The following is a 48,820-nucleotide window of genomic DNA, read 5'->3' as shown; positions in this document are numbered from 1 at the left end:
AATCTCCTTGCGCGCCTCTATTGGCGCCGGGTTAATAACGATGGTGGGAGCGATGGGCCAGGTCGGAAACTACCGGATCGCGGGCCGCATCGGCCAGGGCGGCATGGCCACGGTGTACAAGGGGATCCAGGCGTCCCTGGACCGCCCCGTGGCCATCAAGGTGATCTCCAAGAACCTGGCCGAGGACCCGGAGCTCCGGGAGCGGTTCCTGCGGGAGTCGCACATCATCGCGCGGCTCGCCCACCCCAACATCATCCACGTGATCGACCGGGGCATCACCCGGGACGGCCGGCCGTTTTTCGTGATGGAGTACGTGGAGGGCACCGACCTCGCCCGGTGGATCCGGGAAGGGGGGCTCGACACGAACCGCCGGCTCGACCTCATGACCCAGGTGTGCAAGGCGCTCGCCTACGCCCACAAAAACGGGGTGGTGCACCGCGACATCAAGCCCGGGAACATCCTGGTGGACCTGGACGGCAACGCCCGGGTGCTCGACTTCGGTATCGCCCAGTTCGCCGACGAGGCGCTCGGGGGCGATGCCACCGGGGCCGGGGTCGTCATGGGCACGCTCGCCTACATGTCCCCCGAGCAGCGGGTGGACAGCCGGGCCGTGACCCCGGCGAGCGACATCTACTCCCTGGGCGTGGTGCTCTACGAACTTTTCGCGGGCGAAAAGCCCGGCGACCCCTACCGCCCCCTGCGGGAGCGCGACCCCACGGTGCCCCCGGGGCTCGACGACCTGGTGCGCGAGTGCCTCGACCCCGACCCGGCCAGGCGCCCGCCGTCGGCCGACGCGGTGCGCGACCGGCTCCTGCAGATGCTCCGGGGCGCCCACCTGGCCGGGGACCAGCGCCGCAGGGCCGGGGAGGGGCTTGCGCGCATCGAGGACAAGTTCGCGCTCCTCGACGTCTTGAAGGAGGACCGGTTTGGCGCGGTCTACCTCTATGAGGACCGGGTGGACCACAAGCTCCTCGTGATCAAGCGCAAACCGGCCGCGAGCCAGGGCTACACGGACGCCCGTCTCCTCACCACGCTGCGTCACCCCAACATCGCCGGGATCCTGGGGACCTCCCGCAACGAGCAGTTCTACATCGTGGTGATGGAGTACCTGAGCGGCGGGTCGCTCCGGGACCGCCTGGTGCGGCCGCTGCCCTGGCCCGAAGCGGTCCGGATCGCCCGCGGGATCCTCCAGGGCCTGGCGTTCGCCCACCGGAACCGCATCGTCCACGGGAACCTCCGGCCCTCCAACGTGCTCTTCGGCGAACGGGGCGAGGTGAAGCTCACCGATTTCGGCCTGGACGAGCACTACGGCGACCCCTCGGGCCCCCCCAACTGGTACGGCATCCGGGGGGAGCCCCGGTCGCCCCGGGCGGACCTGTTCGCGGTGGGGGTGATGCTCTACGAGATGCTGGCCGGCGCGCGGCCCCGGTGGGAGGCCGGCGGGTTGGTGGAAGCCGAGCCGGTGCAAAGCGCGCCCGCGCTCCTGCGCGAACTGGTGCGCTCGTGCCTGGCCCTCGCCCCGGACGGCCGGCCCGAAAGCGCCGACGCCGCCCTGGAGGTTCTGGACCGGGTCGAGGGCGGGGGCCCCACCGACCTCGAGGACGACGCGCCGACGTTGGTGTTGCCGGCGGACGATCCCGGGGCGCCGGAGCCGCGGGGGAGGAGGGCTGGCGGCGCCTGGGCCCGCCGGGCCGGGTGGGGGCTTGCCCTGGCGGCGTCCGGGGCCGCCGGCTACTGGGCCCACGCGCTCGTGTCGGGCACCGCGCCCCCGGCCGTGCAGTCGCTCTACGACACCACCGTGGCCTGGGCCAAAGGCGTGCTCGGGGGGTAGGCGAGGGGAGGCGGCGCCTACCCCTTCGCTTCGGGCCGAAGGCCCAGAAGAACTGACGTTGCGGCGCGGAAGCCGCTCCCACGGGGTGGGGCGGGCGCGGAGGCTTGAATCACCAAGGTTTTTAGCGTCCTAGCCTCCTAGCTTCCCAGCCTCCCAGCTGTTGCAAGGAGCTTCGCCATGCAATGGAGCGTGAAGATCGCCGACCGGGAGGTGGCCCGGTTCGAGGTGCCCGACGGGGCAAGCGTGGTCCTCGGCCGGGGGGCCGACGCGGACGTGCGCCTCGACAACCCGGCCGTGTCGCGCCGGCACTGCCGGATCTCGGTCGCGGGCGAAACCGTGCGGCTGGAGGACCTGGGCAGCCAAAACGGCACCTTCGTGGGCGAAGCCCGGGTTGAGGGGGAGGTGGCGCTCCCGCCCGGCCAGGGGTTCCGGGTGGCCAAGTTCGCGGTGGAACCCGTCGTGGCCGGCGCGGCGGCCCCGGCCCGGGACCTGGACGCCACGGTGGTGCTCGATGCCCGGCCCGCTCGGCCGGCGAGCCGACGGCGGCTCGTCCTCGTGGGGGGGCGGGCCGAACCGGGGGAGCTGGACCTCGCCGGCCGGGGGGTGGTCCGGGTGGGGAAGGGGCCCGACTGCGAGGTGCGCCTGCGGGGGTTCGGGCTCGGCCGGGTGCAGTTCAGCCTGCTGGCCTCGGGCGAGGGGCACGTGCTCACCCCCAAGGGCGGCTGGCGGGCCACCCGGGTCCGGGGGGCGAAGGCCTCCGGGCCCACCCCGCTCGCCCCGGGGGACGAGATCGCGGCCGGCCCCGTCCGGTTCCGGTACGAGTAGTCCCGGTGTGGAACCCATTTCGCCGGAAGCCGGAAACGGCCTGGACCGCGGCCGGCCGCACCCACCCGGGCCTCGTCCGGGCCCGGAACGAGGACGCCTTTCGGGTCCTGGAGCGGCCCGCGGCCTGGGTGGTGGCCGACGGCATGGGCGGCCACGCCGCCGGCGACCGCGCGGCCCGGTTGGCCGTGGACGTCGTGGCGGGCCGGCTCTCGGCGGCGGGGCATCCCGGCGCCGAAGACCTCGTGGCCGCCGTGGAGGAGGCCCACCGGGCCGTGGGCCGGGACGCCGCCTCCCATCCCTCGCGGACCGGCATGGGATGCACCCTGGTGGCCGCCCTGGCCGAGGGCGGGCGGGTGCACGTGGTGCACGTGGGGGACGCCCGGTGCTACCGGTGGGACGGGGAGCGCCTCGCGCGGGTCACCCGCGACCATTCGGCCGCGGTGGAGTGGGGATTCGCCGGCGCAGGGCTTCGGAACGTGGTCACCCGGGCCGTGGGGGTGGCCCTGGACGAGGGGCCGGAGTACACCCCGGTGGACGTGGCGCCGGGGCAGGGGCTGCTCCTGTGCTCCGACGGGCTTTGGGGCCCAGTGCCGGCCGGGGTGATGGAGGAGGTGATGGGGGAGGCGGCCGACCCGGCGGAGGCCTGCGAGCGCCTCGTGGCCGAGGCCCTGGGCCGCGGCGCCCCCGACAACGTGACCGCGGTGGTGGCCCTGCGGAAGGCGTGAGAGAACTCGGCCACGGATTTACGAATACCTTCGAAGTAACTTCGGTCGTCGGTCGCCGGTCTCGCGGTCTTCGGTCCCGTGGTCCAGACGGCCGCGGTGCACCGTGTGGCCGAGGCGGAAGTTATTGTTTTGCAAACAGGCCGCGCCCCGCGGCCTACGGACCTTCAACAGTATTGCCGGGGGGCGGGTGGGGGACTGGTTCCGGCCGGGCGCGAGTGCGGCACCCGATCGCCGCGCCTTTCCATGCCGTTGTCGGCTCGGCAGGCCGGGGCGGCGGTGACGGACGTTCCGCATCTTTCAAAGCGATCCGAGCGTGGTGATGGCGCGGCGAGGTAAGGGGCCGCACCCGGCTCTCCACCAGCCCCCCACCCGCGGGTTTCCCTTGCAACGCCCGGGATCTGACAACATTTTCGTTGGTCTTAGTACACAGATGGACACAGATTTCGGGAGAGGCCGTCCCGGATCGATTCGTGTCAGTTCCTAGCCGGAAATGTTTCCCCGGGGATGGCCAGGGAGAGCGAACCCGTTGCCACCCCTTTGCCGCTCCTCAGGGTTCCCCGTCGAAACATCTGTGCAAATCTGTGTTCCTCTGTGGCCAAAACCTTACCCCGCCATCTCCACCCGCACGCGGAGTTTCGTGTTCCCGATCCGGACCACGTCCCCCTCGCCCACGAACTCGGCCGTGGCCGCGCGGTCGTTCACGAAGGTGCCGTTGGTGCTCCCCAGGTCCTTCACGATCACCCGGTCCTTCACCCGTTCGATCTCCAGGTGGATCCGGCTCACAAGGGGGTCGTTCACCCGGACCGTGGCGTCGCCCCGGCCCACCGTGATCCGGGTGTCGTCGAAGGTGTGGGTGGAGCGTCGGCCGTCCTGGGGTTCCACCTCCACGACGAGGCGGTAAGCGGCCCGGGGCATGCCCATCTGGGCCAGGTCGCTCACGTGGTGGTACACGGTGCCGTCCGGGGTCGGTTCCGGAGGGGGCGGGGGGACCGCCGGGGGTCGCTCGTGGAGGTGGTCCTGCACCACGGAAACCTCGCCGCAGCGCTTGCAGCGGTAGCGCACGGGCTGCTTCGGCAGCTTGGCCGGGTCGACCTTGAGGGCCGCCCGGCAGGAAGGACACACGAACACGAGCGCCATCCGCGCCCTCCCGGGGTCACCCAGCCTCCCGCGCCTTGGCGAGGGCGAGCGCCCGCTCGATCCGCTCCAGGGCCCACTCGCGGCCCACGAGCACCAGGGTCTCGAAGATGCCCGGGCTCACGGTGGTGCCGGTCACGGCCACCCGGAGGGGCTGGGCGGCCTTGCCCATCTTGAGCCCGTGTTTGCCCTCCACCACCTCCACGAAGGCCCGCTCCAGGGGTTCCAGGTCCCACTCGTCCACCGCCCGGAACGCCTCGAGGAGATCGGAGAGCACGGGGACGATCGAGGCCTTGAGGTGCTTCTTGGCGGCGTCGGGCTCGATCTCGATCTCGCGCACGAAGTAGGGCGTGGCCTTCTCGGCGAACTCCGCGAGCGTTTTGCACCGGGGCCGGAACGCTTCCACCAGCACCTCGAGCTTCTTGCGGTCCGAGGTATCCCAGCCGCGCTTCTCGAGGAACGGCCGCACCCGTTCCACCAGCCGGTCTTGGGGGCACTCCTTGATGTAGTGGGCGTTGAGCCACAGGAGCTTCTCCTCGTTGAAGATGCTCGCCGAGCGCCCCACGCCGTCGAGGTCGAAGAGCTCGATGAGCTCCTGGAGCGAGAAGATCTCCTGGTCACCGTGGGACCACCCCAGGCGCGCCAGGAAGTTCACCAGGGCCTCGGGCAGGAACCCGGCCTCCCGGTACGCCTCCACACTGGTGGCCCCGTGGCGTTTGGAGAGCCGCTTCTTGTCCGGGCCGAGGATCATGGGCACGTGGGCGAACTTCGGCAGCGGGTAGCCCAGGGCGTGGTAGAGCTGGATCTGGCGGGGCGTGTTGTTCAGATGGTCGTCGCCCCGGATCACGTGCGTGATGCCCATCAGGGCGTCGTCCACCACCACCACGAAGTTGTAGGTGGGCGAGCCGTCGGTCCGCAGGATCACGAGGTCGTCGAGTTCCTCGTTGTCGTAGGTCACCTCGCCCCGCAGGAGGTCGGGCACCGTGGTGGTGCCCCCCTGGGGCGCCTTGAACCGGACCACGTGGGGTTTCGACGGGTCCACGTCGGTGCGCGCCCGGCAGGTGCCGTCGTACTTGGGCTTGCGCCCCTCGGCCAGGGCCTTCTGGCGCTTCGCCTCCACCACCTCGGGCGGGCAGTCGCAGCGGTAGGCCTTGCCCTCCCGCAGGAGCTTCTCCACGTGCTCCAGGTAGAGTTCCGTGCGCTGGCTCTGGAAGTACGGGCCCTCGTCCCACTCGAGGCCGAGCCACCGCATGGAGTCGAGGATCGCCCGGGTGCTCTTCTCGGTGGACCGCTCCCGGTCGGTGTCCTCGATCCGCAGCACGAAGGTGCCGCCGTGGTGGCGGGCGTAGAGGAAGTTGAACAGCGCGGTGCGGGCGCCGCCCACGTGCAGGTAACCGGTGGGGCTCGGCGCGAAACGAGTCCGTACACCCGACATGGGGGTCTCCTTGTTCGGGCTTCGCGCTGGAAGGCGGGGAGGCTCGAAGGCTAGGAAGCTTGGAAGCTGGGAGCCCGTTCCCCCACCGTTCCGGCGGATGGGGTTGCGTCTTCTTGTCCTGGGAAGCGGAGTTGTCGTGCGCCCGGACGGAGCGCGTGGAACCCCGGCGCGTGAACCTACAAACAACGTCGGGCCTGCTCACGGGCAGGCCCGGCGGGATCAGGCCACAAGGATGCCGGCGTAGCCCACCACCCGGCGGTAATCGCCGCTCGCGTCGCCCGAGGTGGCGTACCGGACGAGCTCGGCCCCCCGGGCCCCGAGCCGGCGCGCGGCCACCAGCATGGCGGCGGTGGGCACGATGCCGCACATTGTAATCCCATGGCGTTTCGCAGTGTCAAGGAGCCCCCGGGGATCGAGCTCCAAGACCCGCTCGATGGCGAGCTTGTCCTTGGCCCGGGCCACGTCGTCGGGCTCGTAATGGCTCATGTCGCTCGATGCGACCAGGAGCACGGGCTCTCCCCACCCGGCGAGCGTGTCCGCAAGGGCGTTTCCCACCTCGGCGATCTCGCCGAAGGACCGAAGCGCCAGGCAGATCGGCACGATCCGAAGGCCCGGCCGCTTCACCTGGAGGAACGGGAGCTGGACCTCCAGGGAGTGCTCGTGCACGTGGGCGAGGGTGTCTTCCTGCAGGATGGGGCAGGCTGCCAAAAGCGCCTCGGCCAGGTCCTCGGCCACCGGCACGGTGCCGAGCGGAGTCGCCCACCCGCCCCGGGCCCAGACCGCGGCTTCGGCGCCGAGCCCCGTGTGGTTGGGCCCCAGGAGCACGACCGTCTCGGGGATGTGCACGGCGCCCAGGGTCGCGCCCGCCACCGCCCCGGAATAGACGTACCCGGCGTGGGGCGACACCACGCCCAGCGCGGGCCGTTCCGGGCCCGCGCCGAGCGCCCGAACCACGAACTCCCGGAGGGCCACGGGGTCTCCGGGATAGAACTGTCCGGCGACAACGGGTTTTCGAATCATGGCGCACTCCGTGTCAGGGGTCGGAATTCGGAGGACAGAAGACAGGGAAAACCGGCGCCCCTCGGGTTCCCTCTCCCCCCACGGGGGGAGAGGGCCGAGGTGAGGGGGGGCCACCACGCCGCCCAGAACCTCGCCTCCCGGGACCCCAAAGCGCGGCACCCGATCGCCAGCGCTTGTGGTGGGCCCTTCATCCCCCTCCCCCCTACCCCCCTCCCACCAGAGGAGGGGGGACTGCAACGCCGTTCCGGGCTGCCCTCTGTCTCCCTCTCCCCCCACGGGGGGAGAGGGCCGGGGTGAGGGGGGGCACAATCTCCCCCAGCCTCCTAACCTCCCAGTTTTTCCGCCTCGTCCAGTTCCGCGAAGAACCGTTCCAGGTCGTCCACGGTGTTGTAGAAATGGGGCGACACCCGAAGCCCCGGGCCCCGGGCGGCCACGAACACGCCCCGGTCGTGGAGCGTCTCGGCCAGTTCGGCCGCCGGCCGCCGCGGCACGAAGGTCAGGATACCGCTTCGCTCGCCGGACGCCAGGGGCGAGGCGATCGTGTATCCCCGCTCCCGGAGCCCCTCGATCAGGCGATCGGTGAGCTCCCGCACCCGGTCCCACACCCGTTCGATCCCGACCTCCAGCAAGAGGTCCACCGCCGCGCTCAGGCCGTGCACCGCGATGGTGCTCGGGCTTCCCGCCTCGAACCGGGCCGCGTCGGGCCGCAGCTCGAACCGGATCCGGTCGAAAGCGAGCGGGTCGGCCACCGAGTTCCAGCCCACCTCGACCGGGTGCAGGAGGTTCAGGGCCTCGTCCGAGAGGTACAGGATCCCGATCCCCTCGGGCCCGCAGAGCCACTTGTGGGCGTCGGCCGCGAGCGCGTGGACGCCGAGGCGTTGGGGCTCCAGGGGCAGGCACCCCAGGGCCTGGATCGCGTCCACGAACAGGAACACCCCCCGCTCCCGGCAGATCTCCCCCAGGGCGGCCAGGTCGTTTCGGAACCCGGTGCCGTACTCCACGGCCGATACCGCGAGCACCCGAACCCCGGGTTCGTCCAGGGCCTTTTGATAGTCGTCCAGTTCGAGGCGGCCGCCCCGCTCGGGAACCCGAATCACGCGGACGCCCCTCCGCGCTAGGTTCATCCAGGGGTACACGTTGGTCGGGAACTCCCCCTCGGGCACCACCGCGGCCTCGCCGGGCTTCCAGGGAAACCCCTCGGCCACGAAGGAGACCCCCTCCGAGGTGTTCTTGACGAACGCCACGTTCCCGGGGCGCACCCCGAGGAGCCGGGCCGCGGACTCCCGGGCCCGCCGGAGTCCGGCCAGGAGCCGCCCGTAGCGAAACGCGCCCCACACGGTGCACTCCCGGGTTGCGGCCCCCACCGCCTCGGCGACCCGGGTCGAGAGGGGGGCGACGCCCGCGTGGTTGAGGTACGTGACCCGGTCCGCTACCGGGAACCAGGAACGCCAAAGTGTCTCCACGGTGCGTCTCCTTTCCTCGGGGGCGAGCGACCCCGAAAACGTAAACGGCCCTGGCCGGTTTGGCCAGGGCCCGTGGCGCCGGTGGCGCGGTGCGGGGCTACGAGGGCTCCTGCTTGAGCTTCTCGATCGCCTCCTGGATGAGCCGCTCGGCAAGCTGGGGCACCACCTCCCACACCACCTTTTCGACCGTGGCCTGGACGAGCGGGGTGAGGGCCTCGGCCGACAGGCTCCGCTCCAGGGCCGCGCGGACCGTGGACTCGATGGCCGGGGCGAGATCCGCGGCGGCCGCCGCCGGTGTCGCCGGTTCCTCCACCCCCTCGTCCCAGTCGGCCCGGTGGGGCGGGGTTTGGCCGGGCTCCTCCCAGCCGGTGGCGCCTTCCTCGTAGGCCTCGGGCGTCTCGGGGAAAGTGGCGGCCGCAGCGGCGGCCGGCTCCTCCGGCACCTCGTCGGAGAGGGGTTCTTCCGGGAGGGCGGCGGCCTCTTCGGGGGGCGGCGCGCCCGCACCCGGCGCACTCCCGAGGGGCTCGCCGGGTTCCTCCGGGGCCCCCGGTTCGCCGGCGGGGGGGGCCTCCTCCTCAGGGGCGGCCCAGGGGCCCTCCCCCAGGTCGAGGTCCTCCCCCGCGGGCTCGGCGGCGGGAGCCTCGGCGGGCTCGTCCGCGATCGAGGCGAGGAGGTCGCCGATGTCCTCGTCGTCCCCCTCGACGGGGGCGGCCGCGGGTTCCGCGGGCTCCTCGCCGATCGAGGCCAGGAGATCCCCGATCTCGTCCTCCGCCTCGCCCGCCCCGGCCGGGGCAGCCGCTTCGAGGTCCACCGGCTGTCCGGCGTCCTCCCCGTGGCCCAGATCGGCCTCGAACGACAGGAGGTCGTCGAGGCCCAGTTCCGGCTCCTCCTCCCCGGGCGGCGGCACCTCGATCGGCTCCAGGTCCTCCAGGAGCTCGAACTCCGAGAGGTCGTCCTCGTCCGAGAGGTCGATGATCTCCACCTCATCGCCCGCCGGAGCCGGAGCGGCCCCGGCCGGACGCTTCTCGTCGGCCTCGGCCGTGAGGTCCAGTTCCAGGTTGTCCATGCCGAAGCTTTGCATTTCCACGGCCTCCTGGAGTGCCCCGAGGAGTTCCTCGGAGGAGAAGGGTTTCGCGAGGATCGCGATGGCGCCGGCGGCCTTGGCCGCGGCCGGGGCCACCCGGGCCCCCATCAGCACCACGGGCGCCCGGGCCGCTGCCGGGTGCTCTCGCAGCCTGCGACACAGGCCCAAGCCGTCACCTTCGCCCAGATCGGCGTCGCACAGGACCACGTCGGGGGAGGCCTCGCCGAGCGCGGCCAAGGCTTCTTCCTCCCCCGCCGCCTCGACCACGTCCCACGGTTCCCCCGCCAGGGCCAGGCGCACGGCCTCCCGGATCGTGGGGCTGTCGTCCACCACCAGCACGGTCTTGGGCATGACGTCTCCCTTGGCGGTTCTCCCTACGTTTCGGCCGTCTTACGAAAAACTGAAGCGAAGTCGGTCACCGGTCTCCGGCGCTCGGTGCGCCGGCGGGGCGAGGGGAGCTCGAGCCGGCCGTCGACCGGGCCGCCGTCCCTAAATCACCTTCCAGGGCTGGGGCATGAAGATCCGCTCGTAGAGCAGGATCGCGTACCGGTCGGTCATGCCCGCGACGAAGTCGGCCGCGAGGTCCTCGATTTTCTCCCCGGGGATCGGCTGGGCCAGGGTCTCCAGGAACCAGTCGGGGTTCGCCACGAAGTGGCCGTAGAGCTCCTCCAGGATCTTTTTCGCCTTGACGAAATCGCCGTGGACCGTCGGGTTTTCATACACCCGCTCGTACAGGAACTCCCGCAGCTCCAAGGCCGCGGCGTGGACCTCCTCGCCCAGGGCGATGGCCTCCCAGCCGCGCCGCATGGTCTCGGCCACGGCGTCCCGGACCATCCGGTCGATCCGCTGCCCGTGGGTCTCCCCCAGCACGGCCCGCACCCGGGCCGGAATCTCCTCGCGGCGGATCACCCCGGCCCGCAGGGCGTCGTCCACGTCGTGGTTGAGGTAGGCGATGAGGTCGGCCACCCGCACCACCTGGGCCTCCAGGCTCACCCCCGTGGCCAGGATCTCCCCGCGACCCTTGGAATGGTGGAGGATGCCCTCGCGCACCTCGTGGGTGAGGTTGAGCCCCCGGCCGCCCCGTTCCAGCAGATCGACGACCCGCAGGCTCTGGACGGCGTGGTGGAACCCCCCGGGCCGGAGTTCCCGGAGCACGGTTTCCCCGGCGTGGCCGAAGGGGGTGTGCCCGAGGTCGTGGCCCAGGGCGATGGCCTCGACCAGCGCCTCGTTGAGCCGCAAGGCCCGGGCGATCGTGCGGGCGATCTGGCTCACCTCGAGGGTGTGGGTGAGCCGGGTGCGGTAGTGGTCGCCCGCCGGGGCCAGGAACACCTGGGTCTTGTGCTTGAGCCGGCGGAAGGCCTTGGAGTGGAGGATCCGGTCCCGGTCGTGCTGGAAGCAGGGCCGGATGTCGCAGGGTTCCTCGGGCCGCGCCCGCCCCCGCGAACGGGCCGACCGGGCCGCCCGCGGATGGAGCTCCCGGTCCTCCGCCGCCTCCAACATCTCGCGCACGCAACCGTCCACGCCGTCCCTCCTCGCCCCCGCCAGGGTAGCGCAAGCGACGGCCGGGGGCCAAGGACTGGCGGCGGGGCCTGGGGGCAAGGTAAGGTTCGGTGGGGGTCGTGCCGATCCGTGCCGAGACGGGGCGGGTGCGGCCCCCAAGGAGACCCCAATGGCGAAACGCGCAACGATCGGATGCCTCCTCCTGTGCGCGGGAATGCTCGCCGGCTTGGCCGGGGAGGGATGGGCCGCCCGGTGCGGCACGGGGGTGAGGGACCGCGGCCCCCAGGTGCGGTTTGCGCCGCTTCCTCGGCGGGCCGCGCTGCGGGAGGTTGCCCCGGTCGACACGGCTGGGGCCCATGTGTTGACCACGGAGCATTTCCGGGTCTTGTGGGGCGACGGCTACGACGCGAGTGACACAGACTGGGGCGATAGCAACGGTGACGGCAAGCCCGACTGGGTCGGCGAGTGGGCCGATGCCCTGGAAGACGCCTACGACACCCTGGTGGGGCTGGGGTTCCCGGCACCCTACGGCTCCGACCGCTACTACATCGACGTGTACGTGGGGAACACGGGGGTGGTGGTCGAGGGAACCCCGGTGCTTTTGGATTCCTCGTACTATGCCTACACCGAAATCGACACCGATTTCGGTGTGGCTTACATGGTGGTGAACGACGACTTCTCCGCCCACACCCATGATGAGGCGGCCGTCCTGCGGGCCACCGCAGCCCACGAGCTGTTCCACGCCGTCCAGCGGTCCCTGGGGTACCCGTGGGACGACGAGGCGGCGGTGCCGGATTCGCGCTGGCGGAAGGAGGGGTGGTGGTTCGAGGCCACGGCCACCTGGATGGAGGAGGTCGTCACCCCGGACGTGGACGACTACGTGACCTACGTAAAGGAGTTCCTCTCCCACCCCGAGGAACCCCTGAACAGCCAGGACGGGCTTCGGGAGTACGGGGCCGCGATCTTCCCCGGGTTCCTCTGGTTGCGCCATGGGGCCGACCTCTGGGTGGACGTGTTCAGCCGGGCCTACGAGGAAGGCCTCGAGGCCGTCCTGGACGAGGCGCTGGAGGCCCAGGCCGGGACCACGCTGGCCGACACGGTGGCCGCGTTCTGGAGCCTGGCCGCCCATCCGGAGGATTTCTGGCCGGACGGGGCGGAGTACCGGAGCACCGGGGTCCCCCGCCTGAGCCGCGACGCCGCAGTCCTGCCGCTCGACTACTCCACCGGCTTTTCGTCGGCCCCGGGCCGGTTCGGGGCCAACCTGTTCCGGTTGCCGGTCACCGGCACCAGCCTCACCGTGTTGTTCCAACCCACGTCTCCTGGCCAGGCCCGTCTGGCCGTTTCGCGCGAAGGCGACCCCTCGGCGGCCGTGACCGACCTTTCGGAGGGAACCCGGTCCGTCTCTGTGCCGGGGGGAGACGGCCCGGCGTACGTGGCCCTGGTCAACCTGGGAGAGGCGGGCCTGAACTATTCGGTTGCGTTCGAAGAGGGCGGCCAGGGCACGGTGTCGGACGCGACCGGCACGGGAAGTGGGGGCAACCAGGCCTCCGGAACCGGGGAGGGGACCGCCGGCACGGGGCCAGGTGCCGTGGCCGATGGGGCGTCGCCCACCACGGGCGGGTGCTTTTTGTCCTCGCTGGCCTGGTGAGGGGGGGCGGCCCGCCCTTGTTCCGGGGCACTTGAACGTCGAGGAAGATTTGGGTAGGTTCTCCTCCCGTAACGGGGGAATTCGGGAGGCCGGGATGGGGCCCATTGGGGTGGGCACAAATCCGGTTGCGTGGATCGCCTCGGCACCTAGGGGACTCGTGGGTCCCCTAGGGCCGGGGCTTTTTTCGTTCTGCCGCCCGGGTGGGCGGGAAGGAGGGATGCCATGAGGAAAGCTGGAATCGTCTTGGCGTGTGTGCTCCTTGGGCTCGCGGCGCCCGCCGCCTGGGCCGGGAAGGGGAGATCGAAGCCGCCGCCGGAGCCCGCCCCCGACTCGGTCCTCTCGGCTCACCTGGCCGAGGCCGACGGCACGACCGGGCAGGACACGAACGCCGGCGCGGGGGTGAAAACCGGCCACATCCAGGACGGCGCGGTCACCCAGGCGAAGCTGGGGGCCGACGTGCTGGACCGGTTCGCGGCCCTGGAGGCCGCGGTTTCGGCCCTTGAAGCCCAGAACGCCGCGCTCGCCGCACAGGTCTCGGCCCTCGAGGCCCAGAATGCCGAGTTGGCCGCCCGGGCCCAGGAGCTAGAAACCCAGGCGGCGGACCTTGCGGCCCGGCTGGCGTCGGTCGAGGCCAACCCGGTGCTCGCCCTGGGGCCGTACGTGCGGTTGGAGCCCGCCGAGTTGGACCTGCTCGCCGGACCCCATGTGGTGTTCGAGGGGGTGAACGTGCACATCCGAAGCGGTTCCGGCACAACCGACGCCGCGAACGGGCTGGGGAACCTCGTCGTGGGCTACAACGAGCCGGGCGGGTGGTTCCCGCCCGACCGGTTTGGCTCCCACAACCTCGTAGTGGGCAGGTTCCACTCGTATCCGGGCACCGGCGGGGTCGTGGCGGGTGAGGAGAACCGGGTAGCGGGGACCGCCGCCTCGGTGCTCGGCGGCATCCGGAACGCCGCGGACGGCCCGTACGCCGTGGTCGTCGGCGGGGAGGGGAATGTGGCAGGGGCCTGGGGATGGTGGGGCCCGGGCGGCCCGGTGGTGGTCGGCGGAATGAACAACCAGGCCAACGCTCCGGGGTCGGTTGTGGTATCCGGCGAGTCCAACACCGCCTCGGGGTACCTGTCCGCGGTTCTCGGCGGTACGTGGAACGATGCCTGGGGCGACCGGTCCGCGGTGGTGGGCGGCGCCGGGAACCGCGCCGAGGGGTGGGAGTCGGCCGTCCTGGGCGGCCAGGGCAACATCGCTGCCGGTCAGTCGTCCACCGTTTCGGGCGGCGAGGCCAACCAGGCCTGGGGGCCGAGCTCCACGGTGAGCGGCGGCTCCAGCAACCAGGCCCAGGGCGCCCGCTCCGCCGTGGGCGGCGGGGCCAGCCGCGTGGCTCCAGCCGACGACAACTGGGCCGCCGGGAGCCTGCTGGAGGCAAATTGACGGTTCACACGGGGCGGCTGCGAAGCCGCCCCGTTGCTTACAGGAAGCAACGGTGTGGGGAATGCGGACGCAATCGGAGGCACAAGCCCCGAGCGCTCGCCGCCGGAGCGGTTGACCCCCGGGAGGCCGGCTGGTAGACTCCCGCGCCAACCGGAAACCGGGGGCCCGTAGGAGCACCGATGTTGGACCCGTTGTACCCCGAACGACGAGGCGAAACCTTCTCCGCCCAGGCGAGAAGGTTTTTTTTTGAGTTCGGCCGGGGCCGGCCGCGCGTGGACAAGGGGTTCCGGTGGGCCGGAACCCGAGGTTCGCGCGTCCTAACCTCCTAGCGTCCCAGCCTCCCAGCGGAAGGATCCCATGCCCGAACCGTACCGCAGGGTGCTTCTGAACGCCGAGGCCGTGCGCCGCACGCTGGCCCGGATGGCCCTGGAGATCCTCGAGCGAAACCGAGGCACCCGGGATCTCGCCCTCGTGGGCATCGTGCGCCGGGGCGACCTTCTGGCCCGGCGGCTCGCCGAGCATATTCGGCGGGCCGAGGGGGTGGAGGTTCCCGTGGGCCGGCTCGACATCACCCTCTACCGCGACGATCTGGGCCGCAAGGGCGCGCCTCCGCCCCTGGGCCCCACGGACATCCCGTTCTCCCTGGACGACCGGGTGGTGGTGCTGGTGGACGACGTGCTCTACACGGGCCGCACCGTGCGGGCCGCGCTCGACGCCCTGGTGGACCTGGGCCGGCCCCGGGCGATCCAGCTCGCGGTGCTGGTGGACCGGGGCCACCGGGAGCTCCCGATCCAGCCCGATTACGTGGGCCACGTCGAGCCCACCCGACCCGAGGAGGAGATCGAGGTGCGGGTGGGCGACGACCCGGCCGACGACGCCGTGTTCCTGGTGGAGCCGGGGTGGGAGGAGGGGGAGGGGTGACCGTGGCGTTCGCGCGGAAGGATCTCGTGGCCATCGAGCCCCTGGCCCCCGAGGAGATCGTGCACATCCTCGACACGGCCGAGGGGTTCCTGGACGTCTCCCGCCGGGAGGTCAAGAAGGTGCCGGCGCTCCGGGGGAAGACCGTTGTCAACGGGTTCTTCGAGGCCTCGACCCGCACCCGACTCTCCTTCGAGATCGCCGAGAAGCGCCTCTCGGCCGACACGGTGAACTTCTCGGCCTCGACGAGTTCGGTCAAGAAGGGCGAGACGCTCCTCGACACCGTGAAGAACATCGAGGCCATGCGGCCCGACGCCGTGGTGATCCGCCACTCGGCCGCCGGGGCGGCCGAGTTCGTGGCCCGGCACCTCGCCTGCGCCGTGGTGAACGCGGGGGACGGCCGCCATGAGCACCCGACCCAGGCGCTCCTGGACCTCTTCACGATCCGAAAGCACAAGGGCCGGATCGAGGGCCTCACGGTGACGATCGTGGGCGACATTGCCAACTCCCGAGTGGCCCGCTCGAACATCCACGCGCTCACGAAGCTGGGGGCCCGGGTGCGGGTGTGCGGCCCGCCCACCATGCTCCCGCCCCAGGTGGAGCGGCTCGGGGTGGAGGCCTTCACCCGGGTGGCCGAGGCCGTGGCAGGGGCCGACGTGGTGATGGCCCTGCGGATCCAGAAGGAGCGCTTGGGCCGGGCCGTGTTCCCCTCGGACCGGGAGTACGCCCGGGTGTTCGGTTTGAACCCGCGGGTCATGGAGCGGGCCGCGGCCGACGCCATCGTGATGCACCCGGGGCCCATGAACCGGGGGGTCGAGATCGCCTCGGAGCTCGCCGACGGCCCCCGCTCGGTGATCCTGGAGCAGGTGGAGCACGGGGTGGCCGTGCGGATGGCGGTGCTCTATCTCCTCGTGGGGGGAGGGAGGTCGGAATGGACTTCGTGATCCGCGGGGGCCACGTGATCGACCCGGCGGCCGGGGTCGACGCCCCCCGCGACGTGGCCGTGGCCGACGGGAAGATCGCGGCCGTGGAGCCCTCCATCGACCCGGGCGGGGCCCCGGTGGTGGACGCCACGGGGCTTTGGGTGCTGCCGGGCCTCATCGACATCCACGTGCACCTGCGGGAGCCCGGCCAGGAGTACAAGGAGGACGTGGCCTCGGGCACCCGGGCCGCCGTGGCCGGGGGGGTCACGGCCGTGTGCGCCATGCCCAACACCCGGCCGGTGAACGACAACGCCGAGGTGACCCGCTACATCCTGGAGCGGGCCCGGCAGGGCGGGGTGTGCCGGGTGTACCCGGTGGGCGCGATCTCGAAGGGCCTCCGGGGCGAGGACCTGGCCGAGATCGGGGACCTGGCCGAGGCCGGGTGCGTGGCCGTGACCGACGACGGCCACCCCGTCTCCTCGAGCCTTCTCATGCGCCGGGCCCTGGAGTACGCCTCGGCCTTTGGGCTCACAGTGGTGAGCCACTGCGAGGACCTCGATCTCGCCGCCGGGGGGGCCATGAACGAGGGGCTCGCCTCGGCGTACCTGGGGCTTCCGGCCATCCCGGCCGAGGCCGAGGAGATCCAGGTGGCCCGGGATCTCCTGCTGGCCCGGCGCACGGGGGCGCGGCTCCACCTGGCGCACCTTTCGACCCGGGGGTCGATGAAGCTCCTCCGCTACGCCAAGCGCATGGGGCTTCGGGTGACCGGGGAGACGGCGCCCCACTACTTCACCCTGACCGAGGACGCGGTGCGGGGGTTCGACACGAACGCCAAGATGAACCCGCCCTTGCGGGAGATCGCCGACGTGGAGGCCGTGCAGAAGGCCCTGCGCCGGGGGGTGGTGGACGCCATCGCCACCGACCACGCCCCCCACGCCCCCGACGAGAAGGAGGTGGAGTTCGAGGCCGCCCCCAACGGGGTGATCGGGCTCGAGACGAGCCTCGGGGTGACCCTGCGACTCGTGCACCACGGGCTCCTGGACCGGGTGCGGGCCGTGGCCGCGCTCACCGTCGGGCCGGCCCGGGCCCTGGGGCTCCCGGGGGGGACGCTCGCCCCGGGGAGCCCGGCCGACATCGCGCTGGTGGACCCCGAGGCCCGGTGGACCGTGGATCCGGCGGCGTTCTTCTCGAAGTCCCGAAACTGCCCGTTCGCCGGCATGGAGCTCCGGGGCCGGGCCGTGGGCACCGTGGTGGGGGGAAGGTTCGTGTACTGGCAGGGCCGGATCACGGCCGAGAATCTCGATACCGCAGAGAGGCTTCCCGCATGAAAAAGGCGCTACTCGCCCTGGCCGACGGAACCGTGTTCCGGGGATGGTCCTTCGGGGCCGAGGGCACGACCGTCGGCGAGGTGGTGTTCAACACGAGCATGACCGGGTACCAGGAGGTCCTGAGCGACCCCTCCTACAAGGGCCAGATCGTGGCCATGACCTACCCGGAGATCGGGAACTACGGCGTGAACGAGGAGGACTACGAGTCCTACCGGATCCACGTCGAGGGGTTCATCGTCAAGGAGGCCTGGGAAACCCCGTCCAACTGGCGGGCGAAGAAGGGTCTGGGCGAGTTCCTGCGGGAGCAGGGGATCGTGGGGATCCAGGGGGTGGACACCCGGGCCGTGACCAAGCGGCTCCGGGAGGAGGGCTCCATGATGGGGGCCATCTCCACCGAGGTGCTCGACCCCGATGAGCTCGTGGACCGGGCCCGGGCCGCCCCGCCCATCGAGGGCCGAGACCTCGTGCGGGAGGTGACCTGCGCCGAGCCGTTCCGGTGGGAGCAGGGGGAGTGGCGGCCCGGCGAGGGGTACCGCACGCCCCGGTCCCCCGGCCGGTTCCGGGTGGTGGCCTACGACTTCGGGGTCAAATACAACATCCTCCGGCTCCTCACCGAGGTGGGGTGCGACGTGACCGTGGTGCCGGCCTCGACCCCGGCCCCCGAGGTGCTCGCCCGAAACCCCGACGGGGTGTTCCTTTCGAACGGGCCGGGCGACCCCCAGGGCGCGCCCTACGCGGTCGAGGCCGTGCGGGAGCTCCTGGGGAAGGTGCCGATCTTCGGGATCTGCCTGGGGAACCAGATCCTGGGGCTCGCCCTCGGGGGCACCACCCGCAAGCTCAAGTTCGGCCACCACGGCGCGAACCAGCCGGTCAAGGATCTCGCCACCGAGAAGGTGGAGATCACGAGCCAGAACCACAACTTCGTCGTGGACATGGAGAGCCTGAAGGCCTCCCCCCACGCCGACGCCATCGAGGTGACCCACCTGAACCTCAACGACCGCACGGTGGAGGGGATCCGGCACCGGGAGTACCCGGTGTTCAGCGTGCAGTACCACCCCGAGGCGAGCCCCGGCCCCCACGACGCCAAGTACCTCTTCCGCCGGTTCGTGGAGCTGATGGAGAAGGGGTAGGTTCGGTGACGGGTGACGGGTGACGCGTGACCCGCTTCCCCACGCTCCGGTCACCGGCTTGCGGACCCCGGTGCGGACACGAGACCCTTCTTCCCCGATTCCTGTCTTCTGAATTCTGATTCCTGGATTCTGCCATGCCCAAACGAACCGACATCGAGACGATTCTGATCATCGGCGCCGGGCCCATCGTGATCGGCCAGGCCTGCGAGTTCGACTACTCCGGGAGCCAGGCCTGCAAGGCCCTCAAGGAGGAGGGCTACCGGGTGGTCTTGCTCAATTCCAACCCGGCCACCATCATGACCGACCCCGAGATGGCCGACCGCACCTACGTGGAGCCCATCACCCCCGAGGTGGTGGAGAGGATCCTGGAGAAGGAGCGGCCCGACGCCCTCCTTCCCACCCTGGGCGGCCAGACCGGGCTCAACGTGGCCGTGGAGTGCGCGAAGCTCGGCATTCTCGACCGCCACGGGGTGGAGCTGATCGGCGCCAAGCTCCCCGCCATCGAGAAGGCCGAGGACCGGGCCCGGTTTAAGGAGGCCATGGAGCGGATCGGGCTCGACCTGCCCCGGTCGGGCTACGCCCACAGCTTGGCCGAGGCCCTGCGGATCGTGGACGAGATCGGGTTCCCGGCGATCCTCAGGCCCTCGTTCACCCTGGGCGGCGCCGGCGGGGGCATCGCCTACAACCGGGAGGAGTTCGAGCGCATGATCAAGTGGGGCCTCGAGCAGAGCCCCGTCAACGAGGTGCTCGTCGAGGAGTCGGTCCTGGGCTGGAAGGAGTACGAGCTCGAGGTGATGCGCGACGGCAAGGACAACGTCGTCATCATCTGCTCCATCGAGAACCTCGACCCCATGGGGGTGCACACCGGCGACTCCATCACCGTGGCCCCGGCCCAGACCCTCTCGGACAAGGAGTACCAGGTGATGCGCGACGCCGCCATCGCCGTGATCCGGGAGATCGGGGTGGACACCGGGGGCTCCAACATCCAGTTCGCCGTGGATCCCGAGACCGGTCGGATGGTGGTGATCGAGATGAACCCCCGGGTGAGCCGCTCGTCGGCCCTGGCGTCGAAGGCCACGGGGTTCCCCATCGCGAAGATCGCGGCCAAGCTCGCCGTGGGCTACACCCTGGACGAGATCCCCAACGACATCACCAAGGAAACCCCGGCCAGCTTCGAGCCCACCATCGACTACGTGGTCACCAAGATCCCCCGGTTCGACTTCGAGAAGTTCCCCAAGGCCGACGCGACCCTCACCACCCAGATGAAAAGCGTGGGCGAGGTGATGAGCATCGGCCGCACGTTCAAGGAGAGCCTCCAGAAGGCCGTGGCGAGCCTGGAGAAGGACATCCACGGCTTGCGTTCGCCCCTCAAAGACGCGGCCGCCCTTACGGAGGCCGAGATCCGCGAGCGGATTGCCGACCGCCTGCGGGTGCCCAACTGGGAGCGGCTCTGGTACGTGGCCGAGGCCTACCGCCGGGGGTTCACGCTCGAGGAGATCCACGATCTCACCCAGATCGACCCCTGGTTCCTTGAGAATCTCCGGCAGGTCGTGGAGTTCGAGGGGGAACTGCGCACCTACCGGAAATCCGCCGGCCGGGGCCGGCTCCCCGACGAGGTGCTCCGGGAGGCCAAGGAGTGGGGGTTCACCGACCGGCGGCTCGGAGACCTGCTGGAGGTGAGCGAGGCCGAGGTGCGTCGGTGGCGCGAGGAGGCCGGGATCCGGGCCGTGTTCAAGCGGGTGGACACCTGCGCGGCCGAGTTCGAGGCCCGCACCCCGTACCTCTACTCCACCTACGAGGTCGAGTGCGAGGCCGAGCCCACCCGCCGGAAGAAGATCATGATCCTGGGCGGGGGGCCGAACCGGATCGGCCAGGGCATCGAGTTCGACTACTGCTGCGTGCACGGGGTCATGGCGCTGCGGGAGGACGGGTACGAGACCATCATGGTCAACTGCAACCCGGAGACCGTGTCCACCGATTACGACACGGCCGACCGGCTCTACTTCGAGCCGCTGACCCTGGAGCACGTATTGAACATCGTGGCCACCGAGCGGCCCGACGGGGTGATCGTGCAGTTCGGCGGCCAGACCCCGCTCAAGCTGGCCCGGGCCCTGGAGGCCGCCGGGGTACCCATCATCGGCACGAGCCCCGACAAGATCGACCTGGCCGAGGACCGGGAGCGGTTCCAGAAGCTCCTCCACGAGCTCGGGCTCAAGCAGCCCGAAAACGGGATCGCCCGGAGCCCGGAGGAGGCCGAGGTCGTGGCCGCGGCCATCGGCTATCCCGTGGTGGTGCGGCCCAGCTACGTGTTGGGCGGTCGGGCCATGGAGATCGTGTACGACGAGCGAAGCCTCCGCCAGTACATGACCGAGGCCGTGGAGGCGAGCCCCGAGCACCCGGTCCTGATCGACAAGTTCCTCAAGGACGCGGTGGAGATCGACGTGGACGCCGTGGCCGACGGCCGGCGGGTGGTGGTGGCCGGGATCATGGAGCACATCGAGGAGGCCGGGGTCCATTCGGGGGACTCGGCCTGTTCGCTCCCGCCCTACAGCCTGGGGGCCGACCTCGTGGAGGAGATCCGGCGCCAGACCGAGGCCCTTGCCCTCGCCCTGGAGGTCAGGGGGCTCATGAACGTCCAGTTCGCGGTGCAGGACGGCACGATCTACGTGCTGGAGGTGAACCCCCGGGCGAGCCGCACCGTGCCCTTCGTGTCGAAGGCCACCGGGGTGCCCCTGGCGAAAATCGCGGCCCGGGTCATGGCCGGAAAGACCCTGGACGAGCTCGGGATCACCGAGGTGCCCGTTCCGCGCCACGTGAGCGTCAAGGAGGCCGTGTTCCCCTTCGTGAAGTTCCCGGGGGTGGACACGATCCTGTCGCCCGAGATGAAGAGCACCGGCGAGGTCATGGGCATCGACACCGATTTCGGCATGGCCTTCGCCAAGGCCCAGGTGGCCGCGGGCAACCGCCTGCCCCTTTCCGGCACGGTGTTCGTCTCGGTGCGGGACGACGATAAGCCGGCCGCGGCCCAGGTGGCACGGCGCCTGGTGGAGGAGGGATTCCGGATCATCGCCACCCGGGGCACGGCGGCGTTCCTCGAGGCCGAGGGGATCCCGGTGACGGTGGTCAAGAAGGTGCAGGAGGGCCGGCCCCACGTGGTGGACGTCATCGTGAACGGCGAGGTGGACCTCCTCGTCAACACGACCCAGGGCGCCAAGGCCATCGCCGACTCGTTCCATATCCGCCGGGCGGCCCTGGAGTACAACGTGCCCTACTTCACCACGATGGCCGGCGCCCGGGCCGCGGTCTCGGCCATCCGGAGCCTCCGGCGGGCCGAGTTCGGGGTGAAGCCGCTGCAGGAGTATTATTGCTAGGAGGCTGGGCGGCTAGGCGGCGAGGCGGCGGGAAGGCTAGAAGGCTAGACGCGCCGTCGGCGAGCACGCCGCCCGGTGACCGGTTTCGTGGCCGGGTGGCTCTAGCGATCCGGGAATGCTAGGTTCTTACGTCCTAACGTCCTAACGTACTAACGTCCTAGCGTCCTAGCGTCCCAGCGTCCTCACGTCCCCGCGCCCGAAGGGAGCGCCCCCGTGTCCCTGGATCTCACGAGTTTGCGAAAGGCGGTGACGGCCCTGGGCGAGGTCCTCGACCGGTGCGAGGACGAGGCGGTGACGTCCGGGCTCGATCCGGTCACGCGAAACGCCCTGCGGGCCGGGGCGATCCAGCATTTTGAGTTCACCTTCGAGCTGTGCTGGAAATTCATGCAGCGCTGGCTCCGCCGGAACGCGGAGGCCGAGGAGGCGGACCGGCCCAGGACCCGCAAGGACCTGTTTCGCATGGCGGCCCGCTGGGGGCTCATCGACGATCCGGTGCCGTGGTTTCGATACGCGGAGGCCCGAAACCTCACGTCCCACACGTACAACGAGGACGAGGCGGCACGGGTGTACGCCGTGGCCCGGGCGTTCCTCGACGACGCGCGGGATCTCCTCAACCGGTTGGAACGGGCCAATGATTGACCTGCCGGCCCCAGACCTGGAGGAGGTCCGCCGGCTCGTGGCCCGCCATCTCCCGGGCCGCGAGGTGCGGGTGTTCGGTTCCCGGGTCGAGGGGACGGCACGGCGGTTTTCGGACCTCGACCTGGCGGTCGTCGGGCCGGCATCGGACGAGGAGCTCGAGGCCTTGCGGGATGCGTTTTCCGCTTCGGACCTCCCGATCCAGGTGGATCTGGTCCGGTGGGAGGACCTCCCCGATGGGATCCGGGGCGCCATCGGCGGGCGGTTCGTCGTGCTCCAGGAGGCCGGGGCCCGGTGAGGATCGAGGAGCGGATCCAGCGGTTTCTGGCGTCGGGCGCTTTCGGGGTGATCGGCGCGTCCCGCGACCGGCGAAAGTACGGGAACAAGGTGCTGCGCTGCTACCGGCAGGCCGGCCGCCGGGTCGTTCCCGTGCACCCCCGGGAGGCAGAGATCGAAGGGCTTCCCTGCGTGGGTGCGGTGGCCGACCTGCCCCGGGAGGTCCAAAGCCTCTCGCTGGTCACGCCGCCCCAGGTCACCGAAGAGATCGTGGAGCAGGCGATCCGGGCCGGCATCCCAAACCTTTGGATGCAGCCCGGGGCCGAGAGCCCGGCGGCCGTGGCCCGGGCCGAGGCGGCCGGGCTCAACGTGATCGCCGACGGAAGCTGCGTGCTCGTGGTGCTCGGGTTTCGGGAGGACCCGGGTGGGTAGCCTGCGGGCACGGTGGGCCGGGGCCGCGCTCGCCGCGGCCCTCGTCGTTTCCGCGGGGGGCGCGCTCGCCGGCCCCCGGGAGCACCTGGAGGTGGGCCTCAAGGCCTACCGGGACGGGTTCCACGAGCTCGCCGCGAAGGAGCTCCGGGCCTACCTCGAGGCGAAACCCGACGACCCGGACCGGCGGGATCTCCTGGACCTCCTGTTCCGGGCCGAGGTGGCCCGCAAAAACCCCGAGGGGGCCCGCTGGGCCCTGGAGCGGCTCGTCGAGGCCGATGACCCCGAGGCCCGGTACTGGCTCGGGTGGCTCGCGTGGCGGGTGGGAAGGCCCGAGGAGGCCCGGGAACACCTCGGCCGGTACCTCGACGAGGGGGGCGGGGCCCATGCCGCCGACGCCTGGCTCCTGGCGGCGGCCGCGGCCGAGGCGCTGGGACACTGGCGGGACGCGGCCGAGATGTACCGGGCGTTTCTGGCCGGGGCCAAGGGGGACTCCCGCCGGGCTTCGGCCTGGCTCGGGCTCGTGGGGGCCCTGAGCAAAGAAGGCGCCCCCGGGGCCGTGGCGGCGGCCTGCCGGGAGTCCCTGGCCGATCCCGGGGTGCTCGAAGACCGGGAGGCGCGGCTTGCTATCGCCCGGGCCGGTGCGGCCGCTTCTCAGACGCCCGAGGACGCCGCGTTCTTCTGGGAACGGGTCGCTGAGTGGACCCCGGATCGGGAGGAGCGGGCCCGGGCCCTTCTCGGGCTCGGCCGGGCGAGGGCCGAGGCGGGGAACCGGGACGGCGCCGGACGGGCCCTCGAGGGGTTTTTGCAGCTCGTCCCGAAGGGGGAGGAGGCGGTCTCGGCCCGGCTTCTCCTGGCCGATTTGGCCCGCGAGGCGAAGGATCTACGGGGTGCCCTGCGGCACCTGGAAGGGGCCCTCGCGGCGGGCGCCGAGGGGGCCCGCGCCCTGGAGATTCACCGGGCCGCCTTCGCCCTGGCAAAGCGGCTGGGAGACGGCGAATCCCTCCGGCGCCACGGCCGGGCGATCCTAGATCGGGGGGCGAAGGCCGTTCCCCGGGACGAACTCGACCGGGTGCGGTGGACGCTCGCCGACGACGCCCGGGCCCGGGGCCGGTGGCAGGAGGCCGTGGCGCTCTGGGACGGGATCGCCGAGGGATCCGCCCTCGGCCGCTCGGCCAGGGTGGAGGCGGCCCGCGCCCTGTTGGAGAACGGCAAACCCGGCGAGGCGCTTCGCCGGATCGAGCCCCTCCTCGGGGCACAGAGTACGCTCGACGAGTGGCTCCTGGCGCTCGCCGCGGCCGAGGCGGCCGGCGACGCGGCCCGGGCGGCGCGGTTCGCCGAGGCTGCCGCAGGGAAGGCCCCGCCGGGGGAGGCGCCGGCCCTCTTGGAGCGGGCCGCGGTCCACGCCGAGGCCTCCGGCGACGGGGAAAGGGCCCGGGTGTTGCGGGTCCGCTTGGCCCAGGCGTACCCCGGGAGCCCCCAGGGGCGGCGTGCAGCCCTGATGCTCCAGGCCGAGGCGTTCCAAGCCCAAGACTGGGCCGAGGTCCTGCGGTGGTCCGCCGCGGCCCGGGAGGCCGACGCCTCGGGGGCGGCCGCGTTCCGGGAGGCCGAGGCCCTGGCGCGAATCGGCCGCGCACCGGAGGCGCGAAAGAGGTGGGAGGAGCTTGCGGGCCAACCCGGGCCCTTCCGGGGCCGGGCGCTCCTCCGGCTCGGCCTGGAGGCCGACCGGTCGGGGGACCCGGCCGACGCCCTCGCCCGGTACCGGGCGGCCCTCGAGGCGGGGCTGCCCCCGGAGGCCGAAACCTGGGTGCGCGGGCGGATCGAGGAACTGGAAGGCGGTCGTGGCGGGTGACCCCTGGGTCCGGATCGTCGAGGTTCCGCCGTCCCGGTGGCTCGAGGTTCTCCGGGTCGAGGCGCGGAGCTTCGAGCACCCCTGGGACCCGGGCACCGTGCGCGACGTGCTCCACAGCCGGTTCTGCCGGGCCCTGGGCGCGGAAGGGCCCGGCGGCCGGTTGGTGGGGCACCTCCTCTACGCCGTACAAGGCGGCCTGTGTCACCTCCTGGATCTCGCCGTGGTGCCCGAGTGGCGCCGCCGGGGCGTGGGAACAAAGCTCGTGCGGGAGGCCCTGGACCGTCTCCGGCGCCAGGGCGCGACCTTCGTGTTCCTGGAGGTCCGGGCCTCGAACAAGGCCGGCCAGGCGTTTTACGGGAGCCTCGGGTTCGACCCGTTGGGTCGCCGGCCCGGGTACTACCCGGACACCGGCGAGGACGCCGTCGTGATGATCCGGAATCTCGACTGAGCAGTCCGGGATGGGGGAGCGTTTTCGGTCTCTGTGGGGGGCCTGGGGGCAGGGGTAACATGCTGGGACGGACCTCGTGTCGGAGCGGCGTTCATGTCAGGGGTCAGTGGACGGAGAACGGTGGACAGAGGGAAGCCCGACTTCTGGCCTCTGAATTCTGGCGTCTGAGAAGGAGGCCGCTTCCACACGCCGGGACGGGCGCAGGCGCTGGAAGAGGAAGGCTTTTGGCTTCCCAGCCTCCGAACCTCCCAGCTTCCCAGCTTTTCAGCCGAAAAGGAACGACGCCATGGACGATCGGGCCTGGGTGGTGTACCGGGAATCCCTGGGCGGCGAGTACTACCGGTTGCGGCTGCGGCCGGCCGTGCCCTTCGAGGCCGCGCCGGGGCAGTTCGTGATGCTCCAGGTCGGGGAGGGGATCGACCCCCTGCTCCGGCGGCCGTTCAGCATCCACCGGCTGGACCCCCACGCCGGCGGGGAGTTCGAGGTGCTCTTCCGGGTGGTGGGAAAGGGGACCCGGATGCTTTCGCGCCGGCACGTGGGCGACCGGGTGGACGTGCTGGGGCCCCTGGGCCGGGGGTTCTCCCTCGACGCCGAGGAGCCCGTTCTCGTAGGCGGAGGGGTCGGGGTGGCGCCGCTTCTGTTTCTCGCCGAGGCGTTTCTCGCCCGCGGGGTGCGGCCCCGGCTCGTGCTCGGCGCGCGCTCCGACCGGGACCTCCTGTGCCACGGCGATTTCGAGTGCCTGGCGATCCCGAGCGAGGTGGTCACCGAGGACGGGAGCCTGGGGGAGCCGGGCCTCGTGACGAAGCCGCTCGCCCGGGTCCTGGACCAGGCCGGGCCGGGGGCCAGGGTGTACGCCTGCGGGCCCGTGCCCATGCTCCGGGCCGTGGCGGCCCAGGCGGCGTCCCGGGGGGTCGCCTGCGAGGTTTCCCTGGAGGCCCAGATGGCCTGCGGCATGGGCGCGTGCCTGGGGTGCGTGGTGCGGTCGGCCTCGGGTGAGTACGTGCGGGTGTGCAAGGAGGGGCCGGTGTTCGATGCCCGGGAGATCGACTGGAACGCTCCTTCTGGGTGACCGCGGCTAGGCCGCTAGGCGGCTGGGCGGCTAGTCGGCCAGGGTGGCAGGGGACAAAAAAATTTCGATCAGGGCACTTTTTTCGCTAAAGCCTTCGCCGGCTCGTGCCGACCCATAGGGCAAAGGCCGGTGGATCGCGACCAGCCTCCTCTCTTCCTCCTCCTTTCGGGAAACGGGCCGTCCCTTGGGACGGCCCGTTTCCTTTGGGCGTTCTGCCTCCGGTCCTCGGCGGCCGGTCAGGAACGCCCCGACCGGACGGCGCCCTCGGGCCGACGCCCGTTCTCCCTACGGAAGCTGCTTTCGGATGGCCTCGATCTCGGCCCGGATCTTGGCGGCCATGTCGGCGGGCGGGTTGCGCTCCAGGTACCGCTGCCAGGCCTTCATGGCGCCCTCCAGGTCGTTGAGGTCGTAGCGGAGCACCACCCCGAGGTTCAGCAAGCTGTTCAGGTGGTTCGGGGCCATGTCGGCCGCCCGCCGGAATTCCTCGACCGCCTTCTGGAAGTCCCCGATCCGCCGGTACATGATGGCCCGGTCCGTGATCACGTCGGGGTCGTTGGGGTCGAGCTCGAGGGCCTTGGTGTAGGCCTCGATCGCCTCCATGTACTGGTCGGTGTCGAAGTAGAGGTTCCCCAACCGTACCCAGGCGTTTCGGTTCGTCGGGTCCCGCTCCACGATGCTCCGGAGCTCCCGGATCTCCACCGAGAGGCTCCCCAGGGTGGAGGACGGCGGGGCCACGGCCGGGGCCGGCTGGGCCACGGGCGCGGGCCGGGGTCCCGGAGACCGGGCCACGAAATAACCCGACACGATGCCGATCACGAAGCCGGCCACCAGGGCCCCCACGGCCCACATCACGGCTTGGTCCAGGTTCACCTTCTTGGGCAGTGCCATGGATTCCTCCCTCGTCGGGGCCGCGCCCCGGATCGCGAAACGCTGCTCGGCCGCCGGGCAGCCCCCAGCCGACCGCCTCCGTGTCGGGGCTTGATACCCGCGGGCGGCCGAGGGTGTCAAGGAGAGCACCCGTTCGGGCTCAAGGGATCGGGTTTGGGGCCGATCCGTAAAAGGGAAACGGAAGCCGGAGCCCTCCGCGGGGGCGCCGGTCCGGGGCGCAGGCGTTCTCCCGAGGGACCGGGGGGCGGTCACCCCTATGGTCCCACAGCCTTCCAGGGGGCGTAGCCATGATCAAGAAGATCGCGGTCGAAGACCTCGAGGTGGGGATGTTCGTGGAGGACTTCAACGTCCCCTGGATGGACCACCCCTTCCTGAGCAACAAGAAAAAGATCCGCAGCGCCAAGGAGATCGACCTCATCCGGGAACACGGGATCCGGGAGGTCTACATCAACACGGCCAAGGGCAAGGACAGCTCCCGAGCCGTGTCGGTGGAGGAGGCCGACGCCGTGGTGCGCGCCGAGATGCGGCGCGACCTCGAACAGCAGGCGGCCGAGCCTCCGGTGCAGCTCTCGAAGGAGCAGGCCGCCTTCGAGGAGGAGGTCCGGCGGGCCAAGGTGGTCTACACCGAGGCCAAGGCGCTGGTGAAGGACCTCCTCCACGACGCCCGGATGGGAAAGTCGATCGACGGCGAGCGGGCCGCCCAGACCGTGGACAAGATGGTGGACTCCATCTTCCGCAACCCCGACGCCATCACGAGCCTTTCGCGGCTCAAGAGCTTCGACGACTACACCTTCCAGCACTCGGTCAACGTGAGCGTGCTGGCCCTGGCCCTGGGCCGGCACCTGGGCATCGTCAAGGAGGAGCTCCGGCGCCTCGGGATCGGCGCCATCCTCCACGACGTGGGGAAGATGCGGGTGCCCGAGGCCATCCTGAACAAGCCCGGCCGGCTCACCGACGAGGAGTTCGCCGTGATGAAGACCCACACACTCCACGGAGCCAAGATCCTCATGGACACCAAGGACGTGCCCAACGAGAGCGCCGCCGTGGCCCTCAATCACCACGAGCGGTTCAACGGCCGGGGCTACCCCCGCGGGGTCTCGGGGATGAACATCGGGAAGTTCGGGCTCATCTCGGCCATCGTCGACGTGTACGACGCCATCACCTCGGACCGCGTCTACCACAAGGGCATGCCGAGCCATCAGGCCCTGCAGAAGATCTACGAGTGGTCGAAGACCGACTTCTACCCCGTGTACGTCCAGAAGTTCATCCAGTGCGTGGGGATCTACCCCATCGGCTCGGTGGTGCGGCTCGACACGGGGGAGGTGGGGGTGGTGTGCCGGCAGAACCGGGCGGAGTTGATCCGGCCCTGGGTGCGGCTGGTGCGGGACCCCGAGGGGAAACCCCTCTCCCCGCCGGTGGACGTGGACCTCTCGGCCCCGGACCCCAACGGGGAGAAGCCCTTCGCCCGGACCATCGCGTCCACCCTGGGCCCCGGGGAGGCGCAGGTGGACGTGGAACGGGTGCTCGGCCTGGGGGAGCAGCGCCGGGCGGCGTAGTGGGGGGCGGATACAGCCGGGGGGCGTGGCCGTGACCCGGGCTCATTCCTCGGTGCCGGCCACGAACTCGTACCCCGCGAAAAAGGCCTCCACCTCGGCGTCCGCCTCGGCCGGCCGTTCGTCCCGCAGGGCCAAGACCAGTTGGTCCCGGTCGACCACCCGGGACACCGCCGCGAGCGCCCCGAGCATCACGGGCGCCACGTAGGCCGGCGACCCGTGGCGCAGGGCGAGTTCCAGGGCCGGGACCCACAGGATCCGGACGTCCCCGAACGCCGCCTCCACCGCGGCGCGGTCCGGATACCGGTCCCTCCGGAACCGGGCCTCGTAGGGCCGCACCTCCTCCTCGGACAACAGCGCGGTTCCCCTGGGCCGTAGGTACGGGGCGAGGCACAGCGCCTCCAGCCGCTCCAGCCCGATCACCACGTGGGCCCGGCCCCGAGGAATCTTGGGGCTCGGGCCGGCCGGGGTGCCGATCCGCACGTGCACCACCACCGGGGCCCCCACCTGGCTCAGGCCCGACTGGCCGAGGAGGCGGGCGTCGTAGCCCTCCCGGAGGGCCGCCGTGGCGAGGATCCGGCCGAGGGTGACGACACCCTGCCCCCCCACCCCCGCGGCCACGAGGTCGAGGGTCATGGCACGATCCTCCGGGCCCGGAGATTCCGGCGGATGGCCCGCCTGCCACACGCCTCGGCGCACAGCCCGCACCCCATGCACCGGGCCGCGTCGATGCGGGCCTTGCCCGTGGCCTCGTCGAGATCGAGGGCCGGGCAGTTCACGGCCTCGAGACACGACGGCGAGCACGAATCCACCCCCGTGCAGCGGTCGGCCCGGACGGCGTGGGGCATCACGGTGCGGCCCCGGAGCCGGCGCACGCAGGGGGCCTCGGCCACCACCACCTGCACCCCGGGGGACCGAAGGGCCGAGGCGAGGACCCTCGACAGCCTCCCGGTGAAATAGGGCAGGGCCTTTCGCACCCGGCGCACCCGGGCGGCCCGGGCGAGTTCCTCGATGCTCAGGGGGTGGGCCGGGGTCCCGGGGTCGGGGCGGTGCTGGGTCAGGGAGGGCTGGAACCCCGTCATGGCGGCGTGGTGGTTGTCGAGCACGAGCACGGTGAGGTCGAGGCCCTTGCTGGCCGCGTCCAGAAGCGGGGGGATCCCGGCGTGGAAAAAGGTGCTGTCCCCGAGCACGGCCACCACCGGCCGGTCCACGCCGGCCCGCACGAACCCCTCGGCCAGCGCGATGCTCGAGCCCATGGCCACCTCGGTCCGGCACAGATCGTGGGGCGGGTTCATGCCGAGGATGGTGCACCCGATGTCGCCGGTGACCACCACCTCGTCCTTGGCGAACCCGGCCCGGGCGATGGCCCGCTCCAGGGCCACGTAGGCCGACCGGTGGGGGCACCCCGGGCAGAACGTGAGCACCCGGGGGGCAAAGGAGCTCTTCGGGGGCGGCGGGGCCGGCACCGAGCGGGGGTCCCGGTCGAGGAGGAGGTCGATCGCCGCGGCCACGAGGTCGGGATCGAGGTCGCCGACCTCGGGCAGGACCCCCTGGCGCTTCCCCAGAACCCGGGGGGGCGTCGGGAGTTCCGCCGCCAAGGCCCGCACCCGCTCCTCGATCAGGGGGTCGAGCTCCTCCACCACGAGCACCCGCCGGCACCGGCTTAGAAACCCGAGGAGCCGCTCCTCGGGGAGGGGGTGCACGACGGCCAGCCGCAGCAGATGGGGCCGCTCGGCCTCCGGCAGCCCGGCCACGGCCTCCTCCACGTAGCCCCACACCGAGGCCGGCGCGATCACCCCGAGGGGGACGGTGCCCGGGGTCTCCCGGTTCCACCGGTCGAGCAACCGCCCGGCCCGCCCGAGCCGGTCCAGGGCATCGCGGTGCTGGGCCCGGCACCGGGCCGCCCCGGCCTTCGTGTACCGGTCGATGTCGAAGGGAACCCGGGGGCTGCGGCGGCTTCGCTCGGGGACCTCGACGGCCACGGGGCCCCAGGTGTAGGCCGTGGTGGTGGTGCCCCGCACCAGCACGGGGGTCTCGCAGGCCTCCGACACCTCGAAGGCGTGCCGGACCATCCGGCGAGCCTCGTCGGGCTCGCCCGGCTCCACCATGGGCAGGAACCCGAGCCGGGCGTAGAGCCGGCTGTCCTGCTCCACCATGCCGTAGTACACCCCGGGATCGTCGCCCACGTAGATCACGAGCCCGCCCACCGTGCCGGAGGTGGCGATGGACAGCAGGGCGTCGGACGCCACGTTGAGCCCCGACATCTTCATGGCCACGAAGCTTCGCTGGCCGGCCCAACTGTGGCCGGCCGCGATCTCCAGGGCCACCTTCTCGTTGACCGCCCACTCGGCCGTCAGGTGTTCCGGGGCGTTCGCGAGCAGGTACTCGAGGGCGGGCGTGGCGGGGGTGCCGGGGTAGCCGGTGGCCAGGCGGACCCCGGCCTCCAGGGCGCCGCGGGCGCAGGCCTCCACCCCGAGCAACGCCTGAGGAGACGAACCGCTCGTCACGTGGGTGTTCCTCCAACCCCCCGGGAAAAGGCGCCCTTTGGTAGCACGGCCGGCCGAATCGGGTCAATGGCCGCCGCCGGCGAGCCGGCGTACGGCGTAGAGGGCCTGGTGGCACGCCCGCTGGGCGTCCGAGGTGTCGCCGTGCACCACCGGGATCGCGCGGGCCTTCTGCCCTCCGGGGGAGAAGGCCCCGATCCAGAGACGCTCGGTCCCCCCGCGGGGCAGGAGCTCGTCCTCCCGGAACAGGGCCACCCCCACCTGGGCCCCGAACCGCTCGGCCGCCTCCCGGGCGAGGCCGAGGCACCGCCCGGCTGCGTCGTCCTCCCGGCCGAGTCCGGCGCCGGGGCCGAGGACCATTCCGCCGCGAAACGCCGGATGCCCCGCCTCCCGTAGCCACGAGGCCAGGGTGCCCGCCGACCACCCCTCGGCCGAGGCCAGGGTCCATCCGGCCGCCTCCACGGCCCGCAGGGCGACGAGGGCGTGGGTCTCGTCGTCGGTGCCGAACACGAACCGCTCGAGCCGTTCGCGCACCCGGGCCGCGAGATCCTCCACCAGGGCACGGCTCTCGCGTTCCGTGGGGCCCCGGGCGGTGATCACCACCTTGACCTCCCCCGGCGACGAAAGAAGGGTCACCTCGTGATCCTCCGCAGGGAGCATGAGGTCCCGCACGAGGTCCCCCACGGCGCTCTCGCCCAACCCCGAGAGCCGAAGTACCCGGGTCGCTGCGTGCCCGCCCCCGAACCGCTCCCGGATCCGCGGCGCCACCCACGTTCGAAACAGGTTCTTCAGTTCCCGCGGCACCCCCGGGAGCGCCACCACCCAGGTCCGTTCCAGGGCCAGGGCGAAACCGGGGGCCGTGCCCCAGGGGTTGGGGATCGGCTCCGCGCCCCGGGGAATCTCGGCCTGGACCCGATTGGACGCCGGCATGGCCACCCCGAACCGGCGGAACACCGCCTCGATCTCTTGGAGGAGTTCGGGCCGGAACTCGAGGGGCACGCCCGCGGCCCGGGCCACGGCCGCCCGGGTGCGGTCGTCCTCCGTGGGCCCTAGACCTCCCGTGAGCAGGACCAGGTCGGCCTCCCGGGCGGCCTGGCCCACGGCCTCGGCGATGCGGGCCTCGTCGTCGCCCACGACCCACTTCCGCACGGGGGTTACCCCGAGGAGCCGGAGTTCCCGGACCAGCCAGGGGCCGTTCGTGTCGACCCAGGTGCCGAGCAGGAGTTCCGAGCCGATCACGACGAGTTCGGCGGTGGGCATGGCGGCACCCTCCGTGCGGGCTGATACCAAGTCGCGTTCAAAGCTACCGTTTCCTGATTCGTCCCGGTAAGGGGCCTGGTGGAGCGCCGGGCGTGGCTCCTACAGTGGCCGGATGCCGCACTCACGCACGGCCGTAACCAGGCCCCTTGCCGAGCCCCCGGGATGGGTGTCTGTTTGGGCGCAACTTGGTATGAGACCCTTGCCATCGTCCTGCTCCTGGCGACCCCGGTCCGGGCATGCTAGCATGGAGTGCGCGCGCGGCGAAGCCCGGGGGGGAGGCCGACGGGGACGCCATGGCGGGAAAGATCGTGTATGTGGATTTCCGAAAACGGAAACCCACCCGGTCCGGGTTCGGGGGCGGGCCGAGGTTCGTTCTCGGGGTGTTTGCGCTGGTTCTCGTGGCGGAGCTTCTCGCCGTGGCGGTCTGGCATCCCGCGAGCATCGGGTCGTCGTTTTTCGGGCCCACGGTGATCGCGGTGGCCGTCCTCGTTACCGTCGCCATCCGACGGGCCGTGGCCCGGTACCGGGTGGGACGGCTCTATCGCCAGACCTTGGGGCGGGACGACCCCAAGTCCGACCGGACCCTTCACTGATCGATCCCGGCACGCCGGGAACGAACCCTTCTCCTCCGGAAACGCATGCCCAGACCCCTCCACTTTTCCCGTTCCAACGGCCCGGTGGACGAGGCGATCGACCGCCTCCTTGAGATGGCCGGGCCGGTTCACCACCCCGACCTTGTGCGCGAGATGATCCTCGCGGCCCTCAAGGCCGGGCAGGAGACCGAGCACCGGGCCGACCTGCGGCTCATGAACATCACCCTCAAGGAGATGCGGTTCACCTCCAAGGTGTTCGGGCCGTACCGGGGCATCCGGAAGGTCACCGTGTTCGGGTCGGCCCGCACCCGGCCCGACGAGCCCATCTACGCCATGGCCCGGGAGTTCGGCCGGGCGCTGGCGGAGGCCGGGTTCATGGTGATCACGGGCGGCGGCCCGGGGATCATGCAGGCGGCCCACGAGGGCGCCGGGCCGGAGCGCTCGTTCGGGGTGAACATCCGCCTGCCCTTCGAGCAGCGCGCGAACCCGGTCATCGAGAAGACCCCGCGGCTCATCACCTACAACTACTTTTTCAACCGGAAGGTGGCGTTCCTCAAGGAAGCCCACGCGGTGGCGCTGTTTCCCGGCGGGTTCGGCACCCTGGACGAGGCCATGGAGACCCTGACCCTGGTCCAGACCGGCAAGCAGCCCCCGATCCCGCTCGTGCTGGTGGACGAGCCGGGCGGGACCTACTGGATCCGGTGGATCGAGTTCTTCGAACGGGAACTCCTGGCGGAGGGGTACATCAGCCCGAGCGATCTCTTCCTGTTCGAGCGGGTCGAGTCGGTGGACGACGCGGTGGAGAAGATCCAGCGGTTTTACCGCCGGTACCACAGCCTGCGGTACGTGAACGGGAGGCTCGTGCTGCGGCTGACACAGGCCATCACCGAGGAGCAGGCGGCCCGGCTGGCCGAGGAGTTTTCGTCGATCCTGGTGCCAGGGGGGAGCATCCGGGTCTCGGGCGCCCTGCCGGAGGAGGCCGACGAACCGGAACTCCAGGGGTACCCCAGGCTCCTGGTGGACTTCGCCAAGCGGGACTTCGGGCTCCTGCGGAGGCTCATCGACCGGTTGAACGAGATCTGAGCCATGGAGTGGTGGACCGAACTGGAGCGCCACGCCCGGCTCCGGCGGCGGCGCAAGCGGATGTGGGCCGCCGCGGCGTTTGCGGTCCTCACCCTGGTGGGGGCGGCCGGGGTGCGTTGGGCGCCCCGGTTCGAGTCCCCGGGGCCGGTCGAGCGGGCCGAGGTGCCGGAGGTGGCCTCGGTGTGCCAGGACGTGCTGTGCCGGATCTCCTGGCCGACCCCCGAGTGGAACGCGGAAGCCGGCGTCTACGAGGAATGGGTGGGGGACCACCGGGTGGTCTACACCCTGGAGCACGAGCTCCAAGAGGAGGCCCTGGGGGTGTTTCGGCGGTACCGCGTGCCCTACGGCGCGTTTGTGGCCGTGGAGCCCGGTACGGGGAGGGTGCTGGCGTTGGCCGAGTACTCCCGGGAGGAGCCCGAACTCCGGGACTTCTGCCGCCGGGCCACGTACCCGGCCGCGAGCCTGATCAAGATCATCACGGCGAGCGCGGCCCTCGAAACCGGCAAGGTGACCCCCGAGACCCGGGTGCGGTTCGAGGGGAACCCGTACCGGCTCTACCCCCGGAAGATCTCGCCCGCGAACCGGTGGCGGGAGAACAACGTCCACACCCTGGCCGAGGCCCTGGCCACCTCGAACAACGTGGTGTTTGGGAAGATCGGGGCCGACGTGGTGGGGAGCGTGCGGCTCGACGAGGCGCTCCACGCCTTCGGGTTCAACCAGGAGATCCCCTTCGAGTTCCCTTTGCAGCCGAGCCGGGCCACGGTGCCGGCCGAACGCTACCCCCTGGCCCGCACGGCGGCCGGGTTCGGGGAGGTGTACGTGAGCCCGGTGCACGCCGCGCTCCTGGCCGCCGCCGTGGGGAACCGGGGCGTCATGATGCGGCCCCACGTGGTGGACCGGATTGAGGACGCGGGGGGCCGGGTGGTCTACCGGGCCGCGCCGGCCCCCTGGCGCCGGGCCGCCCCCGAGGACGTGGCCCGAAAAGTGGCGCGGATGATGGTGCGCACCGTCACCCGGGGCACCTCGGCCAAGGTGTTCTACCGCTATGCCCGGCGGCTCCGGCGGGAGGTGGGGGTAGCCGGGAAGACCGGGAGCCTCACCGGCGACGACCCGCCGGGCAAATACGAGTGGTTCATCGGGTTTGCGCCGGTGGACGACCCCCAGATCGCGGTGGCCAGCCTCGTGGTGAACCAGGAACTCTGGCACATCAAGGGCACCTACGTGGCCCAGGCCGTCATGAAAGAGTTTTTCGGGATGTGACCATGGAGAGGGAGGACGTTCGAGATCTCAAGCCGCTCATCGAGATCCGGGACATGGAGATCGACGACCTGCCGGCCGTGTTTCACCTGGGCGAAAAGGTGTTCACGGCCGAGGTGCCGAACCTCTACCGCACCTGGGACGAATACGAGGTCACGGGGCTGTTCCACACCGAGTCGGATCTGTGCCTGGTGGCGGAGGACCGGCAGACGGGAAACCTCGCCGGGTTCGCCATGGGAACCACGGTGTCGAAGCCCCGGTCGGCCTGGACCTACGGGTACGTGGTCTGGATGGCCGTAGACCCGAGGTACCAGAAACGGCGGGTGGGGGAACGGCTCGTGAACCGGCTCGTGCAGCGCATGGCCGACGAGGGGGTGCGGATCGTGATGGTGGACACCGACGCCGACAACGAGGCGGCCCTGCGGTTTTTCCGGTCGTTGGGGTTCGAGCAGCCCCGGGCCCACGTGTACCTCAGCATGAACCTGGACGAGTTGCGGGAGCGCCGCAGGCGAAGGAGGGACCACCATGAGGCCAGGTGAGGTGGACGAGGCGCGACTCCGGGATCTCTTCTGGTCTTTGGTGGAGGTCTACAGCCCCTCGGGCAAGGAAGAGGGGGTGCTGGCCTACCTGGAGGAGTTCCTCTCGGAGCAAGGATGCCCCTACGGGGTGCAGCCGGTGGACGAGAACCGCTACAACCTGCTCCTGGGAAACCCCGACGCGCCCCTCGTGTTCGTGGGACACGTGGATACGGTGGACGCCTGGGACCTGGAGGACTACGGACCCGCCGAGGGGGACGAGGACTGGATCGTGGGCCTCGGCACCGCCGACATGAAGGGCGGGTGCGCGGCCATCGTGGAAGCGTACCTGGGCCTCCGGGCCGAGGGATTGGGCCGGGCCGTGGGGGTGGCTTTGGTGGTGGGCGAGGAGGAGGACGGCGACGGGGCCGACGCGTTTCTGGCCGAGTTCCGCCCGGGGCGGGCGCTGGTGGCCGAACCCACCGATCTGGTGCTTTGCGTGGGCCACTACGGGTACCTGGAGGTGCAGATCTCGGCCACCGGCCGGCGGGCCCACGCCAGCGTGCCCCAGCGGGGGCAAAACGCGGCCGAACGCCTCCTGGCAGGGCTTTCGGCGCTCACGCGGGCCCCCCTGTTCTCCGAGGCCGCCGGCGAGGGCCCCGTGCTCAACATCCGCCACCTGGAAACCACGAACCCCGGATTCGCCGTGCCCGCCCGGGCCGTGGCCTGGGTGGACGTGCACGTGCCCCCGGACCTCGACCTCGCGGCCGTACGCGAGGCCGTGAGCACCGCGCTGGCCGATGCCGACGGCCTCGAGGTGGAGTTTCAGACCGAGGATCCCGGGTACCGGCTCCCGGAGGACGACCCGCTGGTCGAGGTGTTCCGCCGGGTGGGCCGGGGCGGCGTAGGGGCGTTTCGGAGCCACAGCGATGCGAACCGGTTCCACCGCAGCGGGGTGCCTGCGTTCGTCCTCGGGCCGGGCCGCCTGGAATTCGCCCACGCGGAAGACGAGCGGATCCGGTGGGGGCAGGTGGTCGAGGCGGCGGCGCTCTACCGCGTGCTCGGCCGGGAATACCTGGCCGCTTGCGGGCCCCGGCCGGCCTGATAGGCTGGTCGTAACCCCAGTGGAGCGGCCGCCCGCGCCGCCCGGAAAGGATCTGTGATGACGGAGGAAGTCCTGCTCTACGACGTGGAGGTGGCCGCACGGGAGGTGGCCGAGCGCACCGGCCTCGAGGTGGAGGCGGTGGAGGAGATCCTGGAGGCCGATTTCCTGTTCCACTGCGCCCTGGGGGTCTACGAGATCCCCGACGATGAGGAGGGACAGGAGTTTATGGCCGAGGTCATGAAGCTCCAGAAGGCCAACGCCGATCTCCTGCCTCCGGCCGGGACCGACCTGGACGAGATCGAGGACCTCGAAGACCGGCTCATCACCTTCGTGGCCCGGCTCACGGGCGCCGAGCCGGCCACCATCGAGGAGGTGCTCGACGAGCACATCCTCTACCTGGAGGAGAAGGGCTTCATCGAGCCCGAGGACGAGGACTGATCCGGGCCGGGCCGGCGCCTACCGGCCCGACCCGCAGGCGGCCCGGGGCCCTTCGGCGTGGCCGATCCGGAGTCGCCCCAGGGCCCCGTCGTCCAGGGGACCCCGTACCGGCAGAGGCGGCGCCTCGTCGCCGGCGCCCCGGACCTCGACCCGGATCTCGCCCCGGGGTTGATGGGCGTACCGGAGGAGCATGCGTCCCACGAGGGCGAGGTCCTCCGCGCCGGCTGGCTCCCGCAGCAGGGCGGTGGGGCCCTTAAAATCCGCGCCCCGCACCAGCGTCGAGCCCGCGTCGGCCGACCGTTCCAACGCCTCGTTCTCGCCTTGGTTCCTCCCCAGCACCACCTTGAGCCCCGGCCGCAGTCGGAAGTGCCGGCCCACCCGCAGGAGCCGCACGTCCTTGAGGTCGTAGCCCGGCTTGTGCTCGAAGAGATCCTTGAGTTTGGCGGCGAAGTCCGGGTCGGTCAGCAGGCACCCCCCGGCCGGGCAGGGGTAGTCGGTGACGCCCAGGTCCTCGGCCAGCCGGATCTGCTCCTTGCGGGAGCGACCCCGGATCGCCAGCAGCTTCTCCCGGTCGACCCAACCCTCCCGTTCGGGAATCGTCGGCTCGAAGTGGTGGGCGGAGAGAGGTCGGAGCACGAGCCCCTCGGTGCCGCTCTCCCGCTCGATCAGCTTGAGCACGGGTCGGCGCTGGCTCATAGGCCTCTGCCCCAGCACCTCGCCCGTGACCAGGAACTTCGCCCCCTCCTCCTCCATGAGGGCCTTGGCCTCCCGGTGCATGAAGATCCGGCAGTCGATGCAGGGGTTGAGCCCCCGGCCGTAGCCGTGTTTGGGGTTTTCCACGATCTTGAGGTACTCCATGCCCTTGTACCGCACCCGGATCGGGATGCCGAACTCCCGGGCCACCCGCACGGCCTCGTGCTTGCACGAGCTCGACTTGGCTGTGCAGTTGCAAAAGGGGGTCATGAAGTTGAGGGCCACGACCTCGATGCCCTGGTCGAGCATGAGCTTCACCGCGAGCGTCGAGTCGAGCCCCCCCGAAAGGAGCGCGATCGCCTTCACCGCCATGGGGTCCTCTCTGATTCTTGATTTTTTAGATCCGGCAAAGTGTAGGCGAAGACGAGCTGCCATGTAAAGAAATGGCGCGGCGAAAGGGCCGTCTTTCCCCGTGGCGTCATGGGAACGAGAGGGGGGGCGGGCGCTCGCGTCGAGCGGACGACCGAACCCCGGGCGGGGCCGGTGTCCGGACCGTTTCCCGTTCTACGGTCCCACCGCCACCTCCACCGGACCGGCCGGGCACCCGGCCCAGTCCCCGGTGAGGGTGAGGACCCCGGGGGTCGACGGGGTGACGGTGTTCCTGGTGACGTCGGCTGCCCCGGCCGGGGAAGCGGTCCAGGCGAACCGGTCGGACCAGTCCTCGCCGCCCGGCCCCGTGACGGAGAGGGTAAGGGGGACCCCGACCCGGGCGGGGAGGGGGGAGGCGGTCGCGGTCACGCCGGGGCACCGGGGGGCGAGGTCCACCGGGCCCACGGGGCAGGCTCCCCCGGCCATCTCGGCCGACACGGTCCGGGTGCCGGGACCGGTGAGGTCGAGGGCCCGTCCGGCCAGGGGAACCCCATCCACGGCAAACCCGTACCGGGCGGTCAGGTCGTCGGGCCCGTCCAGGACGAAGAGTCGTACCCGGTCGCCCACCGCCGGGTCGGGCGGGTCGAAGGCGATCCGGGCCGCCGGACAGTTCACGGCCAGATCCAGCCCGGCCACGCAGCCGTTCGTGTCCTCGGCCTCGATCCGGCCGGGGCCGGGGCCCCGGGCCTCGATCTCCACCGTGGGCCCCAGGTCGGCCACGATGGCGACCACGGGGGGGTTGTCGGCCGTCCAGGTGATGCCCCCGACCACGCCCGAGGCCGTCACCGTGGCCCGGTCTCCGGGCCGGAGGTCCCGGTCGGGGGCGAGGCTCAGCGCAAGGCCGCAGGTCACCGACACCTCGGCCTCGGCCACGCATCCCGCGGCGTCGATCACCCGAACCGTGGCCGTGCCCTCGGCCCGGGCCTCCACCACCCCCGAGGAATCCACCCGGGCCACGGCCGGGGCCAGGCTCTCCCACACCGGCGTCCCCTCGGCCCCCGACACCGTGAACGCCCCCGTGGTCCCGGGCCGAAGCGCCAGCACGGGGGGATCCACCGCGAGCCGGCAGCACCGGGTGCAGAGCGCAAGCCGGGTGTCGGCCCAGGCCGGGTCGTACCAGAGGGCGGCGCCGCCCGGGTTCTCGACCCCCTTTTCCGCCGTTACCGCCCCGTACCAGCGCCAGGGGCCCTCGAACCGCACGGTCCCCTCGGCGTAGAGGGCGGCCCGGGCGTGGGCGGGGAGAGTGCCCGCGGCGACGGGCCCGGGGCCGGGGGCCGGGCCGAGGGGGAGTTCGCCTCGGGCCGGGGGGGCCGCGGCCTCGTCGTAGCGTGCGTCCTCGGTGCCGGGGGCGTCGGCCGCCAGGGCCTGGGTTCCTCCCGGGGCCCCGAACACCACGTTTCCGGCCACCACCAGAAGCCCCTCGGTGTAGTAGTCGCCGGTCACCCGGTAGGTGGGAAGGTCGGCCGGGGAGGCCGCATCGAGGAGAGCGTTGGATCGCAGACCCGCCGGCGCGTCCACGAAGAGGAACCGGCCGTCGTGGAGGGCCGTGCCCGTGCCCGGGCCGGGCAGCGCGGTGATCTCCTGGAAGGTCGCCTCCACCCCGGTGCGGGGGTTCCGGAGCCGCCCGCCCCCCGTGGGCTCCCAGTACACCCCCCGGGCTCGGGCGAGGAGCCGGAGTCGGTCGGCGTCGAGGCGGGTGCCCAGGCCGGCCGCGGCCGGGACCCGCTGGAAGTAGTTGGGGTGGCCGGCGCTCACCCCGGCCCCCGCTCCGCCCGGGGTGAACGGCTGATCCATCTCCCCACCGGCGGCCAGGGGCGTGCCCCCGACGAAAACGGTCCCCCCGACGTAAGCGTTGAAAAACCGGTCGCTCCGGTCGGTGCCGAGGAGCGGCACCCCGGGTTCCTTGGCCAGAAGCGCCGGCGGGTCGGGGAGCCGGAGGTCCCCGACCACCAGGGCGTCGCCGCCGTGGGTCACCAGTTCACCGTCCCAGTCGGCGAAGCTCGCGGCGGGAAAGGGCAGGCAGACGGGCAGGGGCGGCACCAGCAGGGCCTCGGCCACGCAGTTTCGGTCGGCCGGATCGTCGGGGTCGTGGTAGGTGGCCCGGAGGGTCACCACCCGGTCGGCCGGGGCGAAGAGCCGCCCGCTGCCGGGGCGGTCCCCGGGGTCCTGGGTCACCGTGAGGCGCCCCTGGAAATAGGGGCTGTCGGTCGCCGGGGTGCCGTGCACGTCCGACTCGAAGAGGTCGGGTCCCTCCTCGTCGAGCACCGTGCCGTCGGCATCCACCACCTCCACCACGAGCCCGCGGGTGGTGCCGGCCGTACGCACGATGTCGTCGGCCGCGTAGTCCCGGACGTTCTGGTCGCAGTCCTTGACCCGGAAGAACACCTCGCTCCCCTCGGCGGCGCAAAGGGGGGTGTCCTCGGCCCGGGGGTTGGCCGGCGCGGGGGTGGGGTCGTCGGCCACCGGGCTGATCCGGATCTCGGAACAGGTGGTGTCCACCGATACCGCGGCGGAGGCGCAGGCGACGCCCCCCAGGGCCGTGGCGCTCGCCCGGTCGGGCACGTAGGCGGCCACCCGGAACCGGTCGCCGCTCTGGGCCGTGCCCACGTAGAGCGGGAGCCGGGCCTCCAGGCCGGCGCCGGCCGCCGCGAAGGTGACGAGACTGCGGTCCACCGGGCCGTTGCGGTCGAAGCTGGGCCGGCCGAGGCTTCCGGGTTCAGGCTCGATCACGAGCTCCACCGTGGTGCCGGCCGGCACGCACTGGGTCACCACGACCTCGAGGCTCCCTTCGCAGGCCCGGTTCCACGAGGCGGTGGGCACCCCGGCGGCGTCGAGCACCTGGACCCCGCAGCCGGTGCAGGGGTCGAGCCGGACCGGAAGATCCACGGCGGCTCCGGGGTCCCACGAGGGGGTGAGCCGCACCCGGGGGAAGTGGGGAAGCCCCCCGACCGTGCAGGTGGGCGCCCGGTACGCCACCGCGAAGGTGCCGGAGGCGGCGGACGGGTCCGGCAGCACGATGTCCACCGAGTCCGGGGAGAAGGCCGCCCGGTTCCCCGGCGAGGCGATGGCCCCCTGGTCGGGGGCCGGCCCGGGGCCGGTCGCCAACTCGGCCTCCACCCGTTCGCCGGTGCCGGCAAGGGTGTACAGGGGATTCTCGCACCCGTCCTCCACCCCGAAGGTGTCTTCCACGGGTACGGGCGGGTCGGGGCAGTCGGTGAACGCCGCGGTGGCGATGCGGGCCGTGGGACCGGTGAGCCGGCGGGGGTGGAGCACCACCTCCAGGTCCACCCGTCCGGGCAGCGTGGGCGACGAGATCCAGGCCGGGAACCGGTTGGGGTCGACGGGCGACCGCGTCACCGCGTATCTGCGGTGGGGATCGGTGGGCGCCTGGTACCGGATCGTGCCCTCCGGTTCGTCGAGGGTCCGCCGGCTCAGGGTGCCGAACTCGGGATCCGGGCCGATCTCCAGATCCGTCGGGTGGGCGGCCGCATCGGCCGGGGTCACCGGCCGGTCGCAGGCGTCGAGGACCCGGTACCCGGTCTCGGCCATACCGCCGCAGCTTTCCACCTCGAGGAGGGCCTGGTCGAAGGAGATCCTGGCGGGAAGTCCGGGCCCGACGGCGACCCCCACGGAGGTCTGGTCCGGGGCGCAGGACCCGAAGGGGGTGAGGAACGTGGGCGGCTCGGCCGTTCGCGCCGTGACCGTGTACGTTCCCTCGGGAAGCCCGGCGCAGTCGGGGGGCCAGACGATCTGGGTTTCGGCGTAGCCGTCGGCGTCGGTTGCGGCCTCGGCGGCGGCCAGGGTTGCCCCGTGGCCCGGGGGGCCCGCGATCTCAAACCGCACGGTCCGGCCGGTTTCCGCCACGGCGCCCCGGAGCACCCGGAACCGCACCGGCGTGGTCGTGGCCCGCAGATCGGGCGCCCGCAGGCCGGGCAGGGCCGTCGCGGGTACCACCCGGGGGCAGTCCCACAGGTTCCGGGGCGTCACGGCGGTGGTCAGCCGCACCTCCCGGGCGGGCGCCCTGGCGTCGGGGCGCGCCGGCCGCGCCACCGCCCGGATCTCGATCCGGCGCACCAGGGCGTCCAGCGGAACCCCGGCCGCGAGCCGGGGGCTCGTGGAGCGGTCCACCCGGTCGAGCCACTCGTCGTCGCCGTCCCCGTCGAAATCGCCGAGGTACCGGAACAGGGGTTCCCCCAGGTCGGGGTTCGCCAGCAGGAGGGCCACGGCCTGGTCGGCCCCGCCGTTCACCTCCCGCATGAGGGTGTAGAACGGCTCTCCGGTGCGGCGGACCAGCCGGAACCGGTAGGTTTCGGCCGGCGAGGCGGCGTACGCCCCGGCCGGGAAGGTGGCCAGGGGATCCTGGGGCCCGGCCCCTGGCACGGGGGCCCCGGGGGGCTGGGCGTCGTGGTCGCCGGAGAGATCGGCCGTGAAGGTGATCTCGTGTTCGTGGGCCACCAGGAGCCGGGGTTGGCCGGCCCCCACCTCGGCGCCGGCCCCGAGGCTCGCGAGCGCCCGGGCCAGTTCGTCCACGGCCACCCGGGCGTTCTGGCGGGCGTCGGTTACGTCCTCCTGCACCCGAAACGACCGCTCCTGGGCGAGAAACGCCTGGTACAGGAGCGACAGGAACACCCCGGCCACGGCCAGAGCCACGAGGAGTTCCACCAGGGTGAAGGCGCGCCGGCCACCGGCGCCGGTTCCCGGCGCCGGCCTCCGGGAGACCCCGTCAGTCCTCATGCCCCACCTTCCATCCCCCGAGGGTCTGGTCCGGAAGCCCGGCCCGCCGGATCTCCACCTGGGCCAGCCCGCGGCTCGGGCCCACGGCGCCCGTAGACGTCAGCCGGTAGCGCCCGGGCGCGGTCTCCTCCGCCGTCACGCTGGCGCGGCCCGTGCCCCCCGACACGGGAAAGTCCCGGTCCCAGGCGGCCGGTGTCGTCGCGTCGGCGTCCCCGGCCGGGGCCGTTCCGGCGGCCAGGGCCGCCGCCCAGGGAAGGAGCGACATCCGGTAGGGCCCCCCGCCGGGGGCGCGGTCGAGGACGAGGGTGACGGTTCCGGCGAGAAGGGAGTTCTCCGAGTCGGCCACCCGGTACGAGGCCCCGGAGGCGTCCCAGAGGGTCCAGCCGGTCCAGGTTCCGGGCGGGGACACCAGGGCCCAGGCGGGGTCCGACACCTCGACCCGGTTTCCCGCGACCGCGGGGGCCGGGAGTTCCCGCGCCAGGACGAACCGGCCCCCGGTGGGGGGCGTGGCCGAGCCGAGGACGAACCGGGCGGCGTCGCGGGGGCCGCCGCAGTCGGCCACGAGGTAGGCGCCGCCCGCCGCGTCGTAGAGGGTGAACCCGACGTAGGGGCACGACAGGGCGTCCCAGGGGGCGGGCGGGCCGATGGGGGTTACCACGGGCACCTCGACGGATCCCGGGCCGAGGGGGGTCGCGGTCCCCAGCTTCCCCCACCCGCGCGCCGCGTAGTACCGCGCCTCCTCGAGGCCCGCCTCGGCCACGTAGGCGGCGGCGGCCGCGTCGCGGTCTCGGGCGCTGATCTGCACTTCCAGCGTCGTGGACTGGATCGCCGCGGCCCCCAGGAGGCTCAGGATCGCGAGCAGCATCAGGGTGGCGGCCAGGGCGAACCCGGCCCGGGAAGAGGGGCGTGGGGGGAATCGCGGATTGGAGGTGCGTTCGGCCGGTTGCATGGCCTCCCCAGGGGTGCGAGACGGCGGGCCCCGTTCCGTGGGGAGGATTTGGCCGGTCCTGGCGGGTCCGCCGGCGGTCCGGGAACCCTACCACACCGAGACGACGGCGCAAGCCCCGGTGGGAACCCCGGGGGACACGGAGGGGCGGAAGCCCTCCGGGCTCGGCTTGCCCAGGCGAGCAAAACCGGGTAAGGAAGTGCGTGTGCGCCCGGGAGGCGCCCCACCGGAAACCGGTTTCTCGGGGTAGCGCGGGTGGGTTCGGAAGAAGGCCCAAGGGGCGCCGCCCGGCCGCCCCGGGCATGGAGGGACGCAGTGGAGAACCAGGTAGATCTGTTTGCCGACGCCCTCGCGCGCCTGGAACGCGGCGAGGCCGCGTGCCTCGCCACGGTGGTCGCCGCCGCAGACCCCGCCCTGGTGGGCGCGAAGGTTCTGGTGGGGCCGGACGGCCGGGCGCGGGGGACCACCGGCGACCCCACCCTGGACGGCCGGATCCGGGAAGCCGCGGCCGAGTGCCTGGAGGCCGGACGCAGGGGGTGGGCCGAGATGCCCGAGGGGGTGCGGGTGTTCTTCGACGTGCTCCGGCCCGAGGCCTCGGTGCTCCTGTGCGGGGCCGGGCACATCGCCGTGCCGCTGGCCCGGTTCGCCCGGGAGGTGGGGTTCGGGGTCACGGTGCTCGACGACCGGCCGGACTTCGCGAACCCCGAGCGGTTCCCCGGTTGCCGGGTCATCGCCCGGGACTTCCGGGAGGCCCTGGCCGAGATGCCCCTCGGGCCCCACTGGCACGTGGTCGTCATCACCCGGGGCCACGAGCACGACGCCGACTGCCTGGAACTGGTGCTCCGCAAGCCCACGGCCTACGTGGGGCTCATCGGCAGCCGGCGCCGGGTGCGGTTCGTGCTGGACATGTTGGGGCGCCAGGGGATTCCCCGGGAGCGCCTGGAGGACGTGTTCACGCCGATCGGGCTTCCGATCGGCGCCGAAAGCCCCGAGGAGATCGCCCTTTCCATCGCCTCGGAGCTCGTCTGCGTGCGGCGCAAGGGTCCCGGGCAGGCCAGGGCGCTCCGGGGGGCCGTGGGAGGTGGGGCATGACCGACCGGGAGATCCTGGAAACCGCCGTGACGCTGCGGCGTCGGGGGGTGGGGGCGTGCCTGGCGACCATCGTGGGGGCCGCGGGGTCCACGCCCCGGGAGGTGGGGGCCAAGATGATCGTCTGCGCCGACGGCACGACCTACGGCTCGGTGGGGGGCGGGTGCGGGGAGAGCCAGGTCAAGAGCGCCGCCCTCCGGGCGCTCTTGACCACCGGCAAGCCGGAACTCCTGGAGGTGGACCTCACCGACGATATCGGCACCAAGGGGGGCGACGTGTGCGGCGGCCGGATGTGGATCTTCGTGGAGCCCCTGTGACGACGCTGCTCCTGCCCTCGTTTCGGTCGTGCTTTTTCTGCGGCACCGAAAACCCGCGGGGGTGGGGCATCCGGTACCGGGTCGAGCCCTCGACGGGCCGGGTCGAGGGGGCGGTGCGGGCCGACCCGGCCTTCTGCGGGTACCCGGGCGTCGTCCACGGCGGCATCCAGGCGGCGCTCCTCGACGACGTGATGTACTGGGCCGTGGCCTGGCGCGCCGGGACGAGCTCGGTCACGGTGGGGCTTTCCACCCGGTTCCGGGCCGTCGCGCCCACCGGGGCGGAGCTTCGGCTCGAGGCCCGGGTGGTCTCGTCGGACGAACGCGACGTTCGGGCCGCCGGCACCCTGCTCGGCCCCGACGGCAGGGTCCTGTGCGAGGCCGAGGGCACCTACCGCCTCCACGCCCGGGAGGTGTTCGAGCGCGACATGCTCCCGTTTCTGGAGTTCGGGGGGTGCCCTCCCGAGGTGGTGGGGCGGTTTCGTGGGCGGGGATAGGGCGGGAACGGGCCGGCGCTAGCGCTTCGCCGGTCCCTTCCCCCCGGGAAACTCGATCACCTTGGGGCCGGCCGGGGGCGGTTCATCGGGCCGTTCCTCCGACACGGGCTCCTCGGGCTCGTCCCGGAACGCCGCCGGGTCGGGCAGGCGCTCGATCCGGATCGGGGTGCCCCCCATGGTGAACGGTTCGCCGTCGATCTGGGAGGGTTCCAGGATCCAGGTCATCTCCTGGAGGGGCACGGTGAGCACCGTGAATCGGATGCGGCGCCACCCCACCTTCACGTCGGGCAGGATCTCCTCGACCCGCGCGAAGAACGCGGGCTTCTCCTCCACGTGGACCAGGATCACGTCCCCGGGTTGCACGCGGGTGTCCATGGGGGTCCCTCCTCACGAATCCGCCGGGGGAAGGATCGGGATCTTCCCGGCCCGCACCAGGGAGGCGTTCTGGAACTGGGGCCGGTGGGTCACCTCGACGCCCACCCACGGCGGCAACTCGATGTCCTCTTCGGGGTGCTTGAGCTCCACCTCGGCGATCACGAGACCCCGGAACGGGTCGTCGAACACGTCCACCTCCCACACGTGGCCTCCGTGGAGCACCAGGTGCCTCGTTTTCCGGATCACCGCGGTGCCTTCCACCCGCATCTCCAGGAGCGCCTCCGCCGCCTCGGGGGGGATCTGCACGTTCACCTCCCGCCGGGCCGCGAGCCCGGGCCCCTTGACCGTTAGGACGCCCCGGCCGTCCTCGAGCCGCACCCTTACGACGGGTTCGAACCCGAGGTAGGCCTGGGCGATCCGCTTGCCCCGGGGAAGCGGCGGGAGGGCCTCGGGCCGCACCAGGAATTTCCGCTCGTACTCCCAGGTGATCATGGCGCGAGGGCCTCCGACCCCGGGTCGTGGCGGGCCCGAAACGCGGCGGCCCGGCCCGGGGACCGGGTGGCGTAGCAGTACAGGCACCCATGGGGGCAGGTGTCGTAGGCGCCGATGTCCACCGAGGGGGCGCACCGGCACCCGTTTCGCTGCCCGGGATCCCTGCGGCCCGACACGGGGAGGCCCCAGACCCGGTGGATCCAGTTTTCGTCGATACACGCCCCGGCCGGGATGCCCGCGGCCTCCAGCGGCTCGCAGCAACTCTGGAGGGGGAGTCCCTCCCTCCGGGCCTCCTCGGCCAGCGCCGCCGCGAGTTCCCCGACGCCTTCTTCCACGGGCTCCAGGCCGGCCCGGGCGAGCCTCTGTTCGGCCGCCCGGTAGGGGTCGTACCAGCTCACGATGGCGTGGTCCACGTGGGGGGCCAGGCGCGCGGCGAGCCGGCCGAAGTTCTCCCGGTGCCAACGGGGGTCGAGGCCGAGCCCGGGCACCACGAGCACGGGGTCGTACCGCCAGGCCACCCGCCCGGGCCCCACGAGCCGGGCGAGCCGTCCCACGGCCTGGATCGCGTCTTCGGTCGGCGGGGCCGCGGGCTCGAGGGCGCGGGGATACCCGGTCACGGTCACGAGCCAGAGGGTCCGGATCCCGTCTCGCTCCCACCCTGGCAGGTCGTCCAGGAGGGGTCCGGGGTTCCGGGTCCAGAGAACGAGCGCGTCCATCGCGCCCCGGGGCGCCGGCCGAAGGTCCACCTCCCGCACGGCCGAGGGCCGGAAGGGATGGCGCACCCGGGCCCGGCCCTCCCGGATCCGGCGGCGGAGCCACGGGGCGTACGCGGCCGGGAGGTCGGTCCGCCGGCTCGCCGACACGATCACCGCCGCCCCCGGGAAAGCACGATCAGGCCCACCGCGTTCACCACGAAGTGGGCCGTCGTGGGCGCCAGGATCCCCCCCGTGGCGAGGGCCGTCCCGCCCAGGGCGAGGCCCGCCACGAACGCCCACACCCCCCAGGGCCAGAGCCCCTCCCGGGGAACCCAGTGGGCCAGCCCAAAGAGGGCCGACGACCCCCACAGCCCGGCGTAGGGAAGCAGGATCGCACGGAACACGAGCTCCTCGGCGAGCGCGCTCAACACGGCGAGCAAGATGGCGTCCACCGGATGGAGCCCCCGGACGAGGCGGGCGAGGAGCGCCTCGAGCCGCCGGCCCCAGGCCGTGCGCCGCGTGAGCACCTGGCCCACGGCCGTGAGGAGCGCGCCCACCCCGAGCCCCCACCAAAGGCCCGAAACCGGGTCGCGGCCGAGCACCAGGGCGCCGTAGGCGGAATGCCCGTAGCGCACCAGGGGCGTCTCCAGGTGGGGCAGCACCAGGAGCGCCAACGCGGCCGCGCCCGCGTAGGCGAACGCGGCCGGAAGCAGGGGCGATCGGGGGACCGTGGTTTCCACGTTCTCCTCTGGCGACGGGGCGATTCCGGCGGGCACGCCGCCGGCGGACGGGGGCGCGCGAAGGCGCCGGGGGCACGGGCGTTCGTAGGTGGCGACGCCGGAACCGCGAGTGGTTTCCGCCTCGTAGCGCCCGAGCCACAGCGGCGT

Annotated in this window: 43 protein-coding genes; 26 read left to right on the top strand and 17 right to left on the bottom strand. The window is 72.1% G+C overall.

Annotated features, from left to right (window positions below):
- Positions 1-52: 52 nt before the first annotated feature.
- From ACYQ8L_RS09100 to ACYQ8L_RS09090, 3 genes are all read left to right on the top strand, one after another.
- Complete coding sequence (locus ACYQ8L_RS09100; protein WP_459941473.1) at positions 53-1,831, top strand: serine/threonine-protein kinase; 1,779 nt, start codon at positions 53-55, stop codon at positions 1,829-1,831.
- A gap of 177 nt (positions 1,832-2,008) precedes the next feature.
- A complete protein-coding gene (locus ACYQ8L_RS09095; RefSeq protein WP_459941472.1) occupies positions 2,009-2,656 on the top strand; it encodes an FHA domain-containing protein in 648 nt (215 codons plus the stop codon).
- A 5-nt stretch (positions 2,657-2,661) separates the two neighbouring features.
- Positions 2,662-3,381: a PP2C family protein-serine/threonine phosphatase gene (locus tag ACYQ8L_RS09090; protein WP_459941471.1), complete on the top strand. Its 720-nt coding sequence runs from the start codon at positions 2,662-2,664 to the stop codon at positions 3,379-3,381.
- A gap of 603 nt (positions 3,382-3,984) precedes the next feature.
- On the opposite strand, the gene ACYQ8L_RS09085 is transcribed toward ACYQ8L_RS09090, so the two are convergent.
- The 6 genes from ACYQ8L_RS09085 to ACYQ8L_RS09060 form a co-directional block, all read right to left on the bottom strand.
- Positions 3,985-4,518, bottom strand: coding sequence for an FHA domain-containing protein (locus ACYQ8L_RS09085; RefSeq protein ID WP_459941470.1), 534 nt, complete (start codon positions 4,516-4,518; stop codon positions 3,985-3,987).
- 16 nt (positions 4,519-4,534) lie between these two features.
- A complete protein-coding gene (gene gltX / locus ACYQ8L_RS09080) occupies positions 4,535-5,950 on the bottom strand; it encodes a glutamate--tRNA ligase (protein ID WP_459941469.1) in 1,416 nt (471 codons plus the stop codon).
- 219 nt (positions 5,951-6,169) lie between these two features.
- Positions 6,170-6,970, bottom strand: coding sequence for an AmmeMemoRadiSam system protein B (gene amrB / locus ACYQ8L_RS09075; protein ID WP_459941468.1), 801 nt, complete (start codon positions 6,968-6,970; stop codon positions 6,170-6,172).
- A gap of 323 nt (positions 6,971-7,293) precedes the next feature.
- Positions 7,294-8,433: an aminotransferase class V-fold PLP-dependent enzyme gene (locus ACYQ8L_RS09070; RefSeq protein WP_459941467.1), complete on the bottom strand. Its 1,140-nt coding sequence runs from the start codon at positions 8,431-8,433 to the stop codon at positions 7,294-7,296.
- A gap of 97 nt (positions 8,434-8,530) precedes the next feature.
- The gene (locus ACYQ8L_RS09065) at positions 8,531-9,868 is read right to left on the bottom strand and encodes a response regulator (RefSeq protein ID WP_459941466.1); all 1,338 of its coding nucleotides are present in this window, start codon (positions 9,866-9,868) and stop codon (positions 8,531-8,533) included.
- Between the two features lie 138 nt (positions 9,869-10,006).
- On the bottom strand, positions 10,007-11,017 hold the full coding sequence (locus ACYQ8L_RS09060) for a deoxyguanosinetriphosphate triphosphohydrolase (RefSeq protein ID WP_459941475.1): 1,011 nt from the start codon (positions 11,015-11,017) through the stop codon (positions 10,007-10,009).
- A 169-nt stretch (positions 11,018-11,186) separates the two neighbouring features.
- Between ACYQ8L_RS09060 and ACYQ8L_RS09055 the strand changes: the two genes are divergently transcribed.
- From ACYQ8L_RS09055 to ACYQ8L_RS08995, 13 genes are all read left to right on the top strand, one after another.
- Positions 11,187-12,665 (top strand): MXAN_6640 family putative metalloprotease, encoded by a 1,479-nt coding sequence (locus ACYQ8L_RS09055; protein WP_459941465.1) that lies wholly within the window; start codon positions 11,187-11,189, stop codon positions 12,663-12,665.
- Between the two features lie 222 nt (positions 12,666-12,887).
- A complete protein-coding gene (locus ACYQ8L_RS09050; RefSeq protein ID WP_459941464.1) occupies positions 12,888-14,093 on the top strand; it encodes a hypothetical protein in 1,206 nt (401 codons plus the stop codon).
- A 357-nt stretch (positions 14,094-14,450) separates the two neighbouring features.
- Positions 14,451-15,014, top strand: a complete 564-nt coding sequence (gene pyrR, locus ACYQ8L_RS09045; RefSeq protein WP_459941463.1) for a bifunctional pyr operon transcriptional regulator/uracil phosphoribosyltransferase PyrR — start codon at positions 14,451-14,453, stop codon at positions 15,012-15,014.
- 2 nt (positions 15,015-15,016) lie between these two features.
- The gene (locus tag ACYQ8L_RS09040) at positions 15,017-15,955 is read left to right on the top strand and encodes an aspartate carbamoyltransferase catalytic subunit (protein WP_459941474.1); all 939 of its coding nucleotides are present in this window, start codon (positions 15,017-15,019) and stop codon (positions 15,953-15,955) included.
- The gene (locus ACYQ8L_RS09035) at positions 15,943-17,262 is read left to right on the top strand and encodes a dihydroorotase (RefSeq protein WP_459941462.1); all 1,320 of its coding nucleotides are present in this window, start codon (positions 15,943-15,945) and stop codon (positions 17,260-17,262) included. The genes ACYQ8L_RS09040 and ACYQ8L_RS09035 overlap by 13 nt, the downstream gene beginning before the upstream one ends.
- Positions 17,259-18,392 carry a glutamine-hydrolyzing carbamoyl-phosphate synthase small subunit gene (gene carA / locus ACYQ8L_RS09030; RefSeq protein ID WP_459941461.1) on the top strand — a complete coding sequence of 378 codons (1,134 nt, stop codon included), beginning with the start codon at positions 17,259-17,261 and terminating at the stop codon, positions 18,390-18,392. The genes ACYQ8L_RS09035 and carA overlap by 4 nt, the downstream gene beginning before the upstream one ends.
- A gap of 134 nt (positions 18,393-18,526) precedes the next feature.
- The gene (gene carB, locus ACYQ8L_RS09025) at positions 18,527-21,763 is read left to right on the top strand and encodes a carbamoyl-phosphate synthase large subunit (RefSeq protein ID WP_459941460.1); all 3,237 of its coding nucleotides are present in this window, start codon (positions 18,527-18,529) and stop codon (positions 21,761-21,763) included.
- A gap of 213 nt (positions 21,764-21,976) precedes the next feature.
- Positions 21,977-22,402 carry an HI0074 family nucleotidyltransferase substrate-binding subunit gene (locus ACYQ8L_RS09020; protein WP_459941459.1) on the top strand — a complete coding sequence of 142 codons (426 nt, stop codon included), beginning with the start codon at positions 21,977-21,979 and terminating at the stop codon, positions 22,400-22,402.
- The gene (locus ACYQ8L_RS09015) at positions 22,395-22,697 is read left to right on the top strand and encodes a nucleotidyltransferase family protein (RefSeq protein ID WP_459941458.1); all 303 of its coding nucleotides are present in this window, start codon (positions 22,395-22,397) and stop codon (positions 22,695-22,697) included. The genes ACYQ8L_RS09020 and ACYQ8L_RS09015 overlap by 8 nt, the downstream gene beginning before the upstream one ends.
- Positions 22,694-23,107, top strand: a complete 414-nt coding sequence (locus tag ACYQ8L_RS09010; RefSeq protein WP_459941457.1) for a CoA-binding protein — start codon at positions 22,694-22,696, stop codon at positions 23,105-23,107. The genes ACYQ8L_RS09015 and ACYQ8L_RS09010 overlap by 4 nt, the downstream gene beginning before the upstream one ends.
- Positions 23,100-24,956 (top strand): tetratricopeptide repeat protein, encoded by a 1,857-nt coding sequence (locus ACYQ8L_RS09005; protein ID WP_459941456.1) that lies wholly within the window; start codon positions 23,100-23,102, stop codon positions 24,954-24,956. The genes ACYQ8L_RS09010 and ACYQ8L_RS09005 overlap by 8 nt, the downstream gene beginning before the upstream one ends.
- Positions 24,946-25,404, top strand: a complete 459-nt coding sequence (rimI, locus tag ACYQ8L_RS09000) for a ribosomal protein S18-alanine N-acetyltransferase (RefSeq protein ID WP_459941455.1) — start codon at positions 24,946-24,948, stop codon at positions 25,402-25,404. Before ACYQ8L_RS09005 ends, rimI begins: the two co-directional genes overlap by 11 nt.
- Positions 25,405-25,690: 286 nt before the next feature.
- Positions 25,691-26,473, top strand: a complete 783-nt coding sequence (locus tag ACYQ8L_RS08995) for a dihydroorotate dehydrogenase electron transfer subunit (RefSeq protein ID WP_459941454.1) — start codon at positions 25,691-25,693, stop codon at positions 26,471-26,473.
- Positions 26,474-26,758: 285 nt separating this feature from the next.
- Here ACYQ8L_RS08995 and ACYQ8L_RS08990 read toward each other — a convergent pair whose 3' ends face one another.
- A complete protein-coding gene (locus tag ACYQ8L_RS08990) occupies positions 26,759-27,361 on the bottom strand; it encodes a tetratricopeptide repeat protein (RefSeq protein ID WP_459941453.1) in 603 nt (200 codons plus the stop codon).
- A 287-nt stretch (positions 27,362-27,648) separates the two neighbouring features.
- Between ACYQ8L_RS08990 and ACYQ8L_RS08985 the strand changes: the two genes are divergently transcribed.
- Complete coding sequence (locus ACYQ8L_RS08985; RefSeq protein WP_459941452.1) at positions 27,649-28,917, top strand: HD-GYP domain-containing protein; 1,269 nt, start codon at positions 27,649-27,651, stop codon at positions 28,915-28,917.
- A gap of 42 nt (positions 28,918-28,959) precedes the next feature.
- Here the strand turns inward: ACYQ8L_RS08985 and ACYQ8L_RS08980 are convergent, their stop codons facing one another.
- From ACYQ8L_RS08980 to ACYQ8L_RS08970, 3 genes are all read right to left on the bottom strand, one after another.
- Positions 28,960-29,550, bottom strand: coding sequence for a 2-oxoacid:acceptor oxidoreductase family protein (locus ACYQ8L_RS08980; RefSeq protein ID WP_459941451.1), 591 nt, complete (start codon positions 29,548-29,550; stop codon positions 28,960-28,962).
- On the bottom strand, positions 29,547-31,421 hold the full coding sequence (locus ACYQ8L_RS08975; RefSeq protein WP_459941450.1) for a thiamine pyrophosphate-dependent enzyme: 1,875 nt from the start codon (positions 31,419-31,421) through the stop codon (positions 29,547-29,549). The genes ACYQ8L_RS08980 and ACYQ8L_RS08975 overlap by 4 nt, the downstream gene beginning before the upstream one ends.
- 63 nt (positions 31,422-31,484) lie before the next feature.
- On the bottom strand, positions 31,485-32,678 hold the full coding sequence (locus tag ACYQ8L_RS08970; protein ID WP_459941449.1) for a molybdopterin-binding protein: 1,194 nt from the start codon (positions 32,676-32,678) through the stop codon (positions 31,485-31,487).
- Positions 32,679-32,971: 293 nt separating this feature from the next.
- Between ACYQ8L_RS08970 and ACYQ8L_RS08965 the strand changes: the two genes are divergently transcribed.
- The 6 genes from ACYQ8L_RS08965 to ACYQ8L_RS08940 are packed head-to-tail and all read left to right on the top strand — an operon-like array spanning position 32,972 to position 37,669.
- Positions 32,972-33,271 (top strand): hypothetical protein, encoded by a 300-nt coding sequence (locus ACYQ8L_RS08965; protein WP_459941448.1) that lies wholly within the window; start codon positions 32,972-32,974, stop codon positions 33,269-33,271.
- A 45-nt stretch (positions 33,272-33,316) separates the two neighbouring features.
- Entirely contained in the window at positions 33,317-34,354 is a 1,038-nt protein-coding gene (locus ACYQ8L_RS08960; protein WP_459941447.1) for an LOG family protein, read from the top strand.
- Positions 34,355-34,357: 3 nt separating this feature from the next.
- Positions 34,358-35,614: a penicillin-binding transpeptidase domain-containing protein gene (locus tag ACYQ8L_RS08955; RefSeq protein ID WP_459941446.1), complete on the top strand. Its 1,257-nt coding sequence runs from the start codon at positions 34,358-34,360 to the stop codon at positions 35,612-35,614.
- Positions 35,615-35,616: 2 nt separating this feature from the next.
- Positions 35,617-36,150 (top strand): GNAT family N-acetyltransferase, encoded by a 534-nt coding sequence (locus tag ACYQ8L_RS08950; RefSeq protein WP_459941445.1) that lies wholly within the window; start codon positions 35,617-35,619, stop codon positions 36,148-36,150.
- Positions 36,137-37,231, top strand: coding sequence for a M20 family metallopeptidase (locus ACYQ8L_RS08945; RefSeq protein WP_459941444.1), 1,095 nt, complete (start codon positions 36,137-36,139; stop codon positions 37,229-37,231). The genes ACYQ8L_RS08950 and ACYQ8L_RS08945 overlap by 14 nt, the downstream gene beginning before the upstream one ends.
- A gap of 57 nt (positions 37,232-37,288) precedes the next feature.
- Positions 37,289-37,669, top strand: coding sequence for a hypothetical protein (locus ACYQ8L_RS08940; RefSeq protein ID WP_459941443.1), 381 nt, complete (start codon positions 37,289-37,291; stop codon positions 37,667-37,669).
- A gap of 18 nt (positions 37,670-37,687) precedes the next feature.
- Here ACYQ8L_RS08940 and ACYQ8L_RS08935 read toward each other — a convergent pair whose 3' ends face one another.
- The 3 genes from ACYQ8L_RS08935 to ACYQ8L_RS08925 all read right to left on the bottom strand — a co-directional run bounded on the left by ACYQ8L_RS08935 (position 37,688) and on the right by ACYQ8L_RS08925 (position 44,474).
- Complete coding sequence (locus tag ACYQ8L_RS08935; RefSeq protein ID WP_459941442.1) at positions 37,688-38,734, bottom strand: hypothetical protein; 1,047 nt, start codon at positions 38,732-38,734, stop codon at positions 37,688-37,690.
- 192 nt (positions 38,735-38,926) lie between these two features.
- Positions 38,927-43,525: a prepilin-type N-terminal cleavage/methylation domain-containing protein gene (locus ACYQ8L_RS08930; protein ID WP_459941441.1), complete on the bottom strand. Its 4,599-nt coding sequence runs from the start codon at positions 43,523-43,525 to the stop codon at positions 38,927-38,929.
- Positions 43,515-44,474, bottom strand: coding sequence for a PilX N-terminal domain-containing pilus assembly protein (locus ACYQ8L_RS08925; protein WP_459941440.1), 960 nt, complete (start codon positions 44,472-44,474; stop codon positions 43,515-43,517). The genes ACYQ8L_RS08930 and ACYQ8L_RS08925 overlap by 11 nt, the downstream gene beginning before the upstream one ends.
- A gap of 312 nt (positions 44,475-44,786) precedes the next feature.
- Here ACYQ8L_RS08925 and ACYQ8L_RS08920 point away from each other — a divergent pair, with 312 nt between their 5' ends.
- The 3 genes from ACYQ8L_RS08920 to ACYQ8L_RS08910 are packed head-to-tail and all read left to right on the top strand — an operon-like array spanning position 44,787 to position 46,371.
- Entirely contained in the window at positions 44,787-45,563 is a 777-nt protein-coding gene (locus ACYQ8L_RS08920; protein ID WP_459941439.1) for an XdhC family protein, read from the top strand.
- Complete coding sequence (locus tag ACYQ8L_RS08915; protein WP_459941438.1) at positions 45,560-45,877, top strand: XdhC family protein; 318 nt, start codon at positions 45,560-45,562, stop codon at positions 45,875-45,877. The genes ACYQ8L_RS08920 and ACYQ8L_RS08915 overlap by 4 nt, the downstream gene beginning before the upstream one ends.
- Positions 45,874-46,371 (top strand): PaaI family thioesterase, encoded by a 498-nt coding sequence (locus ACYQ8L_RS08910; RefSeq protein ID WP_459941437.1) that lies wholly within the window; start codon positions 45,874-45,876, stop codon positions 46,369-46,371. The genes ACYQ8L_RS08915 and ACYQ8L_RS08910 overlap by 4 nt, the downstream gene beginning before the upstream one ends.
- An 18-nt stretch (positions 46,372-46,389) precedes the next feature.
- Here ACYQ8L_RS08910 and ACYQ8L_RS08905 read toward each other — a convergent pair whose 3' ends face one another.
- Genes ACYQ8L_RS08905 through ACYQ8L_RS08890 form a run of 4 tightly spaced genes read right to left on the bottom strand, consistent with a single transcriptional unit; the run spans position 46,390 to position 48,673 of the window.
- Positions 46,390-46,746, bottom strand: coding sequence for a hypothetical protein (locus tag ACYQ8L_RS08905; RefSeq protein WP_459941436.1), 357 nt, complete (start codon positions 46,744-46,746; stop codon positions 46,390-46,392).
- A 12-nt stretch (positions 46,747-46,758) separates the two neighbouring features.
- The gene (locus ACYQ8L_RS08900; protein ID WP_459941435.1) at positions 46,759-47,238 is read right to left on the bottom strand and encodes a CYTH domain-containing protein; all 480 of its coding nucleotides are present in this window, start codon (positions 47,236-47,238) and stop codon (positions 46,759-46,761) included.
- Positions 47,235-48,107 (bottom strand): DUF1848 domain-containing protein, encoded by an 873-nt coding sequence (locus ACYQ8L_RS08895; protein WP_459941434.1) that lies wholly within the window; start codon positions 48,105-48,107, stop codon positions 47,235-47,237. Before ACYQ8L_RS08895 ends, ACYQ8L_RS08900 begins: the two co-directional genes overlap by 4 nt.
- A complete protein-coding gene (locus ACYQ8L_RS08890) occupies positions 48,104-48,673 on the bottom strand; it encodes a CPBP family intramembrane glutamic endopeptidase (protein WP_459941433.1) in 570 nt (189 codons plus the stop codon). The genes ACYQ8L_RS08895 and ACYQ8L_RS08890 overlap by 4 nt, the downstream gene beginning before the upstream one ends.
- Positions 48,674-48,820 lie beyond the last annotated feature (147 nt).

The sequence above is a fragment of the Deferrisoma palaeochoriense genome (assembly GCF_054656955.1).
This window is presented reverse-complemented; position numbering and strand designations above follow the sequence as displayed.

Excerpts from the sequence above, each read along its gene's own strand:
- ACYQ8L_RS09100 (WP_459941473.1), top strand. The coding sequence starts at position 53 with ATGGGCCAGGTCGGAAACTACCGGATCGCGGGCCGCATCGGCCAGGGC.
- ACYQ8L_RS09095 (WP_459941472.1), top strand. The coding sequence starts at position 2,009 with ATGCAATGGAGCGTGAAGATCGCCGACCGGGAGGTGGCCCGGTTCGAG.
- ACYQ8L_RS09085 (WP_459941470.1), bottom strand. The coding sequence starts at position 4,518 with ATGGCGCTCGTGTTCGTGTGTCCTTCCTGCCGGGCGGCCCTCAAGGTC.
- gltX (WP_459941469.1), bottom strand. The coding sequence starts at position 5,950 with ATGTCGGGTGTACGGACTCGTTTCGCGCCGAGCCCCACCGGTTACCTG.
- amrB (WP_459941468.1), bottom strand. The coding sequence starts at position 6,970 with ATGATTCGAAAACCCGTTGTCGCCGGACAGTTCTATCCCGGAGACCCC.
- ACYQ8L_RS09065 (WP_459941466.1), bottom strand. The coding sequence starts at position 9,868 with ATGCCCAAGACCGTGCTGGTGGTGGACGACAGCCCCACGATCCGGGAG.
- ACYQ8L_RS09060 (WP_459941475.1), bottom strand. The coding sequence starts at position 11,017 with ATGTTGGAGGCGGCGGAGGACCGGGAGCTCCATCCGCGGGCGGCCCGG.
- ACYQ8L_RS09055 (WP_459941465.1), top strand. The coding sequence starts at position 11,187 with ATGGCGAAACGCGCAACGATCGGATGCCTCCTCCTGTGCGCGGGAATG.
- ACYQ8L_RS09050 (WP_459941464.1), top strand. The coding sequence starts at position 12,888 with ATGAGGAAAGCTGGAATCGTCTTGGCGTGTGTGCTCCTTGGGCTCGCG.
- pyrR (WP_459941463.1), top strand. The coding sequence starts at position 14,451 with ATGCCCGAACCGTACCGCAGGGTGCTTCTGAACGCCGAGGCCGTGCGC.
- ACYQ8L_RS09035 (WP_459941462.1), top strand. The coding sequence starts at position 15,943 with ATGGACTTCGTGATCCGCGGGGGCCACGTGATCGACCCGGCGGCCGGG.
- carA (WP_459941461.1), top strand. The coding sequence starts at position 17,259 with ATGAAAAAGGCGCTACTCGCCCTGGCCGACGGAACCGTGTTCCGGGGA.
- carB (WP_459941460.1), top strand. The coding sequence starts at position 18,527 with ATGCCCAAACGAACCGACATCGAGACGATTCTGATCATCGGCGCCGGG.
- ACYQ8L_RS09015 (WP_459941458.1), top strand. The coding sequence starts at position 22,395 with ATGATTGACCTGCCGGCCCCAGACCTGGAGGAGGTCCGCCGGCTCGTG.
- ACYQ8L_RS08995 (WP_459941454.1), top strand. The coding sequence starts at position 25,691 with ATGGACGATCGGGCCTGGGTGGTGTACCGGGAATCCCTGGGCGGCGAG.
- ACYQ8L_RS08990 (WP_459941453.1), bottom strand. The coding sequence starts at position 27,361 with ATGGCACTGCCCAAGAAGGTGAACCTGGACCAAGCCGTGATGTGGGCC.
- ACYQ8L_RS08985 (WP_459941452.1), top strand. The coding sequence starts at position 27,649 with ATGATCAAGAAGATCGCGGTCGAAGACCTCGAGGTGGGGATGTTCGTG.
- ACYQ8L_RS08980 (WP_459941451.1), bottom strand. The coding sequence starts at position 29,550 with ATGACCCTCGACCTCGTGGCCGCGGGGGTGGGGGGGCAGGGTGTCGTC.
- ACYQ8L_RS08970 (WP_459941449.1), bottom strand. The coding sequence starts at position 32,678 with ATGCCCACCGCCGAACTCGTCGTGATCGGCTCGGAACTCCTGCTCGGC.
- ACYQ8L_RS08965 (WP_459941448.1), top strand. The coding sequence starts at position 32,972 with ATGGCGGGAAAGATCGTGTATGTGGATTTCCGAAAACGGAAACCCACC.
- ACYQ8L_RS08960 (WP_459941447.1), top strand. The coding sequence starts at position 33,317 with ATGCCCAGACCCCTCCACTTTTCCCGTTCCAACGGCCCGGTGGACGAG.
- ACYQ8L_RS08955 (WP_459941446.1), top strand. The coding sequence starts at position 34,358 with ATGGAGTGGTGGACCGAACTGGAGCGCCACGCCCGGCTCCGGCGGCGG.
- ACYQ8L_RS08950 (WP_459941445.1), top strand. The coding sequence starts at position 35,617 with ATGGAGAGGGAGGACGTTCGAGATCTCAAGCCGCTCATCGAGATCCGG.
- ACYQ8L_RS08945 (WP_459941444.1), top strand. The coding sequence starts at position 36,137 with ATGAGGCCAGGTGAGGTGGACGAGGCGCGACTCCGGGATCTCTTCTGG.
- ACYQ8L_RS08940 (WP_459941443.1), top strand. The coding sequence starts at position 37,289 with ATGACGGAGGAAGTCCTGCTCTACGACGTGGAGGTGGCCGCACGGGAG.
- ACYQ8L_RS08935 (WP_459941442.1), bottom strand. The coding sequence starts at position 38,734 with ATGGCGGTGAAGGCGATCGCGCTCCTTTCGGGGGGGCTCGACTCGACG.
- ACYQ8L_RS08930 (WP_459941441.1), bottom strand. The coding sequence starts at position 43,525 with ATGAGGACTGACGGGGTCTCCCGGAGGCCGGCGCCGGGAACCGGCGCC.
- ACYQ8L_RS08925 (WP_459941440.1), bottom strand. The coding sequence starts at position 44,474 with ATGCAACCGGCCGAACGCACCTCCAATCCGCGATTCCCCCCACGCCCC.
- ACYQ8L_RS08915 (WP_459941438.1), top strand. The coding sequence starts at position 45,560 with ATGACCGACCGGGAGATCCTGGAAACCGCCGTGACGCTGCGGCGTCGG.
- ACYQ8L_RS08905 (WP_459941436.1), bottom strand. The coding sequence starts at position 46,746 with ATGGACACCCGCGTGCAACCCGGGGACGTGATCCTGGTCCACGTGGAG.
- ACYQ8L_RS08900 (WP_459941435.1), bottom strand. The coding sequence starts at position 47,238 with ATGATCACCTGGGAGTACGAGCGGAAATTCCTGGTGCGGCCCGAGGCC.